General features: G+C 64.9%; 55 protein-coding genes, 1 tRNA gene and 1 pseudogene (1 of these 57 cut by a window edge). 34 read left to right on the top strand and 23 right to left on the bottom strand.

From position 1 onward, the window contains the following. Nucleotides 1-307 carry the final stretch of a patatin-like phospholipase family protein gene (locus A3M7_RS0129075; RefSeq protein WP_027547082.1) on the top strand. 722 nt of this gene lie to the left of the window's left edge, so the window shows 307 of its 1,029 coding nt (coding positions 723-1,029); its start codon lies off the left edge, out of view; it ends in the stop codon at nt 305-307. A gap of 6 nt (nt 308-313) precedes the next feature. On the opposite strand, the gene A3M7_RS0129070 is transcribed toward A3M7_RS0129075, so the two are convergent. Then, nucleotides 314-742 (bottom strand): CBS domain-containing protein, encoded by a 429-nt coding sequence (locus A3M7_RS0129070; protein WP_027547081.1) that lies wholly within the window; start codon nt 740-742, stop codon nt 314-316. 191 nt (nt 743-933) lie between these two features. After that, on the bottom strand, nt 934-1,755 hold the full coding sequence (locus A3M7_RS0129065; protein WP_027547080.1) for a rhomboid family intramembrane serine protease: 822 nt from the start codon (nt 1,753-1,755) through the stop codon (nt 934-936). Between the two features lie 452 nt (nt 1,756-2,207). Between A3M7_RS0129065 and A3M7_RS0129060 the strand changes: the two genes are divergently transcribed. Continuing rightward, a complete protein-coding gene (locus tag A3M7_RS0129060; protein ID WP_027547079.1) occupies nt 2,208-2,762 on the top strand; it encodes a PAS domain-containing protein in 555 nt (184 codons plus the stop codon). 233 nt (nt 2,763-2,995) lie between these two features. After that, nucleotides 2,996-3,787 (top strand): Crp/Fnr family transcriptional regulator, encoded by a 792-nt coding sequence (locus tag A3M7_RS0129055; protein WP_063629466.1) that lies wholly within the window; start codon nt 2,996-2,998, stop codon nt 3,785-3,787. Between the two features lie 278 nt (nt 3,788-4,065). Here the strand turns inward: A3M7_RS0129055 and A3M7_RS0129045 are convergent, their stop codons facing one another. Next, complete coding sequence (locus A3M7_RS0129045) at nt 4,066-4,551, bottom strand: phasin (protein ID WP_027547076.1); 486 nt, start codon at nt 4,549-4,551, stop codon at nt 4,066-4,068. Between the two features lie 499 nt (nt 4,552-5,050). On the opposite strand from A3M7_RS0129045, the gene A3M7_RS0129040 reads away from it, so the two are divergent. After that, complete coding sequence (locus A3M7_RS0129040) at nt 5,051-5,479, top strand: cupin domain-containing protein (protein ID WP_027547075.1); 429 nt, start codon at nt 5,051-5,053, stop codon at nt 5,477-5,479. A 34-nt stretch (nt 5,480-5,513) separates the two neighbouring features. On the opposite strand, the gene A3M7_RS0129035 is transcribed toward A3M7_RS0129040, so the two are convergent. After that, a complete protein-coding gene (locus A3M7_RS0129035) occupies nt 5,514-6,320 on the bottom strand; it encodes a transglutaminase family protein (protein ID WP_027547074.1) in 807 nt (268 codons plus the stop codon). A 174-nt stretch (nt 6,321-6,494) separates the two neighbouring features. On the opposite strand from A3M7_RS0129035, the gene A3M7_RS0129030 reads away from it, so the two are divergent. Beyond that, nucleotides 6,495-6,935: a GFA family protein gene (locus A3M7_RS0129030; protein ID WP_245284342.1), complete on the top strand. Its 441-nt coding sequence runs from the start codon at nt 6,495-6,497 to the stop codon at nt 6,933-6,935. Nucleotides 6,936-7,016: 81 nt separating this feature from the next. On the opposite strand, the gene A3M7_RS0129025 is transcribed toward A3M7_RS0129030, so the two are convergent. After that, nucleotides 7,017-7,406 carry a hypothetical protein gene (locus tag A3M7_RS0129025; protein ID WP_027547072.1) on the bottom strand — a complete coding sequence of 130 codons (390 nt, stop codon included), beginning with the start codon at nt 7,404-7,406 and terminating at the stop codon, nt 7,017-7,019. Between the two features lie 146 nt (nt 7,407-7,552). Here A3M7_RS0129025 and A3M7_RS0129020 point away from each other — a divergent pair, with 146 nt between their 5' ends. Continuing rightward, nucleotides 7,553-8,059, top strand: coding sequence for a GNAT family N-acetyltransferase (locus A3M7_RS0129020; protein ID WP_027547071.1), 507 nt, complete (start codon nt 7,553-7,555; stop codon nt 8,057-8,059). Nucleotides 8,060-8,070: 11 nt separating this feature from the next. Here the strand turns inward: A3M7_RS0129020 and A3M7_RS0129015 are convergent, their stop codons facing one another. Next, nucleotides 8,071-10,008, bottom strand: a complete 1,938-nt coding sequence (locus tag A3M7_RS0129015) for a DEAD/DEAH box helicase (protein ID WP_049823739.1) — start codon at nt 10,006-10,008, stop codon at nt 8,071-8,073. Then, nucleotides 10,005-10,397: a hypothetical protein gene (locus tag A3M7_RS49910; protein WP_198033825.1), complete on the bottom strand. Its 393-nt coding sequence runs from the start codon at nt 10,395-10,397 to the stop codon at nt 10,005-10,007. Before A3M7_RS49910 ends, A3M7_RS0129015 begins: the two co-directional genes overlap by 4 nt. Between A3M7_RS49910 and A3M7_RS0129005 the strand changes: the two genes are divergently transcribed. Continuing rightward, nucleotides 10,390-10,860 (top strand): hypothetical protein, encoded by a 471-nt coding sequence (locus tag A3M7_RS0129005; RefSeq protein ID WP_245284341.1) that lies wholly within the window; start codon nt 10,390-10,392, stop codon nt 10,858-10,860. The two genes, A3M7_RS49910 and A3M7_RS0129005, sit on opposite strands and share 8 nt — an antisense overlap. A gap of 117 nt (nt 10,861-10,977) precedes the next feature. Then, on the top strand, nt 10,978-11,331 hold the full coding sequence (locus A3M7_RS0129000) for a cupin domain-containing protein (RefSeq protein ID WP_027547067.1): 354 nt from the start codon (nt 10,978-10,980) through the stop codon (nt 11,329-11,331). Between the two features lie 23 nt (nt 11,332-11,354). Here A3M7_RS0129000 and A3M7_RS48930 read toward each other — a convergent pair whose 3' ends face one another. The 3 genes from A3M7_RS48930 to A3M7_RS0128985 form a co-directional block, all read right to left on the bottom strand. After that, nucleotides 11,355-11,867: a hypothetical protein gene (locus tag A3M7_RS48930; RefSeq protein WP_027547066.1), complete on the bottom strand. Its 513-nt coding sequence runs from the start codon at nt 11,865-11,867 to the stop codon at nt 11,355-11,357. Between the two features lie 104 nt (nt 11,868-11,971). Beyond that, on the bottom strand, nt 11,972-12,397 hold the full coding sequence (locus A3M7_RS48925; protein ID WP_245284340.1) for a VOC family protein: 426 nt from the start codon (nt 12,395-12,397) through the stop codon (nt 11,972-11,974). Between the two features lie 166 nt (nt 12,398-12,563). Then, nucleotides 12,564-13,715 carry a zinc-binding dehydrogenase gene (locus A3M7_RS0128985; RefSeq protein WP_027547064.1) on the bottom strand — a complete coding sequence of 384 codons (1,152 nt, stop codon included), beginning with the start codon at nt 13,713-13,715 and terminating at the stop codon, nt 12,564-12,566. Nucleotides 13,716-13,950: 235 nt separating this feature from the next. Here A3M7_RS0128985 and A3M7_RS0128980 point away from each other — a divergent pair, with 235 nt between their 5' ends. From A3M7_RS0128980 to A3M7_RS0128970, 3 genes are all read left to right on the top strand, one after another. Continuing rightward, nucleotides 13,951-15,192, top strand: a complete 1,242-nt coding sequence (locus tag A3M7_RS0128980; RefSeq protein ID WP_027547063.1) for an MFS transporter — start codon at nt 13,951-13,953, stop codon at nt 15,190-15,192. A 133-nt stretch (nt 15,193-15,325) separates the two neighbouring features. Continuing rightward, a complete protein-coding gene (locus A3M7_RS0128975; protein ID WP_025575880.1) occupies nt 15,326-15,937 on the top strand; it encodes a PilZ domain-containing protein in 612 nt (203 codons plus the stop codon). Between the two features lie 330 nt (nt 15,938-16,267). Next, complete coding sequence (locus A3M7_RS0128970) at nt 16,268-16,891, top strand: transglutaminase-like cysteine peptidase (protein ID WP_027547062.1); 624 nt, start codon at nt 16,268-16,270, stop codon at nt 16,889-16,891. A 121-nt stretch (nt 16,892-17,012) separates the two neighbouring features. Here A3M7_RS0128970 and A3M7_RS0128965 read toward each other — a convergent pair whose 3' ends face one another. Both A3M7_RS0128965 and A3M7_RS0128955 read right to left on the bottom strand, forming a co-directional pair. Then, nucleotides 17,013-18,779, bottom strand: a complete 1,767-nt coding sequence (locus A3M7_RS0128965; protein ID WP_027547061.1) for a CYTH and CHAD domain-containing protein — start codon at nt 18,777-18,779, stop codon at nt 17,013-17,015. A 451-nt stretch (nt 18,780-19,230) separates the two neighbouring features. Then, entirely contained in the window at nt 19,231-20,586 is a 1,356-nt protein-coding gene (locus tag A3M7_RS0128955; protein WP_027547060.1) for an amidohydrolase family protein, read from the bottom strand. Nucleotides 20,587-20,978: 392 nt separating this feature from the next. Here A3M7_RS0128955 and A3M7_RS0128950 point away from each other — a divergent pair, with 392 nt between their 5' ends. Further along, complete coding sequence (locus A3M7_RS0128950) at nt 20,979-21,188, top strand: hypothetical protein (protein ID WP_027547059.1); 210 nt, start codon at nt 20,979-20,981, stop codon at nt 21,186-21,188. Between the two features lie 18 nt (nt 21,189-21,206). On the opposite strand, the gene A3M7_RS0128945 is transcribed toward A3M7_RS0128950, so the two are convergent. Then, entirely contained in the window at nt 21,207-21,914 is a 708-nt protein-coding gene (locus A3M7_RS0128945) for a GntR family transcriptional regulator (RefSeq protein WP_027547058.1), read from the bottom strand. 270 nt (nt 21,915-22,184) lie between these two features. On the opposite strand from A3M7_RS0128945, the gene A3M7_RS0128940 reads away from it, so the two are divergent. From A3M7_RS0128940 to A3M7_RS0128915, 6 genes are all read left to right on the top strand, one after another. Continuing rightward, nucleotides 22,185-23,171: an ABC transporter ATP-binding protein gene (locus A3M7_RS0128940; RefSeq protein WP_027547057.1), complete on the top strand. Its 987-nt coding sequence runs from the start codon at nt 22,185-22,187 to the stop codon at nt 23,169-23,171. 45 nt (nt 23,172-23,216) lie between these two features. Next, a complete protein-coding gene (locus A3M7_RS0128935; protein WP_027547056.1) occupies nt 23,217-24,506 on the top strand; it encodes a PotD/PotF family extracellular solute-binding protein in 1,290 nt (429 codons plus the stop codon). A gap of 4 nt (nt 24,507-24,510) precedes the next feature. Beyond that, nucleotides 24,511-25,470 (top strand): ABC transporter permease, encoded by a 960-nt coding sequence (locus A3M7_RS0128930; protein WP_025575682.1) that lies wholly within the window; start codon nt 24,511-24,513, stop codon nt 25,468-25,470. Between the two features lie 2 nt (nt 25,471-25,472). After that, nucleotides 25,473-26,351 (top strand): ABC transporter permease, encoded by an 879-nt coding sequence (locus A3M7_RS0128925; protein ID WP_027547055.1) that lies wholly within the window; start codon nt 25,473-25,475, stop codon nt 26,349-26,351. 20 nt (nt 26,352-26,371) lie between these two features. After that, nucleotides 26,372-27,103, top strand: coding sequence for an aspartate/glutamate racemase family protein (locus tag A3M7_RS0128920; RefSeq protein ID WP_027547054.1), 732 nt, complete (start codon nt 26,372-26,374; stop codon nt 27,101-27,103). Between the two features lie 178 nt (nt 27,104-27,281). Further along, the gene (locus A3M7_RS0128915) at nt 27,282-27,776 is read left to right on the top strand and encodes a hypothetical protein (protein ID WP_027547053.1); all 495 of its coding nucleotides are present in this window, start codon (nt 27,282-27,284) and stop codon (nt 27,774-27,776) included. 205 nt (nt 27,777-27,981) lie between these two features. Here the strand turns inward: A3M7_RS0128915 and A3M7_RS0128910 are convergent, their stop codons facing one another. Further along, nucleotides 27,982-28,335, bottom strand: coding sequence for a hypothetical protein (locus tag A3M7_RS0128910; protein ID WP_027547052.1), 354 nt, complete (start codon nt 28,333-28,335; stop codon nt 27,982-27,984). Nucleotides 28,336-28,511: 176 nt separating this feature from the next. Here A3M7_RS0128910 and A3M7_RS45070 point away from each other — a divergent pair, with 176 nt between their 5' ends. Further along, nucleotides 28,512-28,742: a hypothetical protein gene (locus A3M7_RS45070; RefSeq protein ID WP_049823738.1), complete on the top strand. Its 231-nt coding sequence runs from the start codon at nt 28,512-28,514 to the stop codon at nt 28,740-28,742. Nucleotides 28,743-28,818: 76 nt separating this feature from the next. On the opposite strand, the gene A3M7_RS0128900 is transcribed toward A3M7_RS45070, so the two are convergent. Further along, the gene (locus A3M7_RS0128900) at nt 28,819-29,349 is read right to left on the bottom strand and encodes a gamma carbonic anhydrase family protein (RefSeq protein ID WP_027547051.1); all 531 of its coding nucleotides are present in this window, start codon (nt 29,347-29,349) and stop codon (nt 28,819-28,821) included. Nucleotides 29,350-29,441: 92 nt separating this feature from the next. After that, nucleotides 29,442-29,771 carry a hypothetical protein gene (locus A3M7_RS0128895; protein WP_027547050.1) on the bottom strand — a complete coding sequence of 110 codons (330 nt, stop codon included), beginning with the start codon at nt 29,769-29,771 and terminating at the stop codon, nt 29,442-29,444. A 222-nt stretch (nt 29,772-29,993) separates the two neighbouring features. Here A3M7_RS0128895 and A3M7_RS0128890 point away from each other — a divergent pair, with 222 nt between their 5' ends. Together A3M7_RS0128890 and A3M7_RS0128885 are read left to right on the top strand one after the other, a co-directional pair. Next, a complete protein-coding gene (locus tag A3M7_RS0128890; RefSeq protein ID WP_027547049.1) occupies nt 29,994-30,701 on the top strand; it encodes a hypothetical protein in 708 nt (235 codons plus the stop codon). 318 nt (nt 30,702-31,019) lie between these two features. Next, nucleotides 31,020-31,256, top strand: a pseudogene (locus A3M7_RS0128885) (caspase family protein); the annotation flags it as partial. A 238-nt stretch (nt 31,257-31,494) separates the two neighbouring features. Here the strand turns inward: A3M7_RS0128885 and A3M7_RS0128880 are convergent. Next, nucleotides 31,495-31,713 (bottom strand): DUF3126 family protein, encoded by a 219-nt coding sequence (locus A3M7_RS0128880; protein WP_007602550.1) that lies wholly within the window; start codon nt 31,711-31,713, stop codon nt 31,495-31,497. Between the two features lie 125 nt (nt 31,714-31,838). Next, nucleotides 31,839-32,663 carry a serine O-acetyltransferase gene (gene cysE, locus A3M7_RS0128875; protein WP_027547047.1) on the bottom strand — a complete coding sequence of 275 codons (825 nt, stop codon included), beginning with the start codon at nt 32,661-32,663 and terminating at the stop codon, nt 31,839-31,841. 275 nt (nt 32,664-32,938) lie between these two features. Here cysE and A3M7_RS0128870 point away from each other — a divergent pair, with 275 nt between their 5' ends. Further along, nucleotides 32,939-34,303, top strand: a complete 1,365-nt coding sequence (locus A3M7_RS0128870) for a hypothetical protein (protein WP_027547046.1) — start codon at nt 32,939-32,941, stop codon at nt 34,301-34,303. Here the strand turns inward: A3M7_RS0128870 and A3M7_RS0128865 are convergent. After that, nucleotides 34,289-35,044, bottom strand: a complete 756-nt coding sequence (locus A3M7_RS0128865; RefSeq protein ID WP_027547045.1) for an alpha/beta fold hydrolase — start codon at nt 35,042-35,044, stop codon at nt 34,289-34,291. The two genes, A3M7_RS0128870 and A3M7_RS0128865, sit on opposite strands and share 15 nt — an antisense overlap. A gap of 35 nt (nt 35,045-35,079) precedes the next feature. Further along, nucleotides 35,080-36,216 (bottom strand): hypothetical protein, encoded by a 1,137-nt coding sequence (locus tag A3M7_RS0128860; protein WP_027547044.1) that lies wholly within the window; start codon nt 36,214-36,216, stop codon nt 35,080-35,082. Nucleotides 36,217-36,534: 318 nt separating this feature from the next. On the opposite strand from A3M7_RS0128860, the gene A3M7_RS0128855 reads away from it, so the two are divergent. Continuing rightward, nucleotides 36,535-36,780 carry a zinc-finger domain-containing protein gene (locus tag A3M7_RS0128855; protein WP_008140025.1) on the top strand — a complete coding sequence of 82 codons (246 nt, stop codon included), beginning with the start codon at nt 36,535-36,537 and terminating at the stop codon, nt 36,778-36,780. 19 nt (nt 36,781-36,799) lie between these two features. Next, nucleotides 36,800-38,002 carry an FAD-dependent monooxygenase gene (locus A3M7_RS0128850; protein ID WP_027547043.1) on the top strand — a complete coding sequence of 401 codons (1,203 nt, stop codon included), beginning with the start codon at nt 36,800-36,802 and terminating at the stop codon, nt 38,000-38,002. Between the two features lie 10 nt (nt 38,003-38,012). Here A3M7_RS0128850 and A3M7_RS0128845 read toward each other — a convergent pair whose 3' ends face one another. Beyond that, nucleotides 38,013-38,456 (bottom strand): hypothetical protein, encoded by a 444-nt coding sequence (locus A3M7_RS0128845; protein ID WP_027547042.1) that lies wholly within the window; start codon nt 38,454-38,456, stop codon nt 38,013-38,015. Between the two features lie 173 nt (nt 38,457-38,629). Here A3M7_RS0128845 and A3M7_RS0128840 point away from each other — a divergent pair. The 3 genes from A3M7_RS0128840 (at nt 38,630) to A3M7_RS0128830 (ending at nt 41,926) form a co-directional block, all read left to right on the top strand. Then, nucleotides 38,630-38,718, top strand: a tRNA-Leu gene (locus A3M7_RS0128840). 267 nt (nt 38,719-38,985) lie between these two features. Next, a complete protein-coding gene (locus tag A3M7_RS0128835) occupies nt 38,986-40,518 on the top strand; it encodes a hypothetical protein (RefSeq protein ID WP_027547041.1) in 1,533 nt (510 codons plus the stop codon). 157 nt (nt 40,519-40,675) lie between these two features. Then, complete coding sequence (locus A3M7_RS0128830; RefSeq protein WP_027547040.1) at nt 40,676-41,926, top strand: multidrug effflux MFS transporter; 1,251 nt, start codon at nt 40,676-40,678, stop codon at nt 41,924-41,926. Nucleotides 41,927-42,127: 201 nt separating this feature from the next. Here the strand turns inward: A3M7_RS0128830 and A3M7_RS0128825 are convergent, their stop codons facing one another. Together A3M7_RS0128825 and A3M7_RS0128820 are read right to left on the bottom strand one after the other, a co-directional pair. Continuing rightward, nucleotides 42,128-43,723 (bottom strand): glycosyltransferase family 39 protein, encoded by a 1,596-nt coding sequence (locus tag A3M7_RS0128825; protein ID WP_371090219.1) that lies wholly within the window; start codon nt 43,721-43,723, stop codon nt 42,128-42,130. A 230-nt stretch (nt 43,724-43,953) separates the two neighbouring features. Further along, a complete protein-coding gene (locus tag A3M7_RS0128820; protein ID WP_027547038.1) occupies nt 43,954-45,561 on the bottom strand; it encodes an ABC transporter substrate-binding protein in 1,608 nt (535 codons plus the stop codon). Between the two features lie 270 nt (nt 45,562-45,831). Between A3M7_RS0128820 and A3M7_RS0128815 the strand changes: the two genes are divergently transcribed. The 7 genes from A3M7_RS0128815 to A3M7_RS0128785 all read left to right on the top strand — a co-directional run bounded on the left by A3M7_RS0128815 (nt 45,832) and on the right by A3M7_RS0128785 (nt 55,254). Then, a complete protein-coding gene (locus A3M7_RS0128815) occupies nt 45,832-46,962 on the top strand; it encodes a M20/M25/M40 family metallo-hydrolase (RefSeq protein WP_027547037.1) in 1,131 nt (376 codons plus the stop codon). A gap of 264 nt (nt 46,963-47,226) precedes the next feature. Next, on the top strand, nt 47,227-48,168 hold the full coding sequence (locus tag A3M7_RS0128810; RefSeq protein ID WP_027547036.1) for an ABC transporter permease: 942 nt from the start codon (nt 47,227-47,229) through the stop codon (nt 48,166-48,168). 18 nt (nt 48,169-48,186) lie between these two features. After that, nucleotides 48,187-49,074, top strand: coding sequence for an ABC transporter permease (locus A3M7_RS0128805; protein WP_027547035.1), 888 nt, complete (start codon nt 48,187-48,189; stop codon nt 49,072-49,074). Between the two features lie 130 nt (nt 49,075-49,204). Then, the gene (locus A3M7_RS0128800) at nt 49,205-50,854 is read left to right on the top strand and encodes an ABC transporter ATP-binding protein (protein WP_027547034.1); all 1,650 of its coding nucleotides are present in this window, start codon (nt 49,205-49,207) and stop codon (nt 50,852-50,854) included. 293 nt (nt 50,855-51,147) lie between these two features. After that, nucleotides 51,148-52,653 (top strand): M81 family metallopeptidase, encoded by a 1,506-nt coding sequence (locus A3M7_RS0128795; RefSeq protein WP_027547033.1) that lies wholly within the window; start codon nt 51,148-51,150, stop codon nt 52,651-52,653. A 13-nt stretch (nt 52,654-52,666) separates the two neighbouring features. Continuing rightward, complete coding sequence (locus A3M7_RS0128790) at nt 52,667-53,830, top strand: M20 aminoacylase family protein (protein ID WP_027547032.1); 1,164 nt, start codon at nt 52,667-52,669, stop codon at nt 53,828-53,830. Nucleotides 53,831-53,832: 2 nt separating this feature from the next. Then, entirely contained in the window at nt 53,833-55,254 is a 1,422-nt protein-coding gene (locus A3M7_RS0128785) for an amidase (RefSeq protein WP_027547031.1), read from the top strand. Nucleotides 55,255-55,279 lie beyond the last annotated feature (25 nt).

The raw sequence follows: 55,279 nt of genomic DNA, 5'->3' as shown, positions 1-55,279 counted from the left end.
CTCGCCCGAGAAGACGGTGAAACGCGAGTTCTTCGGCGGCGGGGACCGGCCCGGTCTCTCCTCGGTGATGGTTGACGCCTTCAACATCATGCAGGACCGCATCACCCGCGCCCGCCTCGCCGGCGATCCTCCAGACCTGCTGATCACGCCGCGGGTCGGCCAGTTCGGCTGGTTCGACTTCCACCGCACCGACGACCTCATCGCGCTCGGCACCCGCGCCGCCGAGCGTGCGCTGGACTCGATCCAGGAGGCGATCCATGCGCTGGCGCCGCCGCCCGAGGGCGCGGCGCCCAAAGCCGGCGAATGACGGCGGTCAGGCCGTCTTGATGTAGTCGCGCAGGGCTTCCTGCTCGGACTCGTATTCCTGGACGCGGCGCTTGACGATGTCGCCGATCGAGATCAGGCCGACCACCTTGCCGTTGTCGACCACGGGCAGATGGCGGAATTTGCCCGTCGTCATCGTCTCCATGAGCTCGGCGACCGTATCGGTCTCCTTGCAGGTCACGACCTTGCGGGTCATGACCTGGGAGACCGGCTCGTCCAGCGCGCCGGCGCCGCGCTCGCCGATCACGCGCACGATGTCGCGCTCGGACAGGATGCCTTCCAGCCGGCTCTGGTCCATCACCAGCACCGCGCCGATCTTCTTCTCGCCGAGCAGTTTGACCGCGGCGGCCAGCTTGGCGTCGGACTCGACGCTCATGATCTGGTGGCCCTTGGTATTGAGAATGGAACGTACCGTCATTGTCGCCTCCCTGAATCGGAGCCGTCCGCCTTTCGGCAGTCGGGACTTGTTCCTCGAGTCTTCAACTAACAGTTTAGGCGCTGGTTTCACGCTTCAGGCGCTTTGCGAAGCATCGCCGCTAGCGGCCTGTCGCTTCGGAACATTCTTCGCGCGAATGATGGATGAATTCGGGCCGCGCCGCAAGCGCCGCTTCAAACTCGGTCTGAAACGTCCCGTGATGACGCATCCGCAGCATCGTTTCGCACGCGCGGCACCGGATCGAACAGCGCGAACAGCAACAGGCCGGCGAAGAAGCCGCCGATATGCGCCTGCCAGGCGACGCTCGTGGTTTCGGCATCGATGCCGATCGCACCGACGCCGAAGATGATGTTGACGCCGAACCACACCGCGAGGAAGCCGACCACCCGCCCGTCACGCAGCGCGCGCGACAGCGGCAGGGCTGGAACCCTTGCAGCGGTATCGGCGTCCGAACGACTGAACGACAGGAAGCTGCCGCGGACGAAGGCAAAGCGGATCGCCGCCGCCATCGCGCCCGACACCGAGGCCGAAGCGCCGATCATCGGCGCCACCGCATGCTCATGGGTGACGAGATGGGCGAGCGCCCCGGCCGCCGCCGTCACCGCCAGAAAGAGGAAGAACCTGATCGTGCCAAAACGCCGCGCCAGCGCGCTGCCGAACGGCAGCAGCCACAGCACGTTGAAGCCGAGATGGGTCAGATTGGCGTGCAGCAGCGAATAGGTGACGAAGCTCCAGACCTTGGCGCCGGCGCCGCCGGGGATCTGCAGATTGAGCAGCGAGGAATCGTAGCGCTTCGGGATGAAGCCGAAGACGTCGATGGTCCAGTTCTCCAGTTCCGGCGGCAGCAGCACCCGCAGATGGATCAGTGCCAGCAGGACGATATAGGCGGTCAGAGCGAACGGCAGCGTCAGGATCGGCTCGCGCGGAGCCGCCTCGACGACGGCCGGCACGTCCGGCTGAGGATCGTGCGGCGAAGAATCTTGCGGGGAATCCAAGGCAGCTCGCTTTCAGGCGCGATCGGAGCGATACGCTTGGAGATAGTCGCCTTTGCCGGCCTTGCGCAAGTGCACAAAAGGAAAAGGCAGGGCCCTGGGAAAGCCCTGCCTGTCCGTGTCGGCCTTCCGGTTGCCAGAGGAATAAGGTGTATCCCCACCCCTCCCCGCGGCCCGTGACCAAACTGTTTGACGCCTGTGTACAGGCCCCGCCGAGAACCTGGAGAAAAGCGGCGAGGCTTGCGACCGCGGTCACCATAGCAGGGCTGCGGGACACGGAAAGCGCATAGTTAATTTAACGTTAACGACGCAAAGACACCGCCCGGAGCGGCTAAAACGCCCTCGCGGCATGGACGCTGCAAATCCCCTCCTGCACAACAACAAAGGGATCGCGGGTGCACTGAAGCGGGACAGGTTTGTCCCGCGAGGTTGCGCCCCGGGGTAAGCGTTCAGTCATGAAACATCCGTCGAGCCGCGCGTTCTTCGCATATTGGGACAAGAAGCGCGGCACTGCGCGGGCCCCTGACCGGGCCGACATCGACCCGGCCGCAGTCCGCGGCCTGCTCGGCGACATCTTCGTGCTGTCCTGCGAACCAAAACTCGGCTTCCCGTTCCGCGTCGCCGGCACCCGCGTCTGCGCGCTTGCCGGGCTCGACCTCAAGGACCAGAGCTTTGCGGCGCTGTTCACCGATGCCAGCCGCAGCGAGATCGGGGAGATCACGACTGTCGTCGCCGACGAGACGCTGGGTGCGATCGCCGGCGTCACCGCCGCGCGCGAGGACGGCAGCAAGGCCCATCTGGAGCTGTTGCTGCTGCCCTTCAACGCCCGGCCGCACACGCCTGTCAGCGTCACCGGCGTGCTCGCACCGTTCGACGACGAATGCGGCGCGCTTGGCCCGTTCACCCTCACCTCCTGGCGCTATCTGCACCAGCCGGAGAAGCTGCTGCCGCGCGCGATCCGCAAATTGCAGATCGCCCGCGGGCTGATGGTGTATGAGGGGTTGCGCTAGGAGCAGCCCTCGTGTCGGGCGCGCAGTTTTTGCAAACGGCCGACCAGATTTTCAGCGCGCGCGTCGATTGAAAGTCAAACCGCGCCGGCGCGCGGGCGCGCGATCCGTCATTGGAACCTTGCCTGTTGAAATGCGTTGGTCCACTTGCCGTGGCAAGCGTCGTCGCGGCAACGCGGCTCGGCCGGTGACGATGCATTCGCTCGCCGCCGAGCCTCCGTCGAGGGGCTACTCCCGTGATGGAGCGCGCGACAAGAGTTGGTAATCGCCTGTTAGCTGCGTTACCGCCGGCCGACTTCGCTTTGCTCGCACCGCATTTTCGAAAAGTACCGCTCCTGCACGACGCAGTCCTCGTTCGATCGGGCGACCGGATCGAGCACCTTTACTTCCCCTGCAGCGGCGCGATCGCCCTCATCATGGAGTTGCCGAACGGACAGACGGCGGCAACCGCGGTGATCGGCAACGACGGCGCCGTCGGACTCATGACGGCGCTCGGCCCCGTCCGATCTCCCCTGACGGCGGTTGTCCGCGTGGCCGGGACCGCACTGCAGATCTCACCCGCGCGATTTCAAGCGGCGCTCGAACGCAGTCCCGCCATCGCAAGCGCGGTTCAGATTGTGACCAGGGCGATGATGACGCAATTCCTGCACGTGGCGGCCTGCAACGCGCTGCACTCCGTCGAAGCGCGCCTCGCCCGCTGGCTGCTTCACATTCACGACCGGACGGATGGCGGTGACATCCTGCCGCTGACCCAGGAGACGCTGTCGGAATTGCTCGGCGTCCGGCGCACCACGGTCACGCACGTCGTGAGCGCACTTCGCGCATCAAGGGCCATCAAATCCAATCGGCGCGGCCAGCTCGAAATCGACAGGCAACGGCTCGAGGCCGTCGCTTGCGAATGCTACAAGGTGATGAGCCGCAGGATCGATCGGATCGTGTCGCAGGACGCGGTAAGGATCCTTCACGCCGCGCCGGCGCGGAATGGCTGCCCGCCCCCGGACTTCCCGTTCGCCAAGACCGACTCGTAGACCCAGGCCTCCCTGGCGAACCACTCGTGCGTCGCCGCGCACATCCGGCAATAGGTGCGCGCAAAAAAGACCGCACTGCAGCGAAACCTGTCGCCATCCATCTCGATGCCCGTCGGAATAGCGCTCCCGGTTTCCGGGCACTTGATCATCACCATACCCATCCTGATTTCCCTCCAGCTTGGCATCACCTCACGGCGAGGCCGGCCGCCATCGGCTGGACGGCGTCTCTTCTCGCGAAGACGCTCGTCCAGCCGATCTACGTGGCCGGCAGCTTCGATTCAAGCAGCCTTACGCAGTACCCGGTTGAAGCTGTTCTTGATCGGCTCGGCCGTCTCGGTCGCGACCTTCTGGGCCAGGTCCCAAAGCTCCCGGTTCTGGGCGGAAGCCGCTTCAAAGGTCTTGCGACCGTGTGCGGTGGAGAGGTTCACGAGGTCCGCAAACGACCTCGCATCCGCAAGCTGGGAGAAGAATTCCAGCGCGGAGCTGGTATTGGTGTTGGATATTTCGATGAGCTTGGTGCCGTAATCGGCGGAACGCCTGGCATTGGTCGAACAGGCGTCGCAGAGAGCCGTGGTGATCTCCTCGGACGTCACCTTCATCTGCTCGAAATTTGCCTTGGCCCGTGTCGCGGCCGGCGCGGCGAGATCGCCGAAGATGGCCTGGATGTTGAAAAACGGCATGTCGAACTTGAGCTTTGTATTTCCGTTCGCCGTCCCATTCAGCGGAGCGGCATTCGTTTCGGCTTTCATATCGGCATCACTCACGGGCTTTCATCCTTTCAAGCGAAACTAGATAATGGATTGAAGACTCCCCGACGCGTCCGGATGGGGACGCCACTTCCTCAACTTCCACGATGGTGGGATGCTGCTGCGGATATTGCGCTCTCGCCCCCTGCCGGAGCCAACTATGCCCTACGAAAGTCGACCCTTCGGTTCGCTTTCGGACTCTCGATTTGAATTAATTCGAATAATGCGACGAAGCGGCGCAGCGAGAATCCTGCGTCTTTAAAGTTGTTGTAATTGCATGCGCCAACTTCAGATCAGCGCCGGCGAGCTATTCAGAGGCGTCGATCCCCGGAGCCGTTTGAGCCGGAATGTTCAGCCGCCTGCGCAGCCGGCAAGTCGGCCTGCAACGGACCCTGTGCGACAAATTTGGCCGGTCGTACGCGGGCTGATCGTGTATGAAGGGCTGCGGTAGATTTCGTTTCGACGTGAGCGAGCGCCGCGATCTCGATGCAGCCTCTCTCACCTGGACGAAACAGCCATGCCCGACATCATCAGTTTCGGTACGCTCGAGCTTCGCTTCCTGCACAGCAAGGACGACACCGGCGGCAGCGTCGATATCTTCGAAATGACGTTGCAGCCGAATGCGCGGATGCCGATCCCGCACTATCACAACCGCTGGGATGAAACGATCTACGGGCTGTCCGGCGTCTCGACCTGGACGATCGACGGCCAGCAGACCGACCTTGGCCCCGGAGCCTCAGTCTTCATCAAGCGCGGCATCGTGCACGGCTTTACCAACCGTTCGACGGGGCCTGCGACATGCCTGTGCATCCTGAGCCCCGGGGTGCTGGGACCGCAATATTTCACTGAGATGGCAGCGCTCCTGTCGGCCGGCGCGCCACCCGATCCCGTGAAGATGAAGGAGACGATGCTGCGCTACGGATTGGTGCCGGCGCCGGCTGCGTGAACCAAGCTCGCCGGCGAATGGAAATGACCGGCCATCATGCGATCTCGTCGGTCCAGACCTTGAAGCTGGCCAGCTCGTTCGGGCCGAAGGTCTGCGTGATCGGAACGTCGCAAGCATCGCGCCCCTGAGCGATCAGGATGCGGCCCTGCCGCGGCACGTTGTTGCGCGGGTCGAACGTGTGCCAGCGGCCGCCGATGAAGGCCTCGAACCAGCCGGCGAAATCGCCGACCGCCCAAGGCTGCGGCGTGCCGACGTCGCTCAGATAGCCGGTGCAATACCGTGCCGGAATGTTCATGCAGCGGCAGAACGCAATGGCGAGGTGGGCATAGTCGCGGCAGACGCCCTTGCCCTCTTGGTATGCCTCCCATGCCGTCTTGGTGGCGCGTGCATGCTCGTAGCCGAAAGCGATGTGGCCGTGAACGAAATCGCAGATCGCCTGCACCCGCGCCCACCCCGGAGGCGTCTTCTCGAACAGCTTCCAGGCGATCTCCGAGAGCCGGTCGGTCTCGCAGTAGCGGCTGCCGAGGAGGTAAACCAGCGTATCGGAAGGCAGCTCTTCGATCCTGTGCTGAACCGCCGACGCAACCACCGGGTCCGGCAGGCCGTTGTCGCGAACCACGCCATCGGCGGCAAGGCGCATGCGGCCGGCCGGCGCGACCATGCGGCTGCACCAATTGCCGAACATGTCCCGATAGGGTGTGATCTCGACCGCAGGCATGGTGGTCAGGAAGTCCGGCACGATGACATCGGAGGCGCGCGTGAAATGCGTGCCCAGCACCATGATCATCGGGGTCGGTTGCGGGAAATCGTAGAGCATTTCGAATCCGACACGGAACTTCATTCGAAACGCCCTTTCGGCTGGATGTCAGCCCGAAATGGCTACGAAACCATGGATTACAAGGCGCGCGGTCCGACTTACGCGTGCCCGGCGCCGTTTGCGCACTGTAAATCGCACGCATAAGGCGATCGTTTGCGCTGCTTCACCGCCGCCGTCTCCGCGACTAGACTGCCTTCCGTGGAAGAACTGACCTGCGGGGAGAGCATGCTGACCGGAAGTTGCCTGTGCGGCGCCGTTGCGTATGAAGTGGATGCGGAGCCCGCACCCTTCGTGCATTGCCATTGCCAGACCTGCCGCAAGACGCACGGGTCGGCGTTTTCCAGCGTGATGCCGGTGCCACGCGCGGCGTTCCGGTGGGTGCGCGGCGACGAGTTGCTCGCCGCATTCGAGTCCTCGCCAGGCAAATTCCGTCGCTTCTGCACCCGCTGCGGCTCGCACATCATGGCGGAACGGATCGCGCAGCCGAATGTGCTGTTGCGCATGGGATGCCTGGATACGCCGGTCGCGGGCCCCGCCCGCGCTCACATCTGGCGCTCGGACGCGGCAAGCTGGTACGACCCCAAGGACGCCACGCCGGAACTGCCGGAAGCGGCCACCAGCCCTCCCCCGGCGCGATAGTATCCTCGCCCGAGACGCCGCCTGCGCTATCGGGCCCGACGTCGCCTGCCACAGCGATATCAGGCCCGTGCCGTCAATCGCTCACGGCATCGCCAGGTGCCAGGCGCCGTTGAGAAAACCGTCGCCGGTGATGTCGCCGGGCTTGGTGTCCTTGGCGAAGGTATAGAGCGGCTTGCCCTTGTAGGCCCATTGCCTGGAGCCGTCGTCGCGCGTGATGATGGTGTAGCCGTCGCCGGCGGCATCGCTGGCCTCGGCCTTCAGCACCGGCCAGTTCGTCGCACAAGGACCGTTGCAGGCCGACTTGCCGTCCGCGTCCTTGTCGAAGGTGTAGAGCGTCATGCCCTTGGCGTCGGTGAGCACGTTGCCCTTGTCGGTCTTGCCGGTTTTCGTCGGCGGCGCGGCGAACGCGGCGGGAATGATTGCGAGCGACACGGCGAGCGTGAGCGCAAGGCGGATCGGGGATGTCGTCATGGTCTCTCCTGTCATGCAATTGGCTTGCATGGGTAGGACGCCGCGCGAGCCGTCGTATTCCTCTGCGCGCGGCAAAGAAATTTTTCGCTGCACGCATCATCGCGCCGGAATAAACTGGAATGAGTGAGACGGAACGACGGACCGACATGAGCAAGCCGCATTGGCGTCCCGCGCGCATCTCCGACCTGCCCGCGATCGGCACGATCGCCGCGCGCATCCATCCCGATCTGCCTGAACGCCCCGAGGTGTTCGCGGAGAAGATGCGGCTCTATCCCGATGGCTGCCGTGTGCTCAATACGGACGAGGAGATCGCCGGCTACGGACTATCGCATCCCTGGCGTCGGCACCGGATTCCGCCGCTCGATGGATTCCTCGAACGACTGCCCGATGACGCGGACTGCCTCTATGTGCACGACGTCGCCGTGCTGCCGGATCATCGTGGCGGCGCAGCGCGTGCTTATGTCGCGAAGATGGAGGAACTTGCGCGCGCGTCGGGCATCGCCGCTCTCGCGCTGGTCTCGGTCTACGCCACGCGGCCGCTGTGGGAACGTTTCGGCTTTCGGCCCGTCACGGCGGATGCGGAGCTGCGCGCAAAGCTCGCAGGCTACGGCGAAAGCGCGACCTACATGCTCCGCGACCTCGCCGCGACGTGACGCGCCTCGGCTCAGCCCCGATGCTTCTTCTTTGTCTTCTTTCCGGGCGCGCCCTTCACGGGCCACGCAGTGACCGCGGGCGGCTGTCCAGCGTGGCCGGGCTTGTTCTTATGCTTCTTTTTCTTCCCGAAAGCAGGAGCATCGTCGAATTTCGGCCCGCGCTCGCCGAAAGCCTTGCTGCGCGGCTTGAATCCCGCCTCGCGCGGGCGATCGTCGCGACGTTCACGATGATCGCTGTCGCCGCTCTCGCGCCGTGGCGGCTTTGACCGCTCTTCCGAAGGCGCTTGCCGCTGCGGCGCATCCGCCATCGGTTCGAGGCGGATATTGTCTTCCTTGTCCGGACGCTTGATCTTGGCAGCGAAGGAGTCCGCGACCCGCTCGGAAATTTCGAACTCGGTCGTCGTATCCATGATCTTGATGGCGCCGATGTCGCCCTTGTCGATGCCGCCGCGACGGCAGATCATCGGCAAGAGCCAGCGTGCTTCCGCGTTCTTTCTTCGTCCGATATTGGCGCGGAACCAGACGCTGCCCTCCGCCATGCCGTGCTTCGACGACGATTTCCCCGATTTGGGTCGGGCCCTTTCGGGGCGATCATCGCCGCCCGGTGCCCGGACATTGTCGCGACCGCGATCCTTGCGCGGCCGGCCAGTTCGCTCGCCGGGATCGATGATGTCTTCGGGCGACGGCAGCCGCGCGCGATAAAGCCGCGCCAGCGCGGCGGCAATGTCTTCAGCCGAGCGCTCGGCCAACAACGCCTGTGCCAGCGCCAGATCGTCGGGCGTCGTCTCCTCGGTGAACAGCACGTCCTTCATGCGCTCGTGATCGAGCTTGCGGATCTCGTCCGCCTGGGGCGCCGTTCCCCAGACCGCATCGATGCCTGAGAGATTGAGCAGCAGCTCCGCACGCCGCCGCCGTGCGGGCGGCACCAGCAGGACGCTCGTCCCCTTTCGGCCCGCACGTCCGGTACGGCCCGAGCGATGCTGCATGACTTCGGCGTCGTTGGGCAGGTCGGCCTGAATGACGAGGTCGAGGCTCGGCAGGTCGATGCCGCGGGCGGCGACGTCGGTCGCCACGCAGACGCGGGCCCGCCCGTCCCGCAGCGACTGGAGCGCCAGGGTGCGCTCGTTCTGCGTCAATTCGCCTGATAGCGCGACGACGGAGAAGCCGCGCTCCAGCAGCGCCGCCTGCAAATGCCGGACGGCATCGCGCGTGCTGCAGAACACCAGGGCGCTCGGCGCCTCGAAGAAGCGCAGCACGTTGACGACCGCGTGCTCGACATCGGCGGGGGCGATCCGGATCGCGCGATACTCGATATCGGCGTGACCGCCCTCGTCGCCGGCGACCTCGATCCGAAACGCCTGCTGCTGATACTGCTTGGCCAGCGCGACGATGCCGCGCGGAAACGTCGCCGAGAACAACAGGGTGCGGCGCGTCTCCGGCGTGGTCTCGAGGATGAACTCCATGTCCTCGCGAAAGCCGAGATTGAGCATCTCGTCGGCCTCGTCGAGGACGACGGCCTTCAATTCGGAGATGTCGAGGCGGCCCCGGCGCAAATGATCGCACAGCCGGCCAGGCGTACCGACGACGATGTGCGCGCCGGCCGCCAGCTCACGCTGCTCGCGCCGCGGATCCATGCCGCCGACGCAGGAGACGACGCGCCCGTCTGCGTGCTCGTACAGCCAGGCCAGCTCGCGCTGAACCTGCAAGGCAAGCTCGCGGGTCGGCGCCACGATCAGGGCGAGCGGCGCGCCCGCCCGCTCGAACCGCTCGATGCCATCAAGCAGATCCTTGGCCAGGGCCAATCCGTAAGCGAGGGTCTTGCCGGAGCCGGTCTGGGCGGAAACCAGGAGGTCGCGGCCCGCGGCCTCCTCGGTGAGCACGGCGAGCTGAACGGGGGTCGGACGGTCGTAGTTGCGCTCGGCCAAAGCTCGGGCGAGCGGCGCACTCATGGTCGGGAATGACACGGGATAAACCTTGGTTGGTCCAGGCGCGGAACGTCGAGCCGCGCGACCTGAAGCTGCGTGCTCGGCAAATGGTCCGGCCGCACGCGTGGTGATTTGATTTGGACGCTCTTTACGCCAAGCGCGGGCAAATCACCATGCCTATGACGCATGGCTTTGGCGACATCGCGAATAAGCTTACCGGCCGCTCGACCCACTACATCCAGCGTTTCCGGGCCGTTTTGCTGCATATAGTGAGCTTTTGCCCCAAAGCAGCTGATTTTCGCGGCCGCCTCGCTTAAATTGTGCGCGATTGGACGTGCCGGGAATGCGCGCATGACCTCTTCCGTCAAACGCACCTGCGGCGATTGCACGCTCTGCTGCAAGGTGATGGCCATCGAGACGCTGGCCAAGCCCGCGAATGCCTGGTGCCGGCATTGCAAGCCCGGCCGCGGCTGCGTGATCTACGCCGAGCGTCCGGCCGAATGTGAGAGCTTCGCCTGCTTGTGGCTGGTCAACGATCTCCTCGACGAGCGCTGGAAGCCGAGCCGGTCGAAGCTGGTCCTGACCACGTCGGAGGATGGCATCGAAGTCCGATGCGACCCGGGCTTTCCCGACGCCTGGCGCAAGGAGCCCTTCGCCGACGACATCCGCGCATGGGCCGCCGAAGGCGAGACCTGCGACATGACGGTGGTCGTGATCGTCGGCCAGCGCGTGGTCCTCGTCACGCCGGATCGCGAATTCGATCTCGGTGTCGTGGGGCCGGATGATCGGATCGTACGGGAGCTGGAGGGCACGAAGGTGGTGGGGGCGGCGGTGGTGAAGGAGAGCGAGATCAATACGGGCGCGTCGCCCCGCTGACTTAGCCGGCGCCCTTGGATCTCGGCAGCCAGGATCGCGCAATCGACCGAATACAAGACTTGTCGCGGCGGCGATTAGATCCCAAATCGTGCCTCACGGAATAGCACAGGAGGGCCCATGGCCGACGGGATTTCGCTTACCGACAAACTCGCGACCTTTCAGGAGTATTGGTCGCCGCGCACGATCACGACCTTCAACGATTGCGACGTGATGGTGGTGAAGGTGAAGGGAGAGTTCACCTGGCACAAGCACGACGACACCGACGATTTCTTTCTGGTCCTCAAAGGCCGTCTGGACATCGAATTGCGGGATCGCACGGTGACGCTCGGTCCGGGCGAACTCTACGTCGTGCCCAAAGGTGTCGAGCATCGCCCGGTGGCGCGCGAGGAGGTTCACCTGATGCTGATCGAGCCGACCGGCACACCGAACACGGGCGACAAGGCAACCGCCGCGGCGCGCAAGCTGGCATAGCGGGCAACGCGCCTGGCGCGGCCTTAATCCCTGGAGGTCGCCAGTTTGCTGAAGCTGCCGACCAGCCTGGCTCTTGCGCGCGCAACAGCATCCTTGGCCGCGCGGGCCAGGGCTCGGATGGCGCGCCAGGCTTCGGTCGCCTGCAGCCACGCCTTCGCGTCCGCGTATTTTCCGTAACTCCAGGCAAAAGCGGGAATTCGCATCAGCTTGTCGCGCGTGAGATGAAACAGGCGCTCGACCAGCACAAGCTTGAGCAATTCGCCGACAATGAAAGTCAGGGCACCGCTCAGGACCTGACCGGTTGCGGCGAGGTACGCAGCAACCGGCTTGACCGGCTCCAGAATAATGACGGGCACGGAGAACAGGGCGAGCGACGGATAAGGCGGCAGCGATTTGATCCAGGCGCGCAATTGCCTGAATTCGAAGTGCCGCCCGATCCAGCGCGAAATCGGCCGCGCCACGGCCATGAAGACCGCATCCACCAGGAAGTAGATCGCAGCCAGGACGTAAGTTACAGGTTTCAGGATTCGCTTCACGGCACCTCTCCCGCGAAGTGAAAGCCGGAACTTGGGCTTAAGTTTCACCCCTGCGTGAATAGTTCGGGGATATCGGATGGAACTTTTTGGGCATCGGCTCCCGCTCAGATCTCCGCGTACACCTCCAATAAGTTGCCGTCGGGGTCGCGGAAGAACAGCGTCCGATGCCCAAAGGACTGGTTCGTCGGCGGCGACAGCAGCTCAACACCCTGCCGAACCAGCTCGTCGGCGCACTGGTCGACCTCGGCCGCGGACACCCTGAAGGCCAGTTGCAGCGATGCAGTGCCGGGCGGGACCGGCGCGTCCGCCGCGCTTCGGCTCGGCCTTGCCAGGGCCAGCGTGTTGCCGCCTAGACCGTACTCGATCCAGTTCGGCGAGAGCTCGCGCAGCAGCGGAAAGGCGAGCACGCCCTCGTAGAAGCGCCGCATCGCCGCCATGTCGCGCACGAAGATCACGGTGTAGTCGATCGCGCGAATGGCATGGAAGGGGGAGCGAGTACGTGGGTTTGGTTCGGGCGTCTGTTCGTCCATCGTCGTATCCTTCATTCCAAACGCTCGCACGTAGCCCGTATGGAGCGTAGCGGAATACGGGAGCCACGGGGGAGAATCCCGGATTACGCTTCGCTCCATCCGGGCTACGAGGTTCAGGGATTATCGCAGCACGTAGCCCGCATGAGCGGGGGATGGACGGCATCGGCTATTCCACCAGCTCCGGCCACGGCACGATCGTCGACTTCACCGTCTTCATCGCCATCGCGTCCTTCACCGCCTGCGCGACGCCCGCTTCCGTGAACGGATAGATCGTCTGCATCTTCAGCCACGGATATTTGCCCGCCGTGCGGTAGAGCATGTCGACGCCGAGCGGCAGATCGTTGGCGGTAAAGCCCCAGGAGCCGAGCACGTTGAGGTCCTTGGTGCAGATGCGGTGCCACGACGTGTCGATCGAGCCGGCGTCGGTGAACTGGCCCATCTCGACATAGGTGCCGCCGTCGCGCAGCATCTCGATGCCTTCGGGGCCCGCGGTCGGATGTCCGGAGCAATCCATCACGAGATCGGCGCCGAAGCCGCCTATGATCTCGCGCACGCGCGCGATGCGATCTTGCGGTGATTTCAGTTCCTCGATGTTCACCGTCGCCTCCGCGCCGAACGCGCGGGCGAGCTTGAGCCGCGGCTCCCCCGGCGCGCCGACGCAGATCACGCGCCCTGCCCCCATCTCCTGCGCGGCCGCGACCGCCAGGATGCCGATCGGGCCGGAGCCCTGGATCACCACCGTGTCGCCCCAGGAAAAACCGCCGGCGCGGCTGGCGCGGTTGAAGGCGCGGATGCAGGACGTCAGCGGCTCCGACAGTGCGCCCAGCCGCAACGACATGTCGTCGGGCAGCTTGTAGATTTTGGTGCCCGGCAGCATGTCGAGGTCGACATAGACATATTCGGCCCAGCCGCCCCACATGTGCGGCGCCTTGTCGAAGCCGAGATAGCGGCCGTAATAGACCGGCGTCAGGCACTTGTTGGCGGTTTGCGGGTAATGGATGCAGTAATAGCAGCGGCCGCACGGCATCAGCGGCGGGATCATCACCTTCGAGCCGACGGTCAGCGGCTTGCTCATGAAGTCCTCGGAAAACTCCTCGCCGCATTCGACGATGACGCCGCCGAGCTCGTGGCCCAGCGTGAACGGCCAGGGCAGCGGCTTCGGCCAGTGACCTTTGAGGATGTGCAGGTCGGTGCCGCACACCCCGCAAGCACCGATCTTGATCAGCGCGGCCTTGCGGCCGACCTTCGGCCACGGCACGGTGCGGATGACAGGCTCCGAGCCCGGTCCTGCGTGAGTGCAGACGCGGATGTGCTCCATGGTGTGTCCTCGCTGCCCGTCTGTTATGATTGGTGGTGCGGGCTGGGCAAAGCGTATGTGAGATGGGCGCGCGTGCCAAGGTGCGGGCTCGTAGCCCGGATGAGCGAAGCGATATGCGGGAGCATCGGCCCCGGATATCGCTTCGCTCATCCGGGCTACGAGGACACACACCCAAGTGTCTTGAGCGCCCACCGACGAACGTGTAGGGACGCTCAAGTCCCACCCAGGTGCCCGCTTGAATCCCCTTCCCCAAAATCCCGTGGTCGCGTCCGGCTCGTTCGCGGCGATGAAGTCGGTGCCGTACCGGCTCCAGTTCACCGCCTACGTGCTGGCGATGATGGCGGACAATATCGAGCATGTGATCAGCTATTGGGTGGTGTTCCAGAAATTCAATTCGCCGACGCTGGGCGGCTTTGCCGTGCTGTCGCACTGGCTGCCGTTCCTGCTGTTCTCGGTCGCGGTCGGCGGGCTCGCCGACCGGTTCGATCCGCGCCGCATCATCCAGTGCGGCATGCTGCTGTTCATCGTGGCCTCGAGCGGCTGGGGCTTCTTCTTCATCACCGACAGCATCCAGATGTGGCACGCGATGCTGCTGCTGGTGATCCACGGCTGCGCCGGCGTGTTGTGGCAGACGCCGAACCAGCTGCTGCTCTACGACCTCGTCGGCCCGGCCGATCTTCCGAGCGCGGTGCGGCTGAACGCGATGGCGCGCTATCTCGGCATCCTGGTCGGTCCTGCCGTCGGCGGCGTCATCATGCTGACGCTCGGCCCCTCGCACGGCATCATCTTCAACACGCTGTTCTACCTGCCGATGCTGCTCTGGCTGTTCTGGGCCCCGGTGCGCGACAAGAGCATCGCCGTGCGTCGCTTCGCCGTGCGCGGCCTTGCCGACATCGCGCTGACCATCCGCGCCATCGGCACGCAGCCGGTACTATCAGCGATGACGTGGCTCGCCGGCCTCACCTCCTTCATGATCGGCAACGCCTATCACGCCCAGATGCCCGGCTATGCCGGCGATCTCGGCCACGGCGACCCCGGCGTGTCCTACAGCGTGCTGCTCGCGGCCGATGCCGCCGGAGCGCTGCTCGCCGGCATCGCGCTGGAATCCTGGGGCCGGCTGAAGGGCACGCCGCGCACCGCGATCCTGCTGGCGATGCTGTGGAGCGCCGCGCTGCTCGGCTTCGCCGCGGTGCGGGTCTATCCCGTCGCGATCGTGCTGCTGTTCTTTGCGGGCTTCTTCGAACTGTCGTTAAACACCATGGCACAGGCGCTGGTGCAGCTGAACGCGCCGTCCGACATCCGCGGCCGCGTCGTCGGCCTCTATAATATGGCGGGACTTGGCATGAGGGCCTTCAGCGGCATTACCGTCGGCGTGTTTGGAGCTGCGATCGGCATTCACTGGTCGCTCGGGCTCTCGGCCGCGGTGCTGCTGACGCTGCTGCTGTGGTTGTATCGGCAGGGAACAGGACCGGCCTGACCGGCCGCTGATGTGGCTCTTCGAGCGTATTGTGTCCGTCCGTGACCGGCGCGCCCGATCCTAACGCGGCATTAACCCTATGCACCTTAGGGTCGTGCCGGACTCCGCCCGGGCGGGGGGTCGGGTGTTGAAAATGGCGTTGGCGAACAAAAAACTTCTTCCGGCCGCCGAGGAGCGTCGGCGTTTCCAGCGGGTCAAGGTGCACCTGCTCGGACGCTACATGCTGCCGGACCGCCGGGAATTCCCCTGCCAGGTGATCAACATGTCGCCGGGCGGATTGGCCCTGCTCGCCCCCGGCATCGGCAATGTCGGCGACCGCGTGGTCGCCTATCTCGACCATATCGGCCGCGTCGAGGGCAAGATCACCCGCATCATCGACAATGGCTTCGCCATGACGATCGGGGCAACGCCCAGGAAGCGCGACAAGCTCGCCGCCCAGCTCACCTGGCTCGCCAACCGCGACATCCTCAACCTGCCGGAGGACCGCCGCCACGACCGTATCGTGCCGCGCAACCCGATCGCGGTGCTTACGCTCGAGGACGGCACCAAGATGACCTGCCGCATCATCGACCTGTCGCTGTCGGGAGCGGCCATCGCCGCCGAGAACCGCCCGCCGCTGAAATCGATCGTGCTGCTCGGCCGGGTCCAGGGCCGCGTGGTCCGAAACCTCGAAGACGGCTTCGCGCTGGAGTTCATGCACGAGCAGCCGGTCGAGACACTCGAAGAGAGCGTTACCGCGCGGTAAAGCGAACGCGCGCCAAAACCACTGATTTTCCAGCCTCAAAGGCGGCCTCCGCGATGCGGACGCCGCCTTTTTCGCGCGCGGTGACGGGTCCGTGCGGGTTAACGCGGGACCTGTTTGCGCCTCGGCGCAGCAGTTCCGCCAGCGTTTCCGCGTTAACTCCTAAAATTTGAATCAATTACAGTCATCTCGAATTTTATTCGAATTCGATTCAAGTATAGATCGAATTCGCCGCGAGTTTTACTTGTATTCGTCTCGACTTGACTTGACTGACTTAGCGGCAACTCAAAAGCTCCATGCGAAATGTGGTCCCAACAAGAAACGGGGGCCGCAATGTTTGATTTCACGGGACAGGGGAAGAGGCTGGCGATCGCCGCCATGCTCTTCGGGATCAGCGCGACAGTGCAGGCCGGTGAGAACCGTCTGCTCTACGCGAGCCTCGGCGACACCACGCGCGCGCCGATCGGCTGGGTCGAGTTCTGTGCCGACAATGCCGCTCAGTGCCAGGGCGGGCCGACGCAGCCGCGCGACATCGTGATGTCGCAGGCCGCATGGCGCGACCTCGTCAAGGTCAATCGCTGGGTCAACGAGACGGTCAAGCCTTTGACCGACCAGGAGCACTGGGGCGTGGTCGAGAGATGGTCACTGCCGTCGGACGGCTACGGCGACTGTGAAGACTACGTGCTGTTGAAGCGCAAGATGCTGATGGATGCCGGCTGGCCTCGCGAGGCCCTGCTCATCACGGTCGTGCGCGACAAGAAGGGCGAAGGGCACGCGGTGCTGACGGTGAAGACCGACAAGGGCGAGTTCGTTCTCGACAATCAGAACGAGAACGTCGTTGCCTGGACGGAGACCGGCTACCGCTTCGTCAAGCGCCAGTCGCAGAGCGATCCCAATGTCTGGGTCTCGCTCGGCGACACAAAGCCGGCGGTCTCCACCGCCAGCGCCAGGGACTAGCAGTCAGGAACAAACGAGTTACGCGGCCCGGTCACATCCCCACCCCTCCCCGTCCCCGACCGGTTCGCGCGCGGCCAGGCTTCCCCCAAAGCCTGGCCGCAACTTTTTTGGGGATGCACGATCAGTCCTGCGAGGCCTGGCGAGACCACGGCACCCGCGCGGCGGTGAAATCCCGCCACGCGCCCTGCAACGACGGCTGCACGCCGATCGATGCACGCGCCTGCCAGCCGGCGATCGCCGCCGCGGCGATGGCGCTGTCGGGCTCCGCATCAAGTCCATCGAGCAATGAGGCCGTGACCGCCATGTCGTTGAAGGCGCCGAGCTCCTCCTGCAGACCGGCGAGCCGGTGTGCAAATTTCCTCGCGGACTTGCGATCCGCAAACAGCGGCAGCAGGAACTCGCTGAGATAGCGCAGCCGCTTGGTCGCGAGCCGCACCCGATGCAACTCGTCGATCGTGAGCGACTTGAACCGGCGGCCGCGCTTGAGCACCTTGGCATACTGCTCCGACAGGATGCGCTGCGCGAAGTTGACGGCGGGCTCGGCGAGCTGACCGAGATCTTCGGCGGCAACGTCGTTGCGCCAGCCCCGAGTCTCGATCCAGTGACCGAGGCCGATCAGGAAAACCGCGCAGCGGCGATCGTCGAGCGCCTGATGCGCCTTGCGATAGGCCTCCGACTGGCACTTGGCCGCTGCCTGGCCCAATGCATCGAAGCCGGTAACCGAAGCACAGGCTTCCGCGATCGTCGGCAAGGTCTCGAGCTGGAACACGTCCCAGTCACGCGCGGCGGACAGGTCCTGCGCCAGCCAACTTGCTTCCGACCGCAGCGCGTCGAGATTGCTGAGGGCGCCGACCGATCGCATCAGGTCCAGCGCCGATCGCAGCCGGCGCAGCGAGACGCGCAGCTGATGGACGCCTTCCGGATTGCGCCCGTCCTCGGCCGTCGGCAGCGACTGAAGCAGATGAAGGAAGCAGGAGCGCAGAATCGTCGCGAAGGCTTCGTCGAGCGTGACCGACGGATCGAGGCGAAGCTTGCGGGGCCTGCGTACCGAGGGCGGCGCGCCCGCGGCAAGTTCGAAGCCGCGCGCCGACTTGGCACGGATGGACGGCTTCACCGCCCCCTGCTCCGCAAGCCGCAGCGCGACCTCGTAGATCGTGCTCGCGCTGCCGCTCTTGAGTTCCAGCTCGATCTCGCTCACGGGGATCGACCGGTCGCCGGCCGTCAGCACACCCTGGTCGAAGGCGATCTCGACCGTCCCGGACGGCAGATCGACGATCCTCGCATGCCGATGGACGTCGGCGGTGAAGACGGCTTCGAGCGGCTGTGTTTCGAGGTGGGAGCGAAGCTTCTCCGGAATGAACGGCATCGCCAGGGCGACATCCGGCGCCAGCGACGGAACGCTCGCCTCCCATTCGCCACGGCGCAGCGGATCGTCCGCCGTGTCGGTCTTCACGGTCTGCACGAAGCGCGCGCCGCTCCGGCGTACGCGCAAGCTCAGGCCGCTGCGCCGGAGCGCACGCTCGGCCGTATCGTAATAGACGGATTTGAGATGTTTTCGCGAACCCTTGTTACGCGCGTTGGCCACGATGACCGGGGCGGCGTTGAAATGCGCCATGCGATCGGCATCGACGAGAAGCTTGAGCTCGATTTCTCCAGCGGGACGCGCGCCGGCGTTCGACTGAGCCGGCTCCAGTGCCAGCGTCGTGTCTTGCAACGGCGTCTGGTCAATCACGGCGCCCTCGATCGCAGGTTCCGCGCCGGTCTCGGCCGGTTCAACCTGCCGCAGGAAGCCGGCGACGTATGGCGCTCGCTTGTTGTCCTTCGGGACAGGATTCCCATCCGGCGCGCCCGGAGTTCTGCGAGCCGCTGTTGCGTCTGACTTCAGCATTTACGGTAACATGACAGTTTGATGACAGTGCGACAGCATATAGCCGCTATGGCCCGCGAGAAACAGTAACGTTACGTCATGGCGCGTCATCGTCCACACGAAGCGTCGAATGCAAAAATCCAGCAGGCGCTGTCACAATCCGGCGTGATGTCATGAATTAGATTGCTGCCGAGCGCGGCAAGTGATCGAATTGACAAGCGAATCTTGCCGTTCTCGAAACCGAGATGAACGCGTCAGCGAGCTTGCCTCATGCTAGCCGAGAAATTCTTTCTGGTCCTGGAGACGCTTAGAAGTCACGCCGCCGATGACAGGCCCGAGTTTGTGACAAGCCCTGCGCGGTCTCCCGCGGTGCAGGAGACCGCAACCGGTTCGCTCCGCAAAAAGCCGGTTCCCGATCATCGGGACTAGAAGCGCTCCAACGTCGCGGGGGTCACACCTGCAGATGCGCGCATCAGTGCGCAAGACTGTTCTTGTAAATCTTGCCGCCCTTCATGATCACGACGAAATTCTTCGCGGGATCTTCGATGAGAGCGATGTTGTCGAGCGGATTGCCGTCGACGAGCAGGAGATCGGCCAGCGCGCCCTCCTCCACCACGCCGAGCTTGCCGGGATAGGGATTGCGCAGGCCCGACAGGCTGAGCAATTCCGCGTTGGTCGACGTCGCCATGGCCAGCGCTTCGGCCGGTGTGTACCATCGGGTCAGCGCGACCAGCATCGATCCCTGCTTGTCCGCCAGCGCCTTCGAGAACAGGACATCGGTCCCGAACGCCGTCTTGATGTGGTACTTTTTCGCCAGCGCGTAGACGCGGTCGGTGCCGGTGACCACCTGCCGCATCTTGTCCTGCTCTGCCGGCCCGAGCCCGGACGCCATGGACATATCCAGGAACGGCTGGGTGCTGAGCCAGATCCCCTTCTCCGCGATCAGCTTGGCGCTCGCCTCGTCCATGAGATGACCGTGCTCGATGCATCTCACGCCGGCTGCGATCGAGCGCTGGATCGCGACCGGTGTATAGGCGTGCGTGACGACATAGGTGCCCCAATTGTCGGCGGCTTCGACCGCCGCGCGCAGCTCGGGCTCGGTGAAGGTGGAGACGTCGAGCGGGCTGAAGGGCGAGGCGACGCCGCCGCCCGCCGTGAGTTTGACCTGCGAGGCGCCCTGCATGAGCTGCTCGCGCGCGCGCACGCGGACTTCGTCGGGACTGTCGGCGACCATGCTGCCGCCGACCAGCTCCATGCGGCTGAGCATGCCGCCGATGGTTCGCGGCAGATCGGAGAGCTGCCGGAAGTCGCCATGACCGCTGGTGACGGTGATGATGGCACCGGAGGGATAGATGCGCGGACCGGCGACGAGATCCTCGTCGATCGCCCGCTTGAGGCCGAAAGTGGGCCCGCCCATGTCACGCACCGTGGTGAAGCCGCGCATCAGCGTCGCGGTCGCCTCGCTCGCGGCCAGCAGATTGTTGTAGCCGACGTCGCCGAGGGCCGCGGCCGGCGTCGGACGCACCAGCATCGCGTGCCAATGCGCGTCGATCAGCCCCGGCATCAGCACCCGGCCGCCGCCGTCGATTGCTTGGGCGTCGGCCGTGATGTTCACGGTCGAGATCTTCTCGATCTTCGCGTTCCTGACGAGAACATTGGACGCGGCGGAGAGCGCGCCGCTCTTTCCGTCGAATATCCGGACGTTGCGGAACAGGACTGAGGAGTCCTGCTGGGCCGGCGCTTGCGACGAGAGACAGAGGCTCGTTCCAACCGACATGAGCAGTGCGGCGACTCTGAAGAGTCCGGCCGGCGTGGTCAAATCCCACATGTCCAATCTCCACGCAGATACGCGGCCGCGCAAGTTCTGGCCGCAAGTCGCCGGGGCGAACATCAGCCAGCCACGCGGTGTCGATGTTACCCGCGGATTGATGCCTGCCAACCGCATTGAGTCAATTTGCAAACCACAGTGAGATTTTGCAAATCAGCCATACGACGCGATCAGCAACGTGCCCGGTGTCAGATAATGGGTAAGCGCGACTGCCGCACATGCGTCGAACTCAAATCAAAACGCGAATATCCGGCTTGGCGCGTGATCAACGACAGATTGCAACGTCTTCGCTCAGGAGTACGATCCTGCGCGATCTACGCGACTGCAGGCACTTGGCAGCGCGGATTTTTGGCAGAGGGGATTTTGCAGCATCTCAAATGACGAGGCGTAACATGGTGGCGCAAACGAGTGACGGACACGTCCTGCTGGTCAAGAAACTCGGCGGACTCTTCGCAATCATACTTGGATGCCTGCTGACGGCCGTCGGCGTGACGTTCGAATCCAGCGGCACGACCTTTGTCGGCGTGCTGTTGCTGGTCCTTGGAGCCGGCCTGCTCGTGCTGAAGATCGTCAGACGAAACCAGGCGCCTCCGCTGACCTAGCTGGCGGCCGCGGTTCGCCTATGCGCCCAGCACATCCGCGAGCCGCGTCTCGTCGGCGGCGGGATCCTTCAGGAACAGCTCGGCTTCGATCTCGTTCAGATGCGACAGCATCTGCGCGCGTGCCGCCACCTTGTCGCGCTTGCGGATCGCGGTGACGATCTCGGCGTGGTGGTCGGTGCCGCAGGCCGGGGTGTCGTGGCGGCGATAGAGCAGGATGATGAGCGAGGAGCGCGCGATCAGTTCCTTGAGGAAGCCGAGATAGATGCTGTGGCCACTCATCTCGGCGACGAGCTTGTGAAATTCGCCGGAGAGCCGGACCGAGGCGCGCGCGTCGCCGCGCAGCTCCGCCTCGCGCTCTTCAGTGAGATGTTGGCCGAGGCGGTCGAGCCAGGCCGCTGACACCGCTTCACACGCGTGGTCGACGATGGTGGGCTCGATCAGTCGGCGCGCCTCGAACACTTCGCGGGCATCGGCGGGCGTCGGGCGCGCGACGAAGGCGCCGCGGTTTTTCTCGATGTTGACGATGCCCTCATGCGCGAGCTGCTGGAGCGCGGTGCGGACCAGCGTGCGGCTCGCGCCGTAGATCTCGCCGATCTCGTCCTCGCCGAGCTTCGTGCCCGGCAGCAGACGATGCTCGAGGATCGCCGCGGTCACACCCTCCCTGATACGGCTGACGCGATCGCTCGCGTCTGGCGCATCGGATTTCTGGCGGGTCTTGGCGGCCATCAGTTCGAGGGGGTTGGGTTTGAGGGCTCGATCGGCGACGTTCGGCTTTCAATGTTAGTCGACCAGCTGTATCCAATCACAGGCGAAACTTTATACAATCCGAGCACATTTTGTGTGCATATTACTGCCCACCCGGCGAGCCGCGCCGCTGCGCCGGATTCGATCTAACGACCTGACTCCATTGCACAGTTTTGGAATTCGGCACTCTCCGGGCGGTTGGCACGGACCTTGCGGAGAAAGCCGGAGCATCGCCCTCCCAGCGGACACGCCATGGCCACTCCTGCCGCTCTCGAACTGGTCGCCGTCACCAAGCGCTACGACACGACGCTGGCGGTCGACGACGTCAACCTCAAGATCCCGGCAGGCACCTATTGCTGCCTGCTCGGCCCCTCCGGCTGCGGCAAGACCTCGACCCTGCGCATGATCGCAGGCCACGAGGCGGTCAGCGAGGGCGACATCATTTTGGGCGCGCAGAACGTCACCGACCTCGAGCCCGCCAAGCGCGGCACCGCGATGATGTTCCAGTCCTACGCGCTGTTTCCGCATTTGACCGTGCTCGACAACGTGGCCTTCGCCCTGAAAATGCGCGGGATCGACCGGGCGACGCGGCACAAGCGTGCCGGCGAACTGCTCGAGCTGGTGGCCATGACCCCCTATGCGGCTCGGCTGCCGGCGCAGCTCTCCGGCGGCCAGCAGCAGCGCGTCGCGCTCGCCCGCGCGCTGATCACCGAGCCGCAGATCCTACTGCTCGACGAGCCGCTCTCCGCGCTCGATCCGTTCCTGCGGGTGAGGATGCGGGGCGAGCTGAAGCGGCTGCAGCGCGAGCTCGGCATCAGCTTCATCCAGGTCACCCACGGCCAGGAAGAGGCGATGGCGCTGGCCGACCACATCGTGGTGATGAACCACGGCAAGATCGAGCAGCAGGGCACCGCCCGCGACATCTTCCACCATCCCCGCACCGAATTCGTGGCGCGCTTCATCGGCGGCCACAACGTCCTCAGCGACGCCGGCAAACTCATCGCCGTGCGCGCCGATCAGCTCGGCATCGTGCCGTTCGCCGACGGTGCGTACGGCGCGCCAGCGCTGCTGACCCAGACCGAGTACCAGGGCTCCTACATCGCCGTCTCGCTCACGCTCGACGACGGCACCGCCCTGTTCTCCCACCTTCCCGAGGCCGCCTTCGACGTTCACCCGTTCCGACCGGGCGATCGCGTGTTGGCCACCTGGGATCCCGCCAAGGCGCAGCGCCTGCAATAGCGCCGTCATCCAGAAAATGCGCAACACAGAAGAGGAGTGAGCGATATGACCGAGACGACCAAGAAGACCGGCGTCAGCCGCCGTACGCTATTGAAGAGCACCGCGGGTCTCGCCGGCCTTGCCGCCGGCTCCGGCGCCATCACCGGCTTTCCCTATGTGAAGTCGGCCGAAACAAAGGTGCTGCGCTATCTCGGCACCGCCGTGAACGAGGGCGACGACATCTCCAAGCAGTGCCTCAAGGACACCGGCATCAAGATCGAATACATCACCGCGACCACCGACGACGTCACCAAGCGCGTGATGACCCAGCCGAACTCCTTCGACGTGCTGGATACCGAATATTTCTCGCTGAAGAAGCTGGTGCCGTCGGGCAACATCCTTGCCCTCGACGCCAGGAAGATCAAGGAATTCGACAACATCACGCCCGTCTTCACCAAGGGCGAGACGCCCGGCGGCAAGAAGATCGGCAACCAGGGCACCGCGCCCTGGAAGGTGCTCTATCTCGAAGGCAAGGACTCCAAGACCTTCTCCAAGACCGCGACCGAATTCGTCACGCTGATCCCGACCGTGTACAACGCCGACACGCTCGGCATCCGTCCCGACCTGATCAAGCGGCCGATCAGCTCGTGGTCCGAGCTGCTCAACCCCGAATTCAAGGGCAAGGCCTCGATCCTCAACATCCCCTCGATCGGCATCATGGATGCCGCCATGGTCGTGGAAGCCACCGGCAAGTACAAATATGCCGACAAGGGCAACATGACCAAGGAAGAGATCGATCTCACCATGAAGGTGATGACCGAGGCCAAGAAGGCCGGCCAGTTCCGCGCGTTCTGGAAGGACTTCAACGAGAGCGTCAACCTGATGGCTTCAGGTGAGACCGTGATCCAGTCGATGTGGTCGCCGGCGGTGACGAAGGTGCGCTCTATGGGCATCCCCTGCACCTTCCAGCCGCTCAAGGAAGGCTACCGCTCCTGGGCCTCCGGCTTCTGCGTCTCCAAGGGCGTGTCGGGAGCCAAGCTCGAATGGGCCTACGAGTTCGTCAACTGGTTCCTGTCCGGCTATGCCGGCGCCTATCTCAACCGCCAGGGCTACTACTCGGCCGTGCTCTCCACCGCGAAGGCTCATATGGAGCCCTACGAGTGGGCCTACTGGATGGAAGGCAAGGCGGCCGAGAAGGACATCAAGGCGCCCGACGGCTCGCTGCTGGAGAAGGCCGGCGCGGTGCGCGACGGCGGCTCCTACGAGGACCGCATGGGCGGCGTCGCCTGCTGGAACGCGGTGATGGACGAGAACGACTACATGGTCCGCAAGTGGAACGAGTTCATCGCGGCGTAATTTGATGGACACGTCGGAGGACATCCTGCAACAGGCACCCCCGGGATTGATCCCGGGGTCGGGCACAGCGCGCGCCGCGAAAGTGACGCGCCTGTCGCCGTCCTTCATCTCCTGGCTCCAGGCCGGGCCGATGATGCTGGTGTTTCTCGCCTTCTTCCTGATCCCGCTGGTGTTCGTCGTCATCGTCTCGTTCTGGGACTACAACGAATACCAGTTGCTGCCGGCGTTCTCCGGCCGCGGCTACACCGACACGTTCGAAGGCTGCATCGCGCAGCTCCCCGATCTCTGCACGATCGGCAAGACCTATCTGATGACCCTGAAGCTGTGCTTCCTGGTCTGGGCCCTCACGCTCTTCATTGGCTTCTGGGTCGCCTACTTCCTCGCCTTCCACATCAAGTCCAAGACCTGGCAGATGGGATTGTCGCTGCTCTGCACGATCCCGTTCTGGACCTCCAACGTGATCCGCATGATCGCGTGGATTCCGTTGCTCGGCCGCAACGGCCTCGTCAATTCCGGCCTCGTCAAGACGGGGCTTATCAACCATCCGCTGGAATGGCTGTTGTTCTCCGAATTCTCCGTCGTGCTGGCGCTGGTGCACCTCTTCACCTTCTTCATGGTGGTGCCGATCTTCAATTCGATGGTGCGCATCGACAAGTCGCTGATCGAGGCCGCCTATGACGCCGGCGCCACCGGCTTCCAGACGCTCGTGAACGTCATCATTCCGCTCGCCAAGCCCGGTATCGTTATCGGCTCGATCTTCGTCATCACCATCGTGATGGGCGATTTCATCACCATCGGCGTGATGGGCGGCCAGCAGATTGCGGCGGCCGGCAAGATCATCGAGACGCGGGTGAACGCGCTGCAGTTCCCCGCAGCAGCGGCCAACGCCGTGATCCTGCTCGCGATCACCTTCCTGATCATCACCATGATGTCGCGCATCGTCGACATCAAGAAGGAGCTCTGAGCATGAAGGAAGGACGCCCGCGCTCTTTCTACGTGCTCGCGATCTTCTTCGCAGCCTATGTGCTGTTTCTCTACGGTCCGATGATCGCGATCTACGTGCTGTCGTTCCAGGGGCCGCAGGGCGGCCTCACCTTCCCGATGAATGGCGTGTCCACCTTCTGGATCGCGAAACTGTTCCAGGGCACCGGCATCGTCGATCTCGGCGCGGCCTTCCGCCGCTCGCTGCTGCTCGGCGTGATCGTTATGATTGTCACCGTCGTGCTGTCGGTCGCCGCCGGCATGGCCTTCCGCCGCAAGTTCAAGGCGCAAAGCATCCTGTTCTACTCGGCGATCGCGAGCCTCATCGTTCCCTCGATCATCACCTCGCTCGGCATCTCGCTTGAATTCCGCATCATCGACGATCTGATCAAGGCACACTGGCACGAGAACTTCGAGACCTCGATGGGCCTGCTCACCTCGGGCCTCGGCGCGCATCTGACCTGGACGCTGCCGTTCGGGCTTCTGATCATGTTCGCGATCTTCAACCGCTTCGATCCCAGGCTCGAGGAAGCCGCGCGCGATCTCGGCGCGACGCCGTGGCAGACGTTCCGTCATGTCGTGCTGCCGATCATCCTGCCCTCCGTGATCGGCATCGGGCTGTTCGGCTTCACGCTGTCCTGGGACGAGCTCGCGCGCTCCAGCCAGGCGATCGGGGCGGTGAATACGTTGCCGCTCGATCTCCAGGGCCTCACCACCACCGTGACGAACCCCGACATCTACGCGCTCGGCACCGTGATCTCCGCCGTCTCGTTCACGGTGATCACGCTTGCGCTCGGCACCATCCACGTGCTGAACAAGCGGCAGGCGGCCAAGGGCTCGGACGCCGGCAAAGGGCTTGTCTGAGAAGGGGCTTGTCTGATCTGATGCGACTTCACGTCGTCAATCCCAACACCACCGCGTCGATGACGGCGAAGATCGCCGCTGCGGCGCGCAGCGTCGCCCTGCCCGGCACCGAGATCGACGCGCGCCAGCCGGCGATGGGCCCGGTCTCGATCGAGGGCTTTTACGACGAGGCCTTCGCCGTCCCCGGCATGCTCGGCTGCATCCGCGAGGCCGACCGCGACGGCGCCGATGCACACATCATCGCCTGTTTCGACGACACCGGCCTCGACGCGGCACGCGCGGCGGCGAAAGCGCCGGTGATCGGCATTGGCGAAGCCGGCTTCCACATGGCGAGCCTGATCGCGGCGCGCTTTGCCGTGGTGACGACGCTCGGTGTCTCCATCGTGCCGATCGAGCACAACCTGACGAAGTACGGCCTCGCCGGGCGCTGCGCCCGCGTCCGCGCCGCTGAGGTCCCGGTGCTCGCGCTCGAAGAGCGCAACGCCGATGCACTCGCACGGATCTCCGCGGAGATCACGGCCGCGATCCGAAACGACCGCGCGGAGGCCATCGTGCTCGGCTGCGCCGGCATGGCCGATCTCGCCGCCGAGCTCGCCGCCACGCACGGCCTGCCCGTGGTCGACGGCGTCGCCGCCGCCGTGACACTGGCGGAATCGCTGGTGCGACTCGGCCTGAAGACGTCCCGGCTGGGGCCCTACGCTGCGCCACGGTCGAAGACCTATTCCGGGCCGTTTTCGCCGTTTCAGCCCTGATCGCTGCCTCCGGCGGGGCCTTTAGAGGCCTTAAGGCCAGAAGATTGCTGGTTTTTCGCCTTCAGCCTCTTTTTGGTCCCATTTGTTGCCGAACTGTTGCGTTTTCGGGACATCCCGGCGGCCCCCTGGGTTGCCGGTCTTCGCCACTCACCAAGATTCAATTTGGATTTTGTCAGCGATGATCGATCTCGCAGAGGACACACCGTCCAATCCCCTGTTTCGCCTCGGCGCCCAGCCCATTGCGCTGACCGCCGCCGCCCTTCTCCTGCTGATCGCCGGCGTGACTTCGATTGCGATCTGGCGCGCCTATACCGGCGCCGCGCCGGAGGCCGACCGGGTGGTGGCGTCACGGCAGCTCCAGGCTCGCACGGCCCAGGCCTCCGAGCAGCTGGTCGAGAAGACCAAGGGGCTGGAGGCGACCCAGCAGGAATCGATCGACCAGCTCCAGGTCGTGCAGGACCAGCTCCAGACCGTGAAGCGGCTGCTCGCGGCCCAACAGGCCGATACCAAGCGCCTGTCGGAGCAGGTGGCGACGCTGAACGAATCCATCGACGGCCTGCGCCAGTCGTTTGCCAGTGCCCGGGCCACCGAGGCCGAGACGCCGTCGGTTACCCGCAGGAAACCGGCGCGCCACCGCGTCCAAGCCAGCGCGCGCAAGCGCTCGCGCGGCTAAGCCGGTCACCCACGCGGACATAATTTTCGCCACTTGTGAACTGGATCACATTCGCCCGTGTGATTCCGCGCGATGCTCGCCGTCACCGGATGGCGTGAGCCGATTTCAATGTCCGGGGCTGGCAAGGTCGTTGACGGTATACTGCGTCAACGGCCTTGTTTTTTAGCAGGCCGGCAGGTCTTCCCGCCTCACAGGTCTTCCCGCCTCACTCGCAGACGTCGACGCGCCGGAATCGCCATCCCGATGGCGTCATCACGCGCTTGCGCGCGACATAGCATCCGCCATAACCGTCGTCATAGCCGGTACCATAATAGTACGGGTCGCCGTAATACGGGGAGCCGTAGCCATAATAGCCACCGTAATAGCCGGCGCCGGCAATGCCCGCGCCGATGGCGAGGCCGGGCCAGAAGCCGCCGCCATGCCAGTGGCCGCCATGACCCCAGCCGCCATGGCCCCAGCCGCCGCCATGTCCAAAACCGCCCCCCGCCTGGGCCGCCTGCGGCGCCGAGAGCCCGACCGCTGCGACGGCCAGCGCTGCCATGATCATCTTGCGTAACATTGACTCGATCCTCTGCGTGGACACGCTCCACGCTTCAAAGCAGGATCAAGCTAATGCTATCGGGGCACTCCTGACAGCCACACTGTCTCACTTCCGCGCGAGCATCAGCAGCCGCGGCAGATGCTCCGGAAACAAATGCCGTCACATCAGCTTGAAACGAGGAGGCAGCCACGATCATGCGCAAACTGATCGCGTTCGACGAGGACACGTTCGACAAGCTCAAGCAACTGGGACGCGACAGGATGGCGACGTTTCAAGAGCTCGCGGACGAAGCCTTTGCCGACCTGCTGAAGAAGCACGGCATTCCCATCGACCTCCGGGACGCATTGCGCAAGAGCGCCAGGCTCGGCGCCGAACCGGACAAGCCGGCCGCGCGTCCCAAAGCCAGAAAGGCCAAATCACGATGACCGATCGCGATCCTTTTGCCGAGGGCGAGCGCACCGCGCGCGCCAACATCCCGGCTAAGGGGAGCCGGCACGCGCATCAGCCGATCCGCTTTAGGCCTTTCCTGAAGCGCGGGCCGTTGGCGACGTAAAACTTCGCCGCGCTTCCCATCCTCTGCACCTGGGCATCGTCGAGCGTGCGGATGACGCGTGCGGGCGAGCCGATGATCAGCGAGCGTTCGGGAAACTCCTTGCCCTCGGTGATGACGGAACCGGCGCCGACGATGCTGTTGCGGCCGATCTTCGCGCCGTTCATCACGATCGAGCCCATGCCGACCAATGCACCCTCTTCGATCGTGCAGCCGTGCAGGATGACGTTGTGGCCGACGGTGCAGTTCTTGCCGATGACAAGCGGAAAGCCGAGATCGGTGTGGCAGGTCGAGCCGTCCTGCACGTTGGCGCCCTCGCCGATCTCGATCCATTCGTTGTCGCCGCGCAGCACCGCGCCGAACCAGACACTGGCACCGGGCTTCAGGCGCACGCGGCCGATCACGGTCGCCGTCTCAGCGATGAAATAGTTGCCGTCGGCGGGAAGATCGGGCGCCTGCCCGTCGAGCTCGTAGATCGCCATGGAGGTCTCCTGTCACGTCGACCACAGCCATAGCGAAACCGCGGTATCGACGCAAAGGGCCGCTCGGCGCTCCACGCGCGAGGTTGCGAGCGTCAGACCAGAACGCCGGCCGCGCGCAGCGTCATCAGGAAGAAGGTGCCGCTCATCATGCTCCAGAAGCCGGCGATGAGGGTCGCCATCATCACGAATTCGACGCGGCGGCTTTCCACCCGCATGCCGCGGAGCGTGTTGCGCATGATGATGAAGGGCGCGGCGAACACCAGGAACGGCACCGCCGCGAAGGTCTTCGGGGCCACGCCGTCCTGCAACAGGCCGAAGCCGGCGGGCCGCTGCGCGAGCGCCTGGTATCCGTTCACGAGCGCGCCCGCGAGCGCGAAACCGATGCCAATCGAGAAGAAGGTATTGAGAGCTTCAGGTGTCATCGGAACAGTCCGCCCATACGCAACGCCGGAGCCTTCCTGTGACAAATAGTGCCGGTTAACGCTACATTATCCTTAAGGGAAGGTTAACGCCGCCGGCCATCTCGCGCAGGGCCCTCCCCCTTCCCCGCAGCCGGGGAACGCTCCGCGAAATCGCCGCCACATGGCATATTCGCCGCTGATTCGTCGGCCATCGGCCGACCTCCGGCTTACCTCGCGCAACTCATGACGGTGTTTTCGGCAGTTCCCCTCAGGTCCCCCCGGACGCGCACCCGGGTGCATATCGTCCCGATCGTGCTCGGCGGCGCCGCGGCGGTGTGCGCGGTTGCGCTCGTCGCCTATCTGTTGTGGCCGACCTGGGGCCCGAGCGGCGCCAACGCTCCGGACAAGCTGCCGGTGAGCGTCGGCGGTACGCTGTTCAACCTGCCGACGACGGCGATCCGCATGAAGATCCAGCGCCACACCGGGCCGCAGGAGCGCATCGATCTCGACTTCCTGTATCCCTCGCTGGAGCCGCCCGGCGCGCCGAAGCACGTCACCGCCGACACGGTGGAAGCGGCGATGCAGCCGATCGACCGCATCTTCCTGTCGATCGCGGCCCATCACGATGCGCTCTCGCCCGAGCAGCGGACAGCCACGATCTATCCGCGCTATCTCGACCAGGCCGCGACGATGCCCGAGGACGGCCTGACGATGCGGATGTTCCGCGCCGACACCCCCTACGGCAGCGAGGACCTCTATTCTGCCGCAAGCCCCGCGCTGACCGCACGCTGCACGCGCGATGCGGCCACGCCCGGCATGTGCCTCTCCGAGCGTCGCGTCGGCGGCGCCGACCTCACCTTCCGCTTTCCGCGCAGCTGGCTGTCGCAATGGCGCGATGCGGCGGAGGCGATGGATCGGCTGACGGCGCAGTTGCGCGGGCCGAGAGGCTGAGCGCGCTTTTTTGCCACCGCAAGGTTCGCCGACGGAACGGACCTGAGCCCTCCGGCAAAAACATCGAAAACAACCCCATGCACAGTAGCCAAGCGCCCGCTCGACTTCGTATTTTTCGAAGCCGAACTTGACCCGTCGGGCAAAACAGGGGCATGATGCCATCATGGGGAAGATCGGTTTGAATGGATGCGGTCACGCATCACTCACCCGGCGCCCATTGCTGGGATAAGCGCACGGATGTGTGACTGATATCACTGACCGTAGATGGCGTTTGGCCATTGTGCGAATAATCTGACGCTATTGCATTCGGGGGCTGGAATGCGGCTTCGGCTGTTTGTTTTATTAATTCTTGCGACCTGGCTTGGGACCGGCTCTGCGCTGGCCGAAAAGCGCGTCGCACTCGTCATCGGCAACTCGGCCTACAAGAGCGTGCCCCGGCTCGCTAACCCCGCAAACGACGCCGCGCTGGTCGGCGGCATGTTCAGGAAGGCCGGCTTCGATACGGTCGACGTCAAGCTCGACCTGAGCGTGGTCGATATGCGCAAGGCATTGCGAACGGATTGTCGCGACATGGTCGTGCAAGCCGACCTCGTCGATGCCGAGGGCATCACTGTCGCTGATGCCACGGCGCGGCTGCGCATTCTTGCAAGAAAATAGAATGAGGGGTCGCGGCGGCGGTCGCGGGAATAGTATCCGTCATTGCGCGCGAAGCGAAGCAATCCAGACTGCATCCGCGGAGACGGCCTGGATTGCTTCGTCGCAAGAGCTCCTCGCAATGACGGGAAGAGAGTGACTATTCCTGATCGACGAGATCGTCCTCAAGGATCGCCATCTGGAACTGGAACGAGCGATCGTCGTCCTCGTCGTCGACGAACAGCACGCCGATGAACTCCTCGCCGATATAGACCTCGGCGGAATCGTCCTTCTTCGGCCGCGGCACGACGCGGATCTTGGGATTGCCGAATACGCGCTTCAGGTACGCGTCGAGCTTCCTTACTTCCTTGACGTCCACGGCAAGTCTCCAATCGAAATCTGAGTTGGCGGGGTTTTAGGACGAGACGCGACGAACCGCCAGCATGAATTGCCAAAGAATTTGGGGACGAGAAGGGCCGGAGAATCCGGCCCTTCTTCTCGAGCTCAAAGCCCCGTCGCGTTGATCATCTGATCCATGGTGCGCGACGGCTCGGCACAGCCGGCCTCGCCGACGATCTTGGCGGGCACGCCGGCGACCGTGACGTTGTGCGGGACCGGCTTGACCACGACCGAGCCCGCGGCGATGCGCGCGCAATGGCCGATCTCGATGTTGCCGAGGATCTTCGCGCCCGCACCGATCAGCACGCCATGGCGAATCTTCGGATGACGGTCCTCGTTCTCCTTGCCGGTGCCGCCGAGCGTGACGCCGTGCAGGATCGAGACGTCGTCCTCGATCACAGCCGTCTCGCCGCAGACGAAACCGGTGGCATGGTCGAGGAAGATGCCGCGGCCGATGCGCGCGGCGGGATTGATGTCGGTCTGGAATACCGCAGAGGCGCGGCTCTGGAGATAATAAGCGAAGTCCTTGCGGCCCTTCAGCCAGAGCCAGTGCGCAAGGCGATGGGTCTGGATCGCGTGAAAGCCCTTGAAGTAGAGCAACGGATCGATGAAGCGCGAGGTCGCGGGATCGCGATCGTAGACGGCGACGAGATCGGCGCGGAAGGCGTTGCCGAGATCGGGTTCGTCGCGCAGCGCCTCGTCGTAGGTCTGGCGCACGAGATCGCCCGACAGCGCGGAATGATCGAGCCGGTCGGCGAGGCGATGGATCACCGAATCCTCGAGGCGGCTGTGATGCAGCACCGTCGAATAGATGAAGGTCGCAAGCTCCGGCTCGCGATGGACGATGTCCTCCGCTTCGCTCCGGATCCGGTCCCAGATCGGATCGAGGGATGCGAGCTTTCCTCCCGGATTGACCTGATGCACTGACATGGGATCTGCTCTTTCGAATGGGCTCGTTTTGTTGGCTCTATAGCACAGTCTAGGCGACAAAGTCCTGACGGGCTTGCCTGAGAGTGAACAGCACCTTGCCCGCGGACGCCTGCCAACGCGTTGAAACACAACGATATCTTCTGACGCCCCCAGGCGGCAAGGTCGGTTAAAAGTGGTCAGGGTTTCGCCAAATTCAAGCCGGGCAGCGTCAAACTATTGGTGAATTCTCTCCCAACCCTTATTGCGGGCATGGTCCGGGCGACGACGGAGCGGATTTGACCACCACCACCGATCATTTGCGCGCGCGCGCCGCGGGCTCGTTCTGGCTGCGGCTCGCGGCCCTGGCCCTGCCCCTCCTGATCATCGCGCCGGCGTTCTGGAACGGCTATCCGCTGTTGCAATGGGATACCGGCGGCTATCTGGCGCGCTGGTACGAGGGCTATCTCGTCCCCAGCCGCTCCACCGTGTTCGGCCTCTACCTCCACTACGGCGAAAGCTTCGGCTTCTGGATCAACCTCGCGATCCAGTCGCTGGCGACGCTGTGGCTGTTGCAGCTCAGCTTGCGCGTCCTCGGCCTGATGCAGACGTTCCGCGTCGTCGCGATCAGCCTGCTCCTGGTCCTGTCGACCGCGCTGCCCTGGCTCGCCAGCATGCTGCTCACGGACATCTTCGCGGGATTGTCGGTGCTGTCGCTGTTCCTCCTGGTCGTCGGAGCGCAGCGCACGTCGCCGCTTGAAAAGACTGCGCTGTTCGTCTTCACCGCCTTTGCCGCCGCAACCCACAGCGCCACGCTCGGCGTGCTACTCGGCCTCTGCGTCGCCGGCTGGATGGCGCGGCCGTTCGTGGGCCGCAGGCTTCCGCTCGCAGGACTGGCGCAGGCGAGCATGACCATCGTCGCGGGCGGCCTGATGCTGGTCTCGGCGAACCATGCGCTGTCGGGCAAATGGGCCTGGACGCCCGGCGGCTACGGCGTCGCCTTCGGCCGCATGATGCAGGACGGCATCGTCGCGCGCTATCTCAATGACCACTGCCCGCGCGAGAGCTTCAAGCTCTGTCCCTACCGCAACGAATTGCCGGCGACCGCCGACGAGTTCCTGTGGGGCAACAGCATGTTCAACACGCTCGGCCGGTTTGAGGGGATGAACGACGAGATGAGCTATATCGTCGTGCACGCGCTCGCCGACTATCCGGCCTGGCAAACCGGCGCGGCACTGCGGGCGGTGGGCCAGCAATTGCTGCACGTGGCGACCGGCGAAGGCACAAATGGCTGGATCCCGCACACCTACGGCATCATCGAGCGCTACATCCCCGCACAGATCGCGCCGATGCGCGCGGCGCGGCAACAGCACTGGGACGTCAATTTCGACGACATCAACCGGCTGCATGTTCCCGTCGCGCTGGCCTCGATGCTGGCGCTGGTCGGGCTGCTCGCGCATGCGCTCGCGCGCCGCCGGCTCGACGATCTGACGTTGCTGGCGGCGACCGTGACGCTCGCACTGCTCGGCAACGCCTTCATCTGCGCCGTCATCTCCGGTCCGCACGACCGCTACGGCGCGCGCATGGCGTGGGTTGCGACCTTCGTGGTGCTGGTGGCGCTGGCGCGCGCGTCCGGCGACGAGGAAGGCTCAGCCGCGGCGTGAGAGAAAATCGAGCACGCCGGTCTTGTAGACCTTGTCGCCGACCGCGCGCATGTGATCGCGGCCCGGGATGTCGAGCACTTCCGAGCCCGGAATGATGGCACCGAGCGCGCTGGCCGAGCCCGCGACGTCGTCGGTAGAGCCGACCGCGATCAGCACGGGCACGTCGATGCGTGCAGCTTCGCCCCTGGTCATGAGGTCGCGCGTGCCGCGCAGGCAGGCGGCGAGCGCCCGCCGGTCGGAGCGGGTCTGATCGGCGAAGGCGCGAAACGTGCGCCCGACGGGATCGGAGACGTCGTCCAGCGCGGGCGCTTCCAGCGCCTCCGCGACGTTCTCGCCGGGTCCGGTGCCGTCGATCAGGCCGCCGATGCCGATGCCGCCGAGGATCGCCGAGCGCAGCCGCCGCGGCTCGTTGAGGGAGAGCCACGCCGTCATCCGCCCGCCCATCGAATAGCCCATGATGTCGGCCTGCGGGATGGCGAGATGGTCCATCAGCGCGAGCACGTCGCCGGCCATGGTCGGGATCGAGTACTGCGCGGGCTCGTAGAGCTTTGCGCTTTCGCCATGGCCGCGATTGTCGAGCGCGATGACACGGCGGCCGTTCTTGCGCAGCTCCGAGACCCAGGTCGGATAGACCCAGTTTACGTTCTTGCTGGAGGCAAAGCCGTGCACCAGGATGATCGGATCGCCCTCGCCTTCGTCGAGATAGGCAATTTCAACGGCGCCGTTGTGAAAGCTCGGCATCAGATATTCCGCGGTCTTGAGGGGAAGGGTTGATTTTAGGCCGTACCGGCCGCGCTTGCCAGAGCGGCTTCGGCGGCGACCTGCGCCCGGCGAAGCCGCCGCGCCCGTCTGCGATCGCACCAGGCTTGCGTCAGGCGCTCGGTGGTGGCCTTGATCGAGGACAACAGGCCGAACAGCGTCAGCGCCGCACCGAGCAGCCAGAGCGCAAGATCGAACGCGCCGCCGACGAGCAGCAGCGCGCCGCGGCCCAGGAGCTTCATGATCGCGCGGGTCTTGCTGCCCTGCGCTTCCGCAAGCCGCGCCGCGCGCGCGACGTCCTTGGGGCCTTCGGCGATGCGCAAGCTGTCCATGGCGCCGCGCGTGCCGGTCTTCTCGGCAACGCGCGTGACGTCCTTGCCGAGCCGGACCAGCGCACCGGCCTTCTCGGCCCGGAACGCGGCCTTGATCGCGCTCACGGTCTGACCCGGCCGCAGCACCGAGCCGGACGCCACCGCGTTCTGGAGCATCGGCGTGTCGACGACCTCACGCGCGGACCGGCCGGCCCAGGCCGCGAGGCCCTCGCCGAGCCGCCCGACTTTCCGCGCATCCTTCACCAGCGTCAGGCCGGCGCGCACGGGCGCGGCGCCGCCGACGGAGACATAGGTTGCCGCCGTCACCACGAGGCCCGCGGCTGCAAGGCCCAGCACCAAGCGATCGGTGTCCTCGCCCATGGCGAGATGCTTGCCCTCGCGCACGACGTCCCTGACGTCGCCGATCACGAAGAGATCGCCGGCCACCGTTCCGGACAGGCTCGCTACATCGTCGGCGCTGCCGGTGACGAGCCCGGTGGCGAAGCGCTTGGCGAAATGCGAGGTGGAGTTTTCGGCCTTGACCGCATCGCTTACGCGGCTCAGGAGGTCGTCGGGCAGCGCGATGTTGCGGTCACGCGCCAGCGCAACAAAACTGTCGGCGAGATCGGCATCATCAGCGGCGAGCGCAGCCTCGATATTGTCCTGAACCAGGCGGTCGTTCTGCCGCAGAACGGCGTCGAGCTTCAGCTCGGACAAAGCGGCCGGATCGTCCTGGGCGGCGAAAATCGCGCCGGCCTCGCGGGCGTGCGGCGCGACCTGTGCGAGCATGAAGCTGCATGCGGCGATGCCGGTCAACGCTGTGCTGATTCGCAGCCACTTCATGCCAAGAGCCCGGACTTCCTAGATCGTTTGCCTAGATCGTTTGCGCCTGATGGTTGGTCTTTTGCCGCAATTGCACGCGTCCACAGACATAGTATGCCAAAATTGCGACACAACGTCCCCGACGAAAGAAGGGCTTCTCTCAGGCCGCAAGATTGTGTCGAATTTGCATGAGCAAATGAGCATGGGGCAATTGCGGAGCTTTCGGTTCCGCTGGACTAGCAATCATCTGCACCCGCCAGTATGGTCCGCGGCGCCTCAAAGATGCCGCGTCAGTTTTTGATTGTGTCTGCCGCCATTGCCACTCCAGGATGAACTACGATGTCCGACCATGTCGTCCCGCACTTCCATAACGATGCCGGTGTTCCCGTCATCGAGATCGGCTCGCAAGAGTTCATGTGCGTGGGCGCCAACCCTCCGTTCGATCATCCGCACGTCTTCCTCGACCTCGGCAACGACAACGAGATCATCTGCCCCTACTGCTCGACGCTGTACCGCTTCGCGACCGACCTGAAGGCCGGCGAAGCGCGACCGCCGGAATGTGTCCTGAAGGACAAGGTGGCCTGACCGCGTCCACCGGTCAGGGGTGGCGCTCTCTCGAACGATTGTCATCGCCGGTGCCGGAATCGGTGGCCTGACGGCCGCGCTTGCGCTGGCGTCCCGTGGCTTCCGCATCGTCGTGCTGGAAAAGGCCGAGCGCCTCGAGGAAGTCGGTGCGGGCCTGCAACTCTCCCCCAATGCGAGCCGCGTGCTGGTCGAGCTCGGCCTGACCGAACGGCTCAAGCTGCGCGCCGTCGTCCCGGAGGCGGTCTCGATCATGAGTGCGCGGGCCGGCGGCGAACTCCTGCGCATGCCGCTCGGCGAAGCGGCATCCATGCGCGCCGGCGCCCCCTATTGGGTGGTGCACCGTGCCGACCTGCAATCCGCGCTGGCCGGCGCAGTCTCCGACCATCCCGACATCGACCTGAAGCTGGGTGCGACCTACGAAGACGTCGCGCCTCACGCCAAGGGCCTGACCGTCGTCCATCGCAGCGGCACGATCCGCCGCAGCGATCTCGCCAGCGCGCTGATCGGCGCCGACGGCATCTGGTCGACGGTACGCCAGCATCTGTTTCCCGAGATCCAGCCGCGCTTCTCCGGGCTGATCGCCTGGCGCGGTACACTCGATGCCACGCAGCTGCCGAAGGATTACACCGCGCGCCGGGTCCAGCTCTGGATGGGCCCGAACGCCCACCTCGTCGCTTATCCGATCGCGGGCGGACGCCAGATCAACGTGGTCGCGGTACTGCCTGGCACCTGGAACAGGCCGGGCTGGAGCACGCCCGGCGATCCGCTCGAGGTGATGGAGGCTTTCGCCGCGCCGCGCTGGCCGTCGCAGGCGCGGATGATGCTCGCCGCAGTCGATAGCTGGCGCAAATGGGCGCTGTTCGGCGTGCCCGACGGCTGCCCCTGGAGCAAAGGCCCGGTCGCGCTGCTCGGCGATGCCGTGCATGCGATGCTGCCGTTCGCCGCGCAAGGCGCCGGCATGGCGATCGAGGATGCCGCCGTGCTGGCACGGCATCTGAGCCCCGAGACGGCCGAGAGCACGGACGACATCATCGCAGCGCTGAAGCAATATGGCCGCGCACGCCAGGCGCGCGTGCGGCGGGTGCAGCGGACCGCACGGCAGCAGGGCCGCATCTATCATTTCAGCGGACCGCTCGCGATCGGGCGCGATCTTGCGATCCGGGCGCTCGGCCCGGAACGCATGCTGGCGCGGCAGGACTGGATCTACGGCTGGCGGGCCTAACACGTGGTCGTCAGTTGACGGCGCCGCCCGACTTCGGCCTGGACGGCTTGACGGGGCTCGCCGGTGCGGGCGCGACCGTCGGCTGAGCGGGAGGTGCCGCCGCCTCCATGTCGCTCTCACGGCACCTGTTCCTCCGCCAGGTCTCTTCAATCAGCTTCTGCTGCCCCCGCGCGGCGAGGTAGTCGTTGCGATAGGCGAGCTCTGCGACCACGGCGCCGCCCGTTCCGGTCTCGGCCTTCGCCATCAGCCGCTCGAGGTCCTCGATGCGCTTGACGACGTTCTTGCGCTCGGTTGCGAGTTGCTTGCAATCCCAGAGGTCATAGCGGGCGGGATCGACGAAGGCCGGGCTGATGGTGTCGCTGACGCCCGCACAGCCGGCGAGCGCCGCGCAGAGCGCGACCAGCGGAAGCAGCGTGCGCACGGGGCGGCAGCTGGAGAGGAACGAGACAGACATGCCGGATGAATAGTCCCCGTGGATTGAGAATGCCTAAAGCAGCAACAGATGTCCGGATTGAGGCTTTGCCTTGTGCGGCCGGCTCGCTTAAGGAAGAACCACCCACCCGGCCCGCGAAGCGCCGATTCCAGACGGCCGGAGGTGGACTTAAGTGTTTGATCTCGTTGGATCAAGCGGGCATGGCGGAATTGGTAGACGCAAGGGACTTAAAATCCCTCGGTGCGCAAGCGCTGTGCCGGTTCGACCCCGGCTGCCCGCACCACGAGAAGTGACGGCGCGAGGACGGCAGAGGGCGGCGCCTGCAATCGCATCGCTTTCGTCCCGGCACGCCGAATTCCGGGTACGCATCGAGCCAGTCAGCAACCGTTAGTTTACCAACTCACACTTACGCGTGTGAAACCCGCAACGCTCAACCGAGATTTACTCTACCTTAGATCGTCCTCCGCTACAGCGGATCCGTCTGTCGCTGTCGGCGCAGACCTCGGGACATGCAGGCCCGGAGCGACCGGTTTCGGCGGTGAGAGCTGTTATGGACGCGCACGAGAGTTGGTCCCACTCGGGGATTGGCGGACCGCCCGAGGCGTTCGGACGTCATCTGCGCGGGATCGAAATCTATCTCTTCCTGATCGCGTTCCTGTGCGTGTTCTACCTTTCGAACGGGCCGGTTCAGCTGAGCCATTACGACCTCGGCTGGCACATCGCCGCCGGAGACCTGATCAGGGAGCGCAGCGAGATCCCGTTTCAGGATCCATGGACGTTCACCTTGGGAAACAAGCGATGGTATAATCTGTCGTGGCTGTGGGACGCGATTGCCAGCGTGCTGTATCAACACGCCGGCTTTGCTGGGATCGTCCTGATGGTCGTCGCCTGCGGCGCGATCATCGTCGGGTACCTCACGTTCTGCGGCTTGAGCAGCGGTGCATCGGCCGCGGCGGTTTGCATCACCGTCTTTGCCGCTTGCTTGCTCTACCCCTGCTACGAGGCGGTGCCCAACACGTATCTGGCGGCGTCGCCGAATATCGCGACCATGCTCTTCGCCGTCATCTTCTACGCGGAATGCGTGCGGCGACGCAGATGGTTCCTGTTGCCCGTGATGATGGTCCTTTGGGTCAACCTGCATGGCGGCTTCATGCTTGCCTTTCCAGTCATCGGAGTCTTCTGCGGCGTCGCCCTGCTTCGGCGGAACTGGACGAACTTCAGAAGCTACTGCCTCGCGGGCGTGGGCTGCTTCATCGCGATATTCGTCAATCCGCTCGGATGGCACATCTACGACGGCGTGGCGGCGACGCTCGGTCACTTCATCCAGGCCAATATCGGCGAGTGGCGCCCCTATTTTCATAACATGGAGCTGCCGGGAAGCATTCCCGGCATCGCTTATGCGCTGACGTTCGTCGCGCTCGAGCTGCGCTACCGCAACTCAATGCCGATTCCATTGGAGCCGCGCCTGCTCGCATGGCTCTTCCTGGCTCTCGGCCTCTACCAGTTCAGGTACGCCGCGTTCTTCTTCATCTTCTCGACAGTCCCGATGGCGCTTCACGTCGACCGGTTGTTGCCCCGACGCCTCGCGGGTTTCGACATCCGGCGCGCGATGCTGGCAGCCGGTCTCGTAGGTGTCCTGCTGCTGCCGCTCGCGTTCATGCAGGTGAGACCGGCCCTTGCGCTGCCGGACATGCTCTCGGAAGAGGATGCCGCCTATCTCCGGGCGCATTCCACGCATTCGCGCGTGCTCAACCACTGGAACGCCGGCGGACTCCTGATCTTCCGTACGCACGGCTCGGTGCCCATGTTCGTCGACGGCCGGGCGGCGACCGCCTATCCGGACGAACTGCTGCGCGACTATCTCAAGCTCGTTCGCTGGGACATCGACGAGGACGCCTGGGACACGGTGATCAGGAAATACAAGATCGATGCGGTGCTCTGGATCAGAGGGCACGAGCAGCTCAGGCATTTCCTCGTCGCGCAGAGAGGCTGGAGAGAGGCCTACACCGGAACGTATCTGAGCCTCTACACCACACAGCAGGCATCCTCGCGCGAAGGCTCCCAAGAGACCCCTTCCCGGTAGGGATCACCTCTCCTTCCACGGAATACGTCCAGTGTTACCGGCAGATGGCGATAAAAGCGCCTGGTGCCCTTCGCCCCGCCTGACAGCCATCCCAAAACAAGGGTTGTGCGTCGCAGCAAGGACAAGACATAAAGCCTCTCAATCAGAGGTGAGCTTCTTGTCCGACGTCAATGCCGACAGTTGGGTGTCCTCGGGACACCGGCCTATGGGTTTTCCCGAATTCGTCATCGTGATCGCGTCCATCATGGCGCTGAATCCGCTTGCGATGGACATGATGCTGCCGGCGCTCCCGAATATCGGGGCCGCTTTCAAGATTCCCGTCGCCAACCATCTTCAGCTCGTGCTGTCGACCTTCCTGATCGGCTTCGGCGTGGGCCAGTTCGTCATGGGTCCGCTGTCGGACCGCTTCGGCCGGCGCCCGGTGCTGCTCGGTGGCATGGCGGTCTATGCGGTGGCGAGCGTGCTGGCGGTTGCCGCGCCCTCGTTCGAGACGCTGCTGCTGGCGCGTGCGCTGCAAGGGCTCGGCACCTCGGCAACGCGCGTGATCGCGACCTCGATCGTGCGCGACTGCTATGTCGGCCGCCGCATGGCGAGCGTGATGTCGCTTGCCATGATGGTGTTCATCGCGGTGCCCGTGATCGCGCCGTCGTTCGGACAGGCGGTGCTGCTCGTCACGCAATGGCGCGGCATCTTCGTCGTGCTGATGCTCTATGGACTGCTCGCGCTCGCATGGTCTGTGCTGCGGCTGCCCGAAACCCTCCCTCAGTCAGAACGCAGGTCGCTGGCGCCCGCCGACGTGCTCTCGGCGTTCCGGCAGACCCTGACCAATCGCCAGACCATCGGCTATGCGACGGCCGCCGGCAGCGTCATCGGCGCACTGTTCGCCTATGTCTTCTCGGCCCAGCAGGTCTTCACCGGCATCTATCACCTCGGCCACTACTTCCCGCTCGCCTTCGCCGCGATCGCGGCCGGCACCGCCGTTGCCGGCTTCCTCAATGCGAGGCTGGTCGGGCGGCTCGGCATGCGCGTGATCTCGCACGGCGCCCTGACGCTCTATGCCGTGGTCGCCAGCGTCATGCTGGTCACCGAAATCCTGAACGTGCTGCCGCTTGCCCTGTTCATGGCACTGTCGGCGCTCATGATGTTCTCGTTCGGCATGATGGTCGCGAACTTCACCGCGCTCGCCATGGAGCCGCAGGGCCACATCGCCGGCACCGCCTCCTCGCTCTACGGCTCGATCACGACGCTGATCGGCATCGTGGTCGGCATGGCGATCGGGCAGAGCTTTGACGGCACGCTGCTGCCGTTCTCGGTCGGCTTCTTCCTGTCGACGCTGGCTGCGCTCGCGATCGTGCTGGTGGTGGAGAAGGGCCGGCTGTTCAGGCCGCATCATCGCCCCGTCGGTTAAGGAACTTGCGGGCGGCCTCGATGTTGTAGTGCAGCAATTCGAGAGGCCACTGCCATGGAACCGGAACACCGCGAAGAGCCCACCTCAGATCGGCCTGATACGGGACGTTCCGAGCCAAACGCCGAGCAGGCTGCGTTCAACGCGCCTTTCGCAAGCGAAGGCCTCGAGCGGGTGCGCGACAGCCATTGCTGAGCGCGCAGCCTATTGCGCCGGACGCCGGCTGGCGCTGAAATCGTCTGCGGCGCTCTCGGGCGCGGCGCTGCTTCCGCGCGGTGGCACCATCAGCACGACAACCTCCCGCGTGACACCGGGCCGGCCCCACAGCATGGCCTGCACGGTGAACTCACGCCTGACGAACTGCCCGGCGCCGGCGGACACCGACTCCATCCACCGATTGCAATAGTCCTGGCCGCGGAAACAGAGCGCCGCCCAGCCGCGGTCCAGCGTCATCTTGCGCGGCAAGCCCCAAGTGTATTGGTACGCGAACGGCCGTGCATAACGCGGATGGTCGGGGCTATAGAACGCCGTCGCAAAAGCCAGCGCGTCATCGCCACTCACGGCGCTCAGCGGCGCGCCGGTCAGTTCGCGCCACTCGCGCGTCAATTCGCTGGCCGCCTGCGCGTAGAAGTTCCGGCCCTCTTCGTAGCCGTGATTGTTGCGATAGACGGCATGGATCGGGGCCGCGACCAGGACGGCGGCGAGCGCGACGCCGGCCACGAGCATCGTGACGTTGACGGTGTGGAACCGCTCGATCGGATAGCGCGTGCCACAGACCACGAGAACGATGAACAGGAACAGCCCCTGCAACGCCCACAGCGACGGCAGATCCGTCCCCATTACAAGCGACGTCAGCACCGGCAGCACGATCGTGCCGATCGCAACGTAGAAGAGAAGTCGCAGGCCCGGACTCATTGCCGCGAAGTCGGCCGGAACCTGCTTCAGCCGCGTGCCGGCGATGAGCATCCAGAGCACGGCCGACACGCTCATGGCCGCAGCCAGCCCCAGCAGGAAATTCTTCGCCTCACCGAGCGAGCTCACGGCGCTGCCGTTGGCGTGAGCCAGCGCGTAGGTGAAGGTCGACGCGCCCGTCGTCGCAAGCCAGTAGAGGTGCGGCGACAGCGCCGCGAACCCGACGGCGACCGAGATCCAGGGCGAAGCGGAGGTGAAATAGGCGCGCCGCGCCGGATGCGCCAGCGCGGCAAAGGCGAAGCTCGCGACGAGAAAGATCGAATAATATTTGCCGACCATCGCGAGCGCCGTGGTGCATCCCACCGCGACCGCCCACAGCGGGCCGCGCGTCTCGAACGCGCGCAGGAAGCACCAGGTCGCCAGCGGCCAGATCGCGAGCAGCACCGCATTGGCGTTGAAGCGCTGGGCGTGGAACTGATAGGCCGGCGTCAGCATCAATAGCAGCAGCACCAGGATGCGCTTGTGCCCGGTCACGAACTGCCGCGAGATCAGATCGACGAAGACCAGCGCAAGCCCGGCATTGGCCATCGCCATCAGTTGCAGCGACCCGTCGCTGAGCGGAAAGACGAAGGTCCATGCCGCCGTAACCCACCCCATCAACGGCGGATGCTTGTGATAGCCGAAGGCAAAGTTCCGCCCCAGCGTCCAGGCCTCGAGCGTATCAGGGTGCAGGCCGCTGCCGGCATAGGCGATGGCCAGATAGAGCGTCCAGATCGCAACGAAGCAGGCGATGAGAAGCGGCACGGCCCAGCCCGCCTCGACGCCGTCGAGCCAGCGCAGGAAAGGCCGGCGCCATCGCGCCGGCGCGCGATCTGACCGTTCGGCCATCGCCTGGAATGCAAAATCGAACGGCACAGGAATCAAATGGGACAAGGAAAGTGATGCGCGAGGACGACACATCTATTTCAGGTTGGAAACAAATAGCAATGATTGAGAATTGGAAGCGCTAAAAGTTCCAGGGCCTTCTCAAGGTGACGCCGAGCTGAAACGACAACGGCGCCGCTGATGACAGCGGCGCCGCGTGATGATCCGGATGAAAGGCGGAAGGACGCGCCCGCCTACTCCGACTTGTCGACGTTCCAGAACAGGGGCGTTGCGGGGCCATCGAGCACACCGCTCAGCGATTTGCGCCAGCCGCTCGGCAGCAGATACTGCCCCAGCGGAACGTAGATCACCTGCTCATAGGCTTCCTTCTGGATGTCGGCGGCGATCTTCTTCTGCTCGTCGATCGACGGCGCGCGGACGAAGGCATCCTTGAGCTGCTCGATCTTGGCGTCTTCCGCCCAGCCGAACCAGCCCTTCTTGCCCTGGCCGCCGATCGAGAGATTGGCGATCGGGTTGGAGACGTCGGCCGCGACCCAGTTGGTGAAGAACATGTTCCAGCCGCCTTCCTTCGGTGGCTTCTGGCTGGCGCGGCGGCTCACCACCGTCTGCCAATCGGTCGCCTGCAGGTCGACCTTGAAGCCGGCCTCGCGCAGCAGCTGGGCGGCCACGATCGGCTGCGCCTTGAGCGTCGTGACGTCGCCGGGTGCCATGACGACGATCGGGGTGCCGTCATAGCCGGACTCGGCGAGCGCCTTCTTGGCTTCCGCCATGCCATTGCCCTTCACCAGGGTCTCGGCGCCGACCTCGGTCGCCAGCGGCGTGTCGCACACGAAGAAAGCGCCGCAGATCTTCTGATATTTGGCGTTGCCGACGAGCGCATCGAGAACGTCCTTCTGGTTCATCGCCAGAAAGGCAGCACGGCGCACTTTCACGTTGTCGAACGGCGGATGAAGGAAGTTCATCCGCCCGAGCGTCTGAAAGCCGAACTTGTTCGAGACCTCGAGCGTGATCTCCTTGTTCGCTTCCAGCACCGGCAGCATGTCGTACGGCAGGTTCTCCATGAAGTCGATGTCACCCGACTGCAGCGCGTTCACCGCGGTCTGCGAGTCCGGCATCGTGATCCACTCGACGCGGTCGACCTTCACCACCTTGCCGCCGGAGGTCCAGCTCGCCGGCTCCTTGCGCGGCACGTAATCGGTGTTCTTGACGTAGACGGCCTTCACGCCGGGCTGGAATTCCGACTGCACGAACTTGAAGGGGCCCGAGCCGATCTGCTCGGGGATCTGCTTGTCCGCCGGCGTCTCGGCGAGGCGCTTCGGCATCATGAAGGCGACGCGCGAGGACGGCTTGCCGATGGAGTCGAGCACGAGGCCGTAGGGCTCCTTCAGCTTCAACGTGATGGTCTTGGCGTCGGTCGCCTCGATGCTCGCGGTGAAGTCCAGGAGCTTCTGGCCCATGCCGTCGACCGCGGCCCAGCGCTTCAGCGAGGCAACGCAGTCTTCCGCGGTCACCGGCGCACCGTCATGCCACTTCAGGCCGTCGCGCAGCGTGAAGGTGTAGGTCAGCTTGTCGTCGGAGATCTTCCAGTCCGCCATCTGCGGCTGGATCTTGAAGTTCGAATCGGTGGCCACCAGCGTGTCGTAGACCATGTAGCCGTGGTCGCGCGTGATGTAGGCCGTGGTGAAGATCGGATCGATGATGCGCAGGTCGGAATGCATCACCGCAGTGAGGGTCTTGCCGGCTGCAAGCACTGGCGAGGCCAGCGCGGTCGAGAGCGCGACGACCGACAGCGCAAGTTTGGAGGCGAACGCGCGAGGCGCCCGGCGCGTGAAGTGGAACATAAAAAGTTTCTCCTGACGTGAAACTGTTCAAAGGCAGGTTATTGATTGGGCATTCGGTTCGTTCTTTGGGCGAACTAACCTCATGCAATGCCTTTATCTTTTCGAGACTTGCAGACAGTGCCGAGCGCGTCAATCCGGTTTCGCTGCAGGCCCAGGCGGCGCGCGCACGGGCTCCCCAAAGATCGGTTTGGCTCTACAACGCTCTCCGCTCGTCCTGCCCCACGCCGATGCAATGCGCGTTCCATCTTTCGAAGCTTGAGAGAGATTACGATGAATCCAGCCAATCTTCCCTTCGATTCCGAGGCGATGCTCGAAGGCCTGCGTGGCTGGGTGGAATGCGAAAGCCCGACCTGGGATGCGAGCGCCGTGAACCGCATGCTCGATATCGCGGCGCGGGATATGGCCATCATGGGTGCGACGATCGAACGCATCGCCGGCCGTCAGGGCTTTGGCGGCGTGATCCGCGCGCGCTTTCCTCATCCGAAGCAGGGCGAGCCGGGCATCCTGATCGCCGGGCACATGGATACCGTCCACCCGGTCGGCACCATCGAGAAGCTGAAATGGCGGCGCGAGGGCAACAAGTGCTACGGCCCCGGCATCTACGACATGAAGGGCGGCAACTATCTCTCGCTGGAAGCGATCCGGCAGCTGGCGCGCGCCGCCTTCACCACGCCGTTGCCGATCACCGTGCTGTTCACACCGGACGAGGAGGTCGGCACGCCCTCGACACGCGACCTCATCGAGGCAGAGGCTGCGCGCAACAAATATGTGCTGGTGCCCGAGCCCGGCCGTGCCGACAACGGCGTCACCACCGGACGTTACGCCATCGCGCGATTCAATCTCGAGGCGACCGGCCGGCCGAGCCACGCCGGCGCGAGGCTGTCGGCGGGCCGCTCGGCGATTCGCGAGATGGCGCGGCAGATCCTCGCCATCGACGCGATGACGACGGAGGACTGCACCTTCTCGGTCGGCGTCGTGCACGGCGGACAATGGGTCAATTGCGTTGCTACGACCGCCACCGGCGAAGCGCTTTCGATGGCCAAGCGCCAGGCCGATCTCGATCGCGGCGTCGAGCGGATGCTGGCTCTGTCAGGCACAACCAATGATGTTGCGTTCAAGGTGACGCGCGGCGTCACCCGGCCCGTGTGGGAACCCGATGCCGGCACCATGGCGCTGTACGAGAAGGCGCGCGATATCGCCAGATCGCTCGGCGCCGAATTGCCGCATGCGAGTTCGGGCGGCGGCTCAGACGGCAACTTTACCGGCGCGATGGGCATCCCGACGCTCGACGGCCTGGGCGTGCGTGGAGGCAATGGCCACACGCTCGAAGAGTATATCGAGGTCGAGCGCCTGGTCGAACGCGGCCGCCTAATGGCAGGGCTGCTGGCGACGCTGGAGTGATTTTGGGCTCGTCATTCCGGGGCGGTCCGAAGGACAGAACTATGGTGCGCACTTGCGCACCTGAGAATCTCGAGATTTCGGGGTTCGCGTCTTCGACGCGCCCCGGAATGACGACGGCAGGAAAGACGGCTCGCTGCTCAAAACAACTAGCCGCACTGCAAAACCTGTGGCCCTGATGGCACGGGAATTGCTGAAATGTTAGGCTGATGGCAGAACAGGCAACGACCACTGCCGCCGATTTGACTCTAATCTGACGGATTCAACTTGCTCGGATATCTCCTACGCCGAATCTTTGCCGCCGTGCCCGTGATGGGCGTCGTCGCTCTGTTCGTCTTCCTCCTGCTCCGCCTCACCCCCGGCGATCCCGCCGCGATTCTCGCCGGCGACAACGCCACGCCGGAACGGCTGGAGCGCATCCGTGCCTCGCTCGGCCTCAACGAGCCCCTGATCGTGCAGTTCATCACCTGGGTGAACAAGCTGCTGCACGGCGATCTCGGGACCTCGCTGATCTCCAACCTGCCCGTGATGAAGATGATCGGCCAGCGCGTCGAGCCGTCGATCTCGATCGCGCTGTCGACCATCATCCTCGCCGTCATCGTCGCAGTCCCCCTGGGCGTGATCGCAGCGTGGAAGCACGGCACCTGGATCGACCGTTTCGTGATGGGTCTCTCGGTGCTCGGCTTCTCGGTCCCGGTGTTCGTGGTCGGCTATCTCCTGATCGAGGTCTTCGCCATCGACCTGCGCTGGGTGCCGGTGCAGGGCTTCCGCAGCATCTCGAACGGCTTCGGTCCGTTCTTCGAGCGCATGATCCTGCCGACCTGCGCCCTCTCCTTCATCTACATCGCGCTGATCGCGCGCATGACGCGCGCGGCGATGCTCGACGTGCTCGGCGAGGACTATGTCCGCACCGCGCGCGCCAAGGGCATCAACGAGGTCGCCGTGATGATGCGCCATGCGCTGCGCAACGCCGCCGTGCCCGTGATCACCGTGATCGGCACCGGCTTTGCGCTTCTGATCTCGGGCGTCGTCGTCACCGAGAGCGTGTTCAACATCCCCGGCATCGGCCGCCTCACCGTGGATGCGGTGCTGGCGCGCGACTATCCGGTGATCCAGGCCATGATCCTGCTGACGTCGCTGATCTATGTCGTCGTCAATCTTCTCATTGACGTCGCCTACACCCTGCTCGATCCGCGGATCCGGTACTGAGGCAAGGATAAGGACAAAATGTCGGTCGATACCCTTCCCCAGTCGTCCATTCCGATCACGTCGCCGCTGCGGCCGCGCTTCGGATTCCTCACCTCGACGCCGATCATCGCCACGGCGACGGTCTTGCTCGCGCTGATCGTGCTGATCTCGATTCTGGCGCCGCTGATCGCGCCGCATGATCCGATCCAGCTCGCGCCGTCGCAACGATTGAAGCCGACCTCGGCGCAATTCCCGCTCGGCACCGATGCCTACGGACGCGACCTGTTGTCGCGCGTGATCTATGGCGGCCGCATCTCGCTGCTGATCGGGATCGGCTCGGCGATCCTGTCGATCGTCATCGGGCTGGCGATCGGTCTCGTCTCCGGCTTCTTCAAGCTGGTCGATGCCGTCCTGATGCGAATCATGGACGGCCTGATGGCGATGCCGAGCATCCTGCTCGCGATCGCCGTGGTGTCGCTGTCCGGTGCCAGCATCTGGACCGTGCTGATCGCGATCACGATCCCCGAAGTTCCGCGCGTGGCACGCCTGGTGCGCTCGGTCGTGCTGTCGGCGCGTGAGGAACCCTATGTCGAAGCGGCGATCTCGGTCGGCTCATCCCTGCCGAAGATCATGTGGCGGCATTTGATGCCGAACACGATCGCGCCTCTGATCGTGCAGGGCAGCTACGTCTGCGCCTCCGCGATCCTCACCGAGGCGATCCTCTCCTTCCTCGGTGCCGGCATCTCGCCGGAGACGCCGACCTGGGGCAACATCATGGCCGAGGGCCGCCAGTACTTCCAGATCAAGCCGTCGCTGATCTTCTGGCCCGGCCTCCTGCTCTCGATCGCCATCCTCAGCATCAATCTGATCGGCGACGCCGCCCGTGACGCCCTCGATCCCCGCATGAAGCAGCGGGAGGGGAAGTGATGCGAGTAGCGCTGTCATTCCGGGGCGCGCCCCTTGGCGCGAGCCCGGAATCCATTTCAACGCCTGGACTGACGCCCGATGGATTCCGGGCTCGCGCTAACGCGCGCCCCGGAATGACGAGAGAGCTTGCATGACCAACCCTGTCCTCGACATCAACAATCTCGTCGTTTCCATCGGCAAGAAGCCGAAGGGCGCGAACATCATCGACGGCATCTCGATCCAGGTACACGAGCGTGAGACGCTGTGCCTCGTCGGCGAAAGCGGCTCGGGCAAGTCGGTGACCTCGCTGACCACGATGGGCCTGCTGCCGAAGGGCACGCTGGTGCCCACCGCCGGCAGCGTCAAGCTGGTCGGCGAAGAGCTGCTCACCGCAACCGACCGCCGGCTGCGCCAGCTCCGCGCGACGCAGATGGCGATGATCTTCCAGGAGCCGATGACCGCGCTCAATCCGGTGGTGCCGGTCGGCCGCCAGATCGACGAAGTCCTACGCGCCCACACCGATCTCGATGCCAAGGCGCGGAAGAAGCGCATCCTCGACATGATGGAGCAGGTGCGCCTGCCCCAGGTCGAGCGCATCTTCGCCTCCTACCCGCACCGCCTCTCCGGCGGCCAGCGCCAGCGCATCATGATCGCAATGGCGCTGGTGCTCGAACCGAAACTGCTCATCGCCGACGAGCCGACCACCGCGCTCGACGTCACCACGCAGAAGCAGATCCTGACCCTGATCCGCGACCTCCAGCGCGACCACGGCACGGCCGTGCTGTTCATCACCCACGACATGGGCGTGGTGGCTGAGATCGCCGACCGTGTCGCCGTGATGCGGCAGGGCCGCCTCGTCGAGACCGGTCCGCTCGAGACCGTGCTGCGCAACCCGACCATGGAATACACCCGCAACCTGCTCTCTGCGGTGCCGAGCCTGGTGCCGCGCGCGGCGCGCCCCGAGACCAAGGAACCGGTGGTGCTGGAAGCCAACGACCTCAGCAAGGTCTATAAGGAGCGCGCCTTCTTCGGCAAAGGCCGCGAGGTCGTCGCCGCCGACAAGGTCACGCTCACGCTGCGCAAGGGCCGCACGCTCGGCATCGTCGGCGAGAGCGGTTCGGGCAAGTCGACGGTGGCACGCTGCATCGTCCGCCTGATCGACCCGACCTCAGGCGGCGTGCGCCTGTCCGGCCGCGAGATCTCCGACATCTCGCGTCGCCTGCTCCAGCCGCACCGGCAGAAGATCCAGATCGTGTTCCAGGACCCCTATCGCTCGCTCAACCCGCGCGTCACCGTCGGCGAGAGCATCGCGGAAGGCCCGATCAATTACGGCGTCTCGCACGCAGACGCGATGAAGCGCGCCCGCGAGCTGCTCGAGCTGGTCGGCCTGCCGGCCGATGCGGTGTCGCGCTATCCGCACCAGTTCTCCGGCGGCCAGCGCCAGCGCATCGCGATCGCGCGTGCGCTCGCGCTCGATCCGGACGTGCTGGTCGCGGACGAAGCTGTCTCCGCGCTCGACGTCTCGGTGCAGGCGCAGGTGCTGGAACTGCTCGACGAGATCCAGAAGCGGCTCGGCATCGCCATCCTGTTCATCACCCACGATCTGCGCGTCGCAGCGCAAATCTGCGACGAGGTCGTGGTGATGCAGCACGGCCGCGTCGTCGAACAGGGCCCCGCCGCCGAGGTGCTGACGCATCCGAAAGAGGCCTACACCAGGGCCCTGCTGGAGGCAGCCCCCGGCCGCGGCTGGGACTTTGCGAACTTCCGGCCGGTGTCGGAGGGCGTGGCGGCGACGGCTTAGCAACATCTTCGGTGTCGTCCCGGCGAAAGCCGGGACCCATACCGCGGTATTTCTCGGTCGCGCGTGGTACTAGTCCCGAACGACCAGCCTTCGCCAAAGTTCGCCCTGTGGCTATGGGTCCCGGCGTTCGCCGGGACGACACTGAGGATGTAGAGGCGCCTCCTCTCACACACCGCATCCGCAGCATTCCCAAAACGTCTTGACCCTATGCACGGCGCGAGTGCGTCCCGCCTTGCTCTCTCCGCAAGGGCAAGGCTAACGTCGCGCACTTTCAATTGCCTGGACTTGAGTTGATGACACGTATCGCCGTCGGCGGCTTCCTGCATGAGACCAACACCTTCGCTCCGACGAAGGCGACGTTTGCGGACTTCCAGCATGGCGGCGGCTGGCCGGCGATGACGCAAGGTGCCGACGTGCTGAAGGTGATGCGGCACATCAATGTCGGCCTCGCCGGCTTCGTCGACAGCGCCGAAGCCAATGGCTGGGAACTCATCCCAACCATCGCCTGCGGCGCGAGCCCGTCGGCGCATGTCACCCGGGACGCCTTCGAGCGCATCGTGAACGTGATGGTCGACGGCATTGCGGCGGCGGGTCCCGTCGATGCGGTCTATCTCGACCTGCACGGCGCGATGGTGACGGAGCATCTCGACGACGGTGAAGGCGAAATCCTGGCGCGGGTACGCCGCGTCATCGGCGAGGATGTTCCGCTGGTCGCCAGCCTCGACCTGCATGCCAACGTCACGCCGGACATGATGGGACATGCCGACGCGCTGATCGCCTACCGCACCTATCCGCATGTCGACATGGCCGAGACGGGCCGCGCCTCGGCGCGACATCTCGCGCTGCTGCTGAAGAGCAAGCAGCGCTTCGCCAAGGCGTTCCGGCAACTGCCGTTCCTGATCCCGATCAGCTGGCAGTGCACCAACGACCAGCCGACCAAGGGCATCTACGAGAAGCTCGCAGCGCTCGAGAGCGACGCGGTCCCGACGCTGTCCTTCGCGCCCGGCTTCCCTGCCGCCGACTTCCGCGATTGCGGGCCGAGCGTGTTCGCCTATGGCAAGACGCAAGCCGACGCCGATCGCGCTGCGGATGCGATCGTCAAGCTGATCGAAAGCCACGAGGACGATTTCGACGGCAAGATCTGGTCTCCCGACGACGGCGTGCGCCATGCGATGGAACTGGCGAAGGGCGCCAGCAAGCCGATCATCATCGCCGACACCCAGGACAATCCCGGCGCGGGCGGCGATTCCGATACCACCGGCATGCTGCGCGCGCTGGTGCGCAACAAGGCGAGCGCTGCGACCGGCGCGATCTACGATCCGGAATCGGCGAAGGCCGCGCATGCGGCCGGCGTCGGCGCCACGGTGACGCTGTCGCTCGGCGGCAAGTCCGGCATTCCCGGCGACGAGCCTTATCGCGAGACCTTCGTCGTCGAAAAACTGTCCGACGGCCGCTTCATCGCACCCGGCCCCTATTACGGCGGCCGCGAGATGGAGATGGGTCCTTCCGCGGCGCTGCGCATCGGCGATGTTCGTGTCGTCGTCTCCTCGCACAAGGCGCAGCTCGCCGATCAGGCGATGTACCGCTATGTCGGCATCGAGCCGACCGAACAGAAGATCCTGGTCAACAAGAGCTCGGTACATTTCCGCGCCGATTTCGAGCCGATCGCGGAACAGCTGATGATCTGCGCCGCCCCGGGCGCAATGCCGGCCGACACCGCCTCCCTGCCCTGGACGAAGCTGCGCCCGGGCATTCGCATCAAGCCGAACGGCCCCGTTTTCAATCCTCCTTCACGCTAACTGGACAGAACACATGCCCACGATCGATCGCATCGACGGCTATGCCGACGAACTCACCGCTATCAGGCGCGACCTCCACGCCCATCCCGAGATCGGCTTCGAGGAAGTGCGCACCTCCGGCATCGTCGCCGACAAGCTGAAGGGCTGGGGCATCGAGGTGCATCGCGGTCTCGGCGGCACCGGCGTGATCGGCGTCATCAAGGGCAAGGGGTCGGGCGGCAAGCGCATCGGCCTGCGCGCCGACATGGACGCGCTGCCGATGGAAGAGAACACCAATCTGAAATGGAGCTCGAAAATCCCCGGCCGCTTCCACGGCTGCGGCCATGACGGCCACACCACCATGCTGCTCGGCACCGCGCGCTACCTCGCCGAGACCAGGAACTTCGACGGCACCGTGCACCTGATCTTCCAGCCGGCCGAGGAAGGCCTCGGCGGCGCCCGCGCGATGATCAAGGACGGCCTGTTCGAGAAGTTTCCCTGCGACGAGCTCTACGGCCTGCACAACGCGCCCGACCTCAACCACGGCGAGATCGCGATCCTGCCCGGCCCGGCGATGGCCAGCGCCGACTTCTTCGACCTCCGCATCACCGGCTATGGCGCGCATGGCGCGATGCCCGAGCGCTCCAAGGACGCGGTGATCATCGCGACCACGCTGGCGCAGGCGATCCAGACCATCGTCAGCCGCAACGTCGAGCCGCTGCAGGCTGCGGTAGTGTCGATCACCCAGATCCATGCGGGCTCCGCCTACAACGTCATTCCCGGCGACGCGCATCTTTGCGGCACCATCCGCACCTTCTCGAAGGAAGTCCGCACCCTGGTCAGCGAACGCATCCGCACCATCTGCGCCGGCATCGCGAGCGCCTATCAGTGCGCGATCGACGTCGACATCCGCGACACCTTCAATGTGCTGGTCAACCAGGTCGAGCAGTCCAAGGTGGTCGAGGAGGTGGCGCGCACCGTCGTCGACCCCGCCAAGGTGATCACCCGCACCCAGCCGAAGATGGGCAGCGAGGATTTTGCCGACATGTTGGAGACCATTCCCGGCGCCTATTTCTGGGTCGGCCACGACGGCTCGGTGCCCGTGCACAATCCTGGCTTCGTGCTCGACGACAAGATCCTGCCGATCGGCGCCAGCATGTTCGCCCGCATCATCGAAACGCGCATGCCGGTGGGTTAGCAATGCACAAGAAGAGCGTCGAGGAGGCGGTCACCTCGCTGCACGATCTGTCCGCGGTCGATCTGATCGCAGGCTATCGCGCCAAGCAGTTCTCGCCGAGCGAGGTGCTGGAGGACGTGCTCACGCACGTCGCTGCGTGGGAGCCGCACCTCAAGGCGCTCTATGCGTTCGATCCCGACGGCGCGCGGGAGGCCGCAAAGGCCTCGACCGCGCGCTGGACCGGCGGCGAGCCGTCCGGCCCGCTCGACGGCGTTCCGGTGACGGTGAAAGACAACATCGCGACCAAGGGCGTGCCCGTGCCGCTGGGTGCTGCCAGCGTCAAGCTCGTGCCGGCCGAGAAGGACGCCCCGCCCGCCGCGCGGCTGCGCGAGGCCGGCGCGATCATCTTCGCCAAGACCACCATGCCCGATTACGGCATGCTGTCCTCGGGGCTCTCCAGTTTCCACGCGCTCGCGCGCAACCCCTGGGACCTCTCCAAGAATCCCGGCGGCTCCAGCGCCGGTGCGGGCGCGGCCGCCGCGGCCGGCTACGGTCCCCTGCATCTCGGCACCGACATCGGTGGCTCGGTGCGCCTTCCCGCGGGCTGGTGCGGCCTCGTCGGATTGAAGCCGAGCTTCGGCCGCGTGCCGATCGACCCCACCTATGTCGGCCGCGTCGCCGGCCCCATGACCCGCACGGTGGACGATTGCGCGCTGATGATGAGCGCGATCGCAAAGCCCGACCGGCGCGACGGCATGAGCCTGCCTGCCGAACCGCTCAACTGGAAGGGGCCGGAGAAGTCACCGCGCAAATTGCGGATCGGATTGATGCTCGATCCCGGCGTCGGCCTGCCGCTGGAAAAACCGGTGCGCGAGGTCGCGGTGAAGGCGGCAAAGGCATTTGAATCCGCCGGCGCTGTTGTCACCGAGGTCGATGGCATCCTCACGCGCGAGATGCTCGACGGTCTCGACAATTTCTGGCGCGCACGAATGTGGGACGATCTGTCCAGGCTGACGCCGACCGAGCAGGCAAAGGTGCTGCCCTACATCTTCAAATGGGGCGAGTCCGGCGCAAAACTGTCGGGCGTCGACGTGATCCGTGGTTTCAACCAGACCATGGCGATCCGCGCCGCGGCCTCAAAACTGTTCTGCGAGCTCGACTATGTGATCTCGCCGACCGCGCCGAACGTGAACTATCCGGCGGAATGGGCCTCGCCCACCAACGATCCGATGAAGCCGTTCGAGCACATCGCCTATACCGTGCCGTGGAATATGTCGGAGAACCCTGCCATCTCCATCAATGGCGGCTTCGACGCCAAGGGCTTTCCCATCGGCGTACAGATCGTCGGCCGCCGCTTCGACGACATCGGCGTGCTCGGCATGGCCAAGGCCTTCGAGAGCTTGCGCGGCCCGCAGCGGCCCTGGCCCAAGCCGCCGGCGAAATAGTCTACACACTCCGTCANGNCCGNNC

It is taken from the genome of Bradyrhizobium sp. WSM2254 (assembly GCF_000472645.1).
Lineage (GTDB): Bacteria > Pseudomonadota > Alphaproteobacteria > Rhizobiales > Xanthobacteraceae > Bradyrhizobium > Bradyrhizobium niftali.
Note: the sequence above shows the minus strand (reverse complement) of the source record. Positions and strands in the feature narration are given on the sequence as shown.

Bases quoted from the DNA above. Each gene is read 5' to 3' on its own strand.
- A3M7_RS0129070 (WP_027547081.1), bottom strand. From the start codon at position 742: ATGACGGTACGTTCCATTCTCAATACCAAGGGCCACCAGATCATGAGC.
- A3M7_RS0129060 (WP_027547079.1), top strand. From the start codon at position 2,208: ATGAAACATCCGTCGAGCCGCGCGTTCTTCGCATATTGGGACAAGAAG.
- A3M7_RS0129040 (WP_027547075.1), top strand. From the start codon at position 5,051: ATGCCCGACATCATCAGTTTCGGTACGCTCGAGCTTCGCTTCCTGCAC.
- A3M7_RS0129035 (WP_027547074.1), bottom strand. From the start codon at position 6,320: ATGAAGTTCCGTGTCGGATTCGAAATGCTCTACGATTTCCCGCAACCG.
- A3M7_RS0129025 (WP_027547072.1), bottom strand. From the start codon at position 7,406: ATGACGACATCCCCGATCCGCCTTGCGCTCACGCTCGCCGTGTCGCTC.
- A3M7_RS0129020 (WP_027547071.1), top strand. From the start codon at position 7,553: ATGAGCAAGCCGCATTGGCGTCCCGCGCGCATCTCCGACCTGCCCGCG.
- A3M7_RS0129015 (WP_049823739.1), bottom strand. From the start codon at position 10,008: ATGAGTGCGCCGCTCGCCCGAGCTTTGGCCGAGCGCAACTACGACCGT.
- A3M7_RS0129005 (WP_245284341.1), top strand. From the start codon at position 10,390: ATGGCCATCGAGACGCTGGCCAAGCCCGCGAATGCCTGGTGCCGGCAT.
- A3M7_RS49910 (WP_198033825.1), bottom strand. From the start codon at position 10,397: ATGGCCATCACCTTGCAGCAGAGCGTGCAATCGCCGCAGGTGCGTTTG.
- A3M7_RS0129000 (WP_027547067.1), top strand. From the start codon at position 10,978: ATGGCCGACGGGATTTCGCTTACCGACAAACTCGCGACCTTTCAGGAG.
- A3M7_RS48925 (WP_245284340.1), bottom strand. From the start codon at position 12,397: ATGGACGAACAGACGCCCGAACCAAACCCACGTACTCGCTCCCCCTTC.
- A3M7_RS0128985 (WP_027547064.1), bottom strand. From the start codon at position 13,715: ATGGAGCACATCCGCGTCTGCACTCACGCAGGACCGGGCTCGGAGCCT.
- A3M7_RS0128975 (WP_025575880.1), top strand. From the start codon at position 15,326: ATGGCGTTGGCGAACAAAAAACTTCTTCCGGCCGCCGAGGAGCGTCGG.
- A3M7_RS0128970 (WP_027547062.1), top strand. From the start codon at position 16,268: ATGTTTGATTTCACGGGACAGGGGAAGAGGCTGGCGATCGCCGCCATG.
- A3M7_RS0128965 (WP_027547061.1), bottom strand. From the start codon at position 18,779: ATGCTGAAGTCAGACGCAACAGCGGCTCGCAGAACTCCGGGCGCGCCG.
- A3M7_RS0128955 (WP_027547060.1), bottom strand. From the start codon at position 20,586: ATGTGGGATTTGACCACGCCGGCCGGACTCTTCAGAGTCGCCGCACTG.
- A3M7_RS0128950 (WP_027547059.1), top strand. From the start codon at position 20,979: ATGGTGGCGCAAACGAGTGACGGACACGTCCTGCTGGTCAAGAAACTC.
- A3M7_RS0128945 (WP_027547058.1), bottom strand. From the start codon at position 21,914: ATGGCCGCCAAGACCCGCCAGAAATCCGATGCGCCAGACGCGAGCGAT.
- A3M7_RS0128940 (WP_027547057.1), top strand. From the start codon at position 22,185: ATGGCCACTCCTGCCGCTCTCGAACTGGTCGCCGTCACCAAGCGCTAC.
- A3M7_RS0128935 (WP_027547056.1), top strand. From the start codon at position 23,217: ATGACCGAGACGACCAAGAAGACCGGCGTCAGCCGCCGTACGCTATTG.
- A3M7_RS0128930 (WP_025575682.1), top strand. From the start codon at position 24,511: ATGGACACGTCGGAGGACATCCTGCAACAGGCACCCCCGGGATTGATC.
- A3M7_RS0128925 (WP_027547055.1), top strand. From the start codon at position 25,473: ATGAAGGAAGGACGCCCGCGCTCTTTCTACGTGCTCGCGATCTTCTTC.
- A3M7_RS0128920 (WP_027547054.1), top strand. From the start codon at position 26,372: ATGCGACTTCACGTCGTCAATCCCAACACCACCGCGTCGATGACGGCG.
- A3M7_RS0128915 (WP_027547053.1), top strand. From the start codon at position 27,282: ATGATCGATCTCGCAGAGGACACACCGTCCAATCCCCTGTTTCGCCTC.
- A3M7_RS0128910 (WP_027547052.1), bottom strand. From the start codon at position 28,335: ATGTTACGCAAGATGATCATGGCAGCGCTGGCCGTCGCAGCGGTCGGG.
- A3M7_RS45070 (WP_049823738.1), top strand. From the start codon at position 28,512: ATGCGCAAACTGATCGCGTTCGACGAGGACACGTTCGACAAGCTCAAG.
- A3M7_RS0128900 (WP_027547051.1), bottom strand. From the start codon at position 29,349: ATGGCGATCTACGAGCTCGACGGGCAGGCGCCCGATCTTCCCGCCGAC.
- A3M7_RS0128895 (WP_027547050.1), bottom strand. From the start codon at position 29,771: ATGACACCTGAAGCTCTCAATACCTTCTTCTCGATTGGCATCGGTTTC.
- A3M7_RS0128890 (WP_027547049.1), top strand. From the start codon at position 29,994: ATGACGGTGTTTTCGGCAGTTCCCCTCAGGTCCCCCCGGACGCGCACC.
- cysE (WP_027547047.1), bottom strand. From the start codon at position 32,663: ATGTCAGTGCATCAGGTCAATCCGGGAGGAAAGCTCGCATCCCTCGAT.
- A3M7_RS0128865 (WP_027547045.1), bottom strand. From the start codon at position 35,044: ATGCCGAGCTTTCACAACGGCGCCGTTGAAATTGCCTATCTCGACGAA.
- A3M7_RS0128860 (WP_027547044.1), bottom strand. From the start codon at position 36,216: ATGAAGTGGCTGCGAATCAGCACAGCGTTGACCGGCATCGCCGCATGC.
- A3M7_RS0128855 (WP_008140025.1), top strand. From the start codon at position 36,535: ATGTCCGACCATGTCGTCCCGCACTTCCATAACGATGCCGGTGTTCCC.
- A3M7_RS0128845 (WP_027547042.1), bottom strand. From the start codon at position 38,456: ATGTCTGTCTCGTTCCTCTCCAGCTGCCGCCCCGTGCGCACGCTGCTT.
- A3M7_RS0128835 (WP_027547041.1), top strand. From the start codon at position 38,986: ATGGACGCGCACGAGAGTTGGTCCCACTCGGGGATTGGCGGACCGCCC.
- A3M7_RS0128825 (WP_371090219.1), bottom strand. From the start codon at position 43,723: ATGGCCGAACGGTCAGATCGCGCGCCGGCGCGATGGCGCCGGCCTTTC.
- A3M7_RS0128820 (WP_027547038.1), bottom strand. From the start codon at position 45,561: ATGTTCCACTTCACGCGCCGGGCGCCTCGCGCGTTCGCCTCCAAACTT.
- A3M7_RS0128815 (WP_027547037.1), top strand. From the start codon at position 45,832: ATGAATCCAGCCAATCTTCCCTTCGATTCCGAGGCGATGCTCGAAGGC.
- A3M7_RS0128805 (WP_027547035.1), top strand. From the start codon at position 48,187: ATGTCGGTCGATACCCTTCCCCAGTCGTCCATTCCGATCACGTCGCCG.
- A3M7_RS0128800 (WP_027547034.1), top strand. From the start codon at position 49,205: ATGACCAACCCTGTCCTCGACATCAACAATCTCGTCGTTTCCATCGGC.
- A3M7_RS0128795 (WP_027547033.1), top strand. From the start codon at position 51,148: ATGACACGTATCGCCGTCGGCGGCTTCCTGCATGAGACCAACACCTTC.
- A3M7_RS0128790 (WP_027547032.1), top strand. From the start codon at position 52,667: ATGCCCACGATCGATCGCATCGACGGCTATGCCGACGAACTCACCGCT.
- A3M7_RS0128785 (WP_027547031.1), top strand. From the start codon at position 53,833: ATGCACAAGAAGAGCGTCGAGGAGGCGGTCACCTCGCTGCACGATCTG.